Raw genomic sequence first — 44,054 nt, forward strand, 5'->3', positions numbered from 1 at the left:
CACCTGGGTGCGGGATCCGACGCCCAGTTTGTCCAGGATGTGTTCGACGTGCCCGTCGACCGTCCGGTGCGAGATCACGAGCTGATCCGCGATCTCCCGGTTGCTGAGGCCCCGGGCGACGAGTTCGGCCACCTCCTCTTCCCTGCGGGTCAACGGGGAGGCGGTGGGTGACGCGGTCGCCGATCCGCCCGCGGGCGTCCCGAGAGCCGTGTCGACAGCCTGCTCGATGGCCGGGCGTGCCGGCGGTGTCGACAGGCGCGCATACTTCTTCGCTCCCAGCGACTGTCGGACCCGCTGTTCCCAGTGCGCCGAATCACCCGTGATATGGGGACCGAAGGCGGCGACGGACGTGCCGAGTCGCTGCCACACCGCCCTGGCCGCGCCGAAGAGCGTGGCGGACCGCTCGGTGTGACCGACGGCTTCCGCCGCCCAGGCGAGAAGTTCGATCGACAGGGCGGTGCAGATCTTGTCCTTGAAGTCGCGCTGGATGTGCAGTGCCTGTTCCGCGGCGTCGACGGCGTCGTCGATCCGGCCGAGGTGGAAGTAGGCCAGGCTCGAAACCCACAGGGCGTACGCCTTGTTCCACTGCTCGCCGTGCTCGTCCGCCACGTGGATCACGTGTGCACACGTGGCGAGTGCGTCGTCGAGCCGGCCGTCGTAGGTCTGGGCCATGGCCAGCTGGAACAAGGCGGTGAGGGTTGCTGCGCGATCGCCTCGGGTGCGATGAACGGCGATCGCCGCGTCGTAGAGATCGATCGCGTCGGTGGTTCGTCCGCAGAACAAGGCGTGCAGGGCGGCCCAGTGGTCGTGGTGCGCCTGCAACTCGGCATCTTCCAGTTCGGCTGCGATGGATCCGCATTCGGCAAGATGAAGTGCGGCTCCCTCCCGGTCCCCCTGGATCAGGGCCGTCCACGCGGTCACCCACAGGACGTGGCCCCGGTCGCGAGTGGACCGGGGCAGTCGTTGCAGAAGCCGCTCGAGCCTGGTGCGGCCGTGGGAGAGGTTGCCTCCCGCGATCCAGTGATACCGCAGCGCCACGGCGAGGGCGGCCGCGGCCGACAGGTCGCTGTCGTCCCGTAGCGACCAGTCGAGCGCGGCCATGAAGTTCGGATGGTCGATCCGCCACCGCGACAACAGTTCCGATTGTCTCGGCCCGTACCAGTCCGCCGCGTGACGTTGCGCCCGCTCGAGGTAGTGGTCTCGGTGCCGCCGGTACAGATCGTTCCGTCGTCCACCGGCGTCGAGCAGCTCGTGCCCGTACTCGCGCACGGTCATCAACTGCGAGTAGCGGAAGGCCTCTGCGGAACGATCGACCGTGACAAGCGATTTCGACACCAAACCGTCCAGCAGATCCATCACCTGTTCCGGGGGAAGGTCTTCGTCCCCGCAGATCGACTCGGCGGCTTCGAGATCGAAGCTGCCGGGAAAGACCGACAGCCGCGCCCACAGCGTGCGCTCCGGTGCGGAGCACAGTTCGTAGCTCCAGTCGATCAGCGCCCGGAGCGTCTGCTGCCGGGGCACGGCCGCGCGGTTGCCGCCGGTGAGCAGGGCGAAGCGCCGGTCGAGCCGTTCGACGAGCTGGGCGGGGGACAGGGTCCGCAACCGGGTTGCGGCGAGTTCGATGGCCAGGGGGATGCCGTCGAGCTGGATGCACAGCTGGGCGACGGCGTCGGCGTTGGCGTCGGTCATCCGGAATTCGGCGACCACACTCTGGGTGCGCTCGACGAGAAGCGTGACCGATTCGAACAGGGCCAGGTCGGCGGCGCGGTTGCCGGTCGATTCCGTCGGGGTGCTCAGCGGCGGCAGCACGTAGGTGAATTCGCCGCCGACGCCGAGCGGCTCCCGGCTCGTCGCCAGAACGCGCACCTCGGGTGCGCCGGTGAGGACCGTGGTGACGAACGCGGCCGCCGCGTCGAGCAGGTGCTCACAGTTGTCGACCACGATCAGCATGTGGCGGTCCCGCAGGTGATCGAGGATCTTGTCCCGCACGGGACGGGTGGACTGGTCGGTGACGCCGAGCGCCGCGGCCGCAGCCGACGGGAGCGCCTCGGGATCGCGGACCACGGCGAGGTCGATCCAGCAGAAGGCGTCGCGGAAGGCGCGGGCGGAGCGGAGGGCGATCTCCTCCGCCAGCCGGGTCTTGCCGACCCCGCCCGGACCGAGCAACGACAGGAGCCGGGCCTGTTGCAGGCGGGCCCGAGCCTCGTCGATCTCCCGGCGACGGCCGACGAAACTGGTCAGCGAGGGCGTCAGCCCTTTGGTGCGGGGCAGGGGGGACTCCATCTTCACGCTTCCCAGAGATAGTGGTCAGAACATACCCGAATGCGGTGTGACGCCCAACACAGGTATCGAAAGGGGTGATTTCCCCCGCGTGGGGGTGAGGTGACGCGGGTCATTGTCGTGGTCAGGCATCGAAGCGCCCCGGACGGGGCCGAACCCCATTGATCGTGAGGAGCCCGCACCATGACCGAAACCGATTTCTCCGCTCCCGACGTCGACGTCGTCGTCGTGGGAGCCGGCTTCGCCGGCCTGTACGCCCTGCACAAGCTGCGCGACACGATGAACCTGGCGGTGCGGGTGTTCGAGGCCGGCGCCGACGTGGGCGGCACCTGGTACTGGAACCGCTACCCGGGCGCTCGCTGCGACATCGAGAGCATCCACTACTCGTACTCCTTCGACGAAGAGCTGCAGCAGGAGTGGCGGTGGAGCGAGAAGTTCGCCGGCCAGCCGGAGATCCTGCGGTACCTCGAGCACGTCGCCGACCGCTTCGACCTACGCAGGGGGATCACCTTCGACACCCGGGTGATCGGGGTGCACTGGGACGACGAGAACTCGATGTGGACGGTGCACACCGATGACGGCCGCAGCGTGCGCAGCCGGTACTTCATCTCCGGCGCCGGCAACCTCTCGGTCCCCAAGACTCCCGAGTTCGGCGGCATCGAGAACTTCCGCGGCGAGGTCCTGCTCACCGGCAACTGGCCGCACGAGGGCGTGGACTTCGCAGGCAAGCGTGTCGCGGTCATCGGCGCCGGTGCGAGCGGCATCCAGGCGATCCCCCTGATCGCCGAGGAGGCGGCGGAGCTGATCGTCTTCCAGCGCACCCCCAACTTCGCCACCCCGCTGGGCAACGGGCCGCTCGACCCGGAGGTGGAGACCGAGGCCAAGCAGAACTACCGGAGTCTGCGCGACGCAGCCCGCAACCACTTCCTCGGCGTCCCGTTCGACCAGGTCCAGCCCTCGGCTTTGGCCGTCGACGCGCAGGAGCGCCGCCGGGTGTTCGACGAGCGCTGGAACGCCGGCGGGTTCCGGCTGTTCATCGACAGCTTCCAGGACATCCTGTTCGACAAGAAGGCCAACGACACCATCGCCGAGTACATCCGCGAACGCATCCGCGAGCGGGTGCAGGACCCGGCCAAGGCCGACAAGCTCGCACCCGAGGGCTACGCCTACGGCACCAAGCGTCCCCCGCTCGAGACGAACTACTACGAGGCCTACAACCGCGAGAGCGTGCACATCGTCGATGTGAAGGACACTCCGATCGACGAGATCACCGCCACCGGGGTCCGGGTGGGGGAGCGCACGTACGAGGTGGACACCGTCGTGCTGGCCACCGGCTTCGACGCCATGACCGGGCCGCTGCTGGCGATGGACATCCGCGGCCGCGGCGGACAGACGCTGGCCGAGAAATGGGCCCACGGGCCGCGGACATACCTCGGCATCATGATCCACGGGTTCCCGAACCTGTTCACCATCACCGGGCCGCAGTCGCCGTCGGTGCTCTACAACATGCCGCTGGCCATCGAGGACCACGTCGACTTCGCCACCGACGCGATCGACTATCTGCGCGCACACGACCTCGACGTGATCGAGCCGACCGCGCAGGCCGAGACCGACTGGCTGCACCTGACCAACGAGATCGCCGGGCAAACCCTCCTGCCGCAGACGAACTCCTGGTACATGGGCGCCAACATCCCCGGCAAGCCGAGGGCCTGCATGGTCTACCTCGGCGGTGCCCCGACCTACCGGCAGACCTGCGCCGAGGTCGTCGCCGGCGGCTACACCGGCTTCGACACGACGAGTTCGCGCGCGGTGGCCGCGACCGCCGTCTCCTGACCCCACCGTCCATTCCCCGGAAGGAAATGCCATGGCACTCGACCACCACGTCGAGCAACTGCTCGCGGGACTGCAGGCGCAAGGACTGAAATCGTTCGAGAACATGTCCGTCGACGAAGCCCGCGCGGTCGTGTCGACGTTCACCGGCTTGCAGGCCCCGTCCGAACCGGTCGCCCGGATCGAAGACCTCCACTATGTCAGCGACACCACCGAGCTTCCGCTCCGGATCCACCTTCCCGAAGGGACCGGTCCGCGCCCGGTGGTGCTCTACTTCCACGGCGGTGGGTTCGTCGCCGGTGATCTCGAGGTGGTCGACGAACCCGCCCGGGCACTCGCGAACGAGACGGGAACGGTCGTCGTGACCGCCGCCTACCGCCGGGCCCCCGAACATCGGTTTCCGGCGGCCGCCGACGACGCCTGGGCCGCGCTGAACTGGGTCGCCGCGCACATCGCCGAGCACGGCGGGGACCCGGGCAACATAGTGGTGATGGGCGACAGCGCCGGGGGGAACCTGGCGGCCGTCACCGCGCTGCGCTCGCGAGACCAGGGAGGGCCGGCCCTTCGTGGACAGGTGCTGATCTACCCGGTGATCGACCCGAACGCTCAGCTGCCGTCCCGAATCGACTACGCCGACGGCTACCTCATCACCGCCGCGGCCCTGGACTGGTTCTGGGAGCAGTACCTGTCCGCACCGGAGGACGCCGACAACCCGTATGCCGTCCCCACCCGGGCGGACCGCGTGGACGGACTCCCGCCGGCCCTCATCCTCACGACGGAGAACGAGGTCACCCGCGACGAGGCCGAACAGTACGGCGCTCGGCTGCGCGCCGAGGGCGTGGACGTCCGTACCGTCCGATTCGACGGGCTGGTGCACGGCGTGTACTGGATGTCCGGCGCGGTTCCCCGCAGCCGCGAGTTGCGCGCCGCCGTCGCCGATTTCGTCAAGAGCGTCGTCGCCCCCACGTCGGCGGCCTGACGGTCTACCGCCCGGCGGACGTGATGTCGTCCGCCGGGCGCGATGGACGTGCGAACCGGTCGGCTGCCCCGGTGACCGTGTCGGTGCCGGATGTCAGGATGCCGGCATGGACGAACGACCGGTGTTGGTTCTCGGTTCCACGGGCACCGTCGGGCGACGGGTCACCCGGCAGTTGCGCGAACGCGGGCACGCGGTCCGTGCCGGCTCCCGCTCGGGCGACGTGCCGTTCGACTGGTTCGATCCGCACACCTGGAAACCCGCGGTGTCCGGTGCCGGGGCGGTGTTCGTCATGGCGCCCGACGGCGTGCCGGTCGCGGACGAATTCGTCGATATGGCTGTCGCCGAGGGGATTTCGCGGTTCGTCCTGCTGTCGAGCAAGGCGGTCGACGTGATGGGCGACGAGCGGCTGCTGGCCGCCGAGCGTGCCGTCACGTCGTCCGGCGCGGAGTGGACCGTGGTGCGCCCCGACTGGTTCGACCAGAACTTCGACGAGGGTTTCCTGCGCGCTGCCGTGCTCGCGGGCGAGATCGTCCTGCCCCTGGGTGACATGCGTCAGGCGTTCAACGACGCCGGGGACATCGCCGCCGTCGCCGTCGCCGCGCTCACCGGGGACGGCCACGCCGGCCGGACCTACGAGCTGAGCGGGCCGGACGCGCTGTCGTTCGGCGAGGCCGCGGCCGTGATCGCCTGCGCCTCGGGGCGCGAGGTCCGTTACCGCGGTGAGCCGGACGCCTACCTCGAGACGATGACCGGCCTCGGCCTGGACCGGGCGCAGGTGCTCGCCGAGATCGAGGCCTTCGAGGCCCTGCGGGCGACCGGCGACGCGACCCCGAACGACGTTGTCGCCGAGGTGGCGGGCCGGCCGCCCGTGTCCTTCGAGACCTACGTGCGCGACGCGGCGGAACGCGGGGCCTGGGCCTGACCGCGCAGCGCGGCCACGGCGTCGATCCGCTCCACGGCCTCGGCGACGATCCGGTCGATCAGCTCCCGGCAGCTCGGCAGGTCGTCGAGCATGCCGACGACCTGCCCGGAGGCCAGCACACCGGCGTCGGTGTTGCCCTCCACGAGCCCGGCCTTGAGCAGCATGGGGGTGTTGGCCGCCATGATGATCTGCTGCCACGTGCGGTCGCTCGCCCGCTTCATCGCGATGCCGTCCTTGACGAGCGTCGACCACTTCATCCCGGTCATGGCCTTGAACTTCGCCGCGTTCCTCGCGGCGGCGACCAGGCCTTTCGCGTAGCTGCCGCGCTCGAGGCTGTCGACGAGGTCGGTGTTGAGCACACGGTGCGGCATGCCGTCGACCTTGAGGGAGACCGTGGTGTCCTGCAGGCCCCGCCTCAGGTACTCCTGCTTCACCGAGTCGGGCACGGCGCTGTCGCTGGTGAGCAGGAACCGGGTGCCCATGGCGACGCCGGCCGCCCCGTAGGCGAGCGCCGCGGCGAGCCCGCGCCCGTCGAAGAATCCGCCGGCCGCAACGACCGGGATGTCGACCGCGTCGAGCACGCTCGGCAGCAGCAGCGTCGTGGCCACCGGCCCGGTGTGCCCACCGCCCTCGCCGCCTTGCACGATCACCGCGTCGGCCCCCCACGAGGCGACCTTCACCGCGTGCTTCGCGGCGCCGATGGACGGGATCACCACGATGCCGTGGTCCTTGAGCTTGGCGATCAGTTCCTTCCTGGGCGCGAGGGCGAAGGACGCGACCTTGACGTTCTCACGGATGAGCAGGTCGATGCGCTGGGCGGCGTCCGTCGCGTCGGCCCGGATGTTCACGCCGAAGGGCTTGTCCGTCGCCGCCTTCGTCTTCGCGACGGCGGCCTCGAGTTCCTCGTACGTCATCGTCGCCGAGGCCAGGATGCCGAGACCGCCCGCGTTGGAGGTCGCCGCGGTCAGGCGCGGGCCGGACACCCAGCCCATCCCCGTCTGGACGATCGGGTGCTCGATGCCGACGAGGTCGGTCAGTGCCGTCGTCAGGCGCGGGCTCATACCGCCACCTCCCGATCCCGCAGGCCGCGCGGATCGAGGACCTCGCGGATCAGGCGCAGCTCCTCGGCGGTGGGCTCGCGGGTCACGCCCGCCTCGTCGAGGCCGGCCACCTCGAAGGAGGTGTTCTCCGCGACCTGCTCCGCCGTGACCCCCGGGTGCAGGGCCAGTGCCCGCATCGTGTGGCCGGGACCGCCGAAGTCGAACGACCCGAGATTGGTGACCACCCGGTGCAGGTGCAGGTACTTGAAGGCCGGGTTGGCCGGGTCCACCCTGTCGTAGCCGACGCCCGAGACGATGTCGACCTTGTCGCAGAACGCGCGCGTGTTGTGCTTGCCGACCCAGTAGCTCGTCGGGTGGTTGATGGTGTTGCCGGGGGCGCCCCGCACGCCGAACATCTGCCGGGTGGGGTGCTGCAGCGGGCCGAACGCGGAGAGATTCTGGTTGCCGTGCCGGTCGATCTGGTTGGCGCCCATCACCACGTGGCGGCGGCCGGAGGCGACGACGTCGAACACCTTGCGGAACGGCATCCAGCCCTCGATCGGGCCCTTCGCGCCGAGTGCGGGAGTGTCCGCGAGGATCAGCGCCTCCCCGTCGGTGATGAGCAGGTCCGGTTCGGTGGTCAGCCGGGCGAGGCGGGCGCCGATCAGCGGCAGCGTCGCCATCGGGCTGGCCATGATTTCGCCTGCCCCGGCGAAGATCTCGGCGCATGCGATGGCGCAGTACTCGGCCCGGGTCACCGTGCCCGTCGTCGCCGGGGTGGTCGTGTCGGTCATGCCTGCTCCTCGGTGAAAGTCTTGACGGCGGCTCGGTAGTCGTCCTCGCTGCCGGAGAGGAACCGGTCGACGAACGCCTGCCAGGTCTGCGGGTCCTTCGCGGCCTCGGCGTAGTGGCGCTGGAATTTCTCGTCGCGGCCGTAGCTGTCGCCGGCGAGGGTGAAGTGGGCGCCGTCCGGTGCCTCCACGACCCCGTCGACCATCATGCGACTGAGGATGATCGACTGCAGCGGAACGGACTTGACGAGTTCCTCGGTCTCGACGATGCGCTCGACCGAGACGTACCGCTTCTCCGCCGCCAGGCAGTACAGGTCGTCGAAGTAGGGGTCGACGCCGGTGTAGGCGGCGTTGCCGTGCGCGTCGCCGATGTTCAGATGCACCAGGGCGGCATCGAGATTCAGCGCCGGCATCGCGATCAGCGTCTCGGGCGTGCCGGACGCGTCGGGGTACGGGGAGGTGACGGTCCGCAATTCACCCTCCCAGAAGTCCGGGACGGCGGAACCGAGTCCCGCCCGGATCGGCAGGAACGGCAACCGGGCGGCGGCCGCCTCGAGGCCGCACTTGACCATGCCCTCGTCCATCTCCCGCGCGACGATCTCCCCGTTCGTGCGCGCCCTGGCGAACCACGGGTCGTAGAAGGGGGCCGAGTCGAGGGAGACGAACCCGTAGTACGCCTTCTTCACCTTCCCGGCCGAGCACAGCAGCCCCAGGTCCGGGCCGCCGTAGGTCACGACGGTCAGGTCCTTCACGTCCGAGCGCAGGATCGCGCGGACGAGCGCCATCGGCTTGCGCCGCGACCCCCAGCCCCCGATGCCGATCGTCATGCCGCTGCGCAGCTCGCCGACCACGTCGTCGAGCGACATCCTCTTGTCACGCATGGTGTTTCATGTCTCCTGATCAGTGGTTGGCGCGCGGCTTGCCGGTGGCGACGAACTCGTCGCGGTGCTCGTCCGCGATGCCGGCGAGGTTGAGTTCGAAGGTGAAGCCCTGCTCGAAGCGGTAGCTCTCCTTCACGTCCACCGGGTCGATGCCGTTGATGGCTTCCTTGGCGCACCGGATGACGCGGGTGTCCTTCGCCGCGATCTTCTCGGCGATCTCGCGGGCGGTGGCGTCGAGGTCGGCGCGCGGGACGACCTTGTACACCGAGCCGAAGTGCTCGAGCTGCTGGACCGTGACGTTCTGCGCCGTGTAGTAGAGGGTGCGCATCATGTGCTGCGGCACCAGCCGGGCCAGGTGCGTGGCGGCGCCGAGAGCGCCGCGATCGACCTCGGGCAGGCCGAAGACGGCGTCGTCGGAGGCGACGATGACGTCGGCGTTGCCGACCAGGCCGATGCCGCCGCCGACGCAGAAGCCGTTCACGGCGACCACGACGGGGACGGCGCAGTCGTAGACGGCGCCGAAGGCGGCGGCGCAGCCCCGGTTGGCGGCGATGAGGGCGCCGTGGCCGTCGGTGGCCTGCATCTCCTTGATGTCGACGCCGGCATTGAAGCCGCGGCCCTCCGCGCGCAGGATCACCACGTGCGTGGCCGGATCCTTGCCCGCGGTGAGGACCGCGTCGGCCAGTTCGAACCAGCCCTGGGAGGGGATGGCGTTCACAGGCGGGTAGTCGACGGTGACCGTTGTGATGCCCGCGCCGTCGGTGGTCGAGGTGATGCCCATGGCAGGTTCCTAACGTCTGTACCGAACCAAGCGATTGCTTGGTAAGTTAGCACATGCGGGGCGCAGACCCCAGGGAGCGGAATCGTGGAGGCGGGGCGAGTATGTCGCCCGGATTCCCCGACAACGACATCTATTCGAGGAGAAGACAAGTGAGTGGACTGGTCAACGGGCGCGTCGTGATCGTCACCGGCGCGGGGCGCGGCATCGGGCGGGCCCACGCGCTGGCCTTCGCGGCCGAGGGCGCGAAGGTCGTGGTCAACGACATCGGGGCCGGCGCGGACGGTTCGGCGACGGGGGAGAGCCCCGCCGAGCAGGTCGTCGCGGAGATCCGGGCGGCGGGCGGCGAGGCCGTCGTCAACGGCGACGACGTGGCCGACTGGACCGGCGCGGAGAACCTGGTGCAGACGGCCCTGGAGACCTTCGGACGGCTCGACGTCCTGGTCAACAATGCGGGATTCCTGCGGGACCGCATGCTCGCCAACATGAGCGAGGAGGAGTGGGACGCCGTGATCCGGGTGCACCTCAAGGGTCACTTCGCCCCGATGCGGCACGCGATGGCGTACTGGCGCGGGGAGGCGAAGGCCGGCAACCCGGTCGACGCGCGGATCGTCAACACCAGCTCGGGCGCCGGCCTGATGGGCAGCATCGGCCAGGGCAACTATACCGCGGCGAAGGCCGGGATCGCGGCCCTCACGATCCAGGCGGCCGCCGAGTTCGCCCGGTACGGCGTCACCGTCAACGCGATCGCACCGGCCGCGCGGACCCGCATGACCGTGGGCGCGGGCGGCGCGATGGCCGAGTCGATGGCCGCCCCGGAACAGGGCTTCGACGCGATGGCCCCGGAAAACGTCTCACCGCTGGTGGTGTGGCTCGGCAGCGCCGAGTCGAAGGACGTCACGGGCCGGGTCTTCGAGGTGGAGGGCGGCAGGGTTTCCGTCGCCGACGGCTGGCGGCACGGTGAGGCGATCGACAAGGGCGAGCGCTGGGATCCGAAGGAACTCGGCCCGGTGGTGGAGAAGCTGATCGCGCGCAGCGAGCCCCCCACCCCCGTCTACGGGGCGTAGGCAGCGAAGCTGCCGGTGCGTCCTTTGGGCGGTGGGAACGACCCGAAGGACGCACCGGCGGCGCAGCCGCCTACGCGGGCGAGCGGACGATGATGGTGGTGCCGGGGAAGTACGCGGCCAGCTCGGTGCGGGCGTGCTTGAGGGTCGCGGTGCCGTAGCCCTGCTTGCGCAGCTCGGGGTGGACCCAGATCGCGACGTCGACCTCATGGCCCTGCAGCTCGCCGAACGCGAAGCCGACCGGCTTGGGTTCGGTGCCGGACAGGTCCTCGGCGACCAGCCACACCGCGGACTCGTCGTCGATGCGCGACAGGCCGGCGGCGCGCTCCTGTTCCACCCGCGCTGCACCCGCGTCGCCGAGCTGCTCCTCGCACCGGACGCGGAACAGCTCGCGGTCCGGCTCGCTGTCGCTGAACTGACGCAGCCGGAAATGGGCGCCGGTGGCGTAGGGACGCTCGGCGGGCGTCCACTTGAGCACCGCGTCGAGGTCGTCGAGCTCCTCCCGGATCTTCTTGCGCTCCGCCTTGGTCAGCCGCCGGAACGGAAGGTTGAGCACCGCTTCGGCGCAGAACTCGTCCGTGTCGAGCAGCCGCGCGACGGTCGCGACGGCCTCGGCCCTGTCGTTGCTCTCGACGATGGCATCGAGGACCTCGTGCCGGCGTTCGAGCGCGCGCAGCAGTGCCGCCGCGATCTCCCGCTTGTCGAGTACCTGATCGTGGTTCGCGGTTGTCATCGGGTGACATCCCTTCTCGAGAGCAGCTCGACCGGGCACCCCACTGGTTCGTGCCCGGTCGTGCCGGCTCCCGCGAGGGTCACTCGCACACCACCACCGGGATGACCCGATCCGTCCAGGACTGATAATTGTCGAAATCCGCGTACATTGCCACCAGCCGCGGCCAGTAGTGCGACCGCTCGTCGGGCGTCGCCGCCCGTGCCGTCATCTGCCGCACCCGGGACTTCACCTGCACGGTCACCCGCGGATCGGCCTGGATGTTGCGGAACCACAGCGGGTGCTCGGGCAGGCCGCCCTGGGACGCGACGAGCACCACCCGCTCGTCGTCCTCGAGGAACAGCAGCGGAACGGTCCGCGGCCGTCCCGTCTTCCGGCCCGTGGTGGTCAGCAGGCAGACGGGAATGCCCCACGGAAAGGCGCTGCCCACCCGCCACTTTCCCCCGATCCGGCCGCCGGTGGCCTGATAGGCCGCCACGTTGGCGCGCGACATCCACTTGATGATCGGCACGGTCCACTTCGAGTCGAGACCCTTCGGCGCAGCGGCCCCGTTCATGTCAGATCCGCTCGATGATCGTGCCGGTGGCCAGCGCGCCGCCCGCGCACATGGTGATCAGCGCAGTGGCGCCGTCGCGCCGCTCGAGCTCGTGCAGCGCGGTGGTGATCAGCCGCGAGCCGGTCGAGCCGACGGGGTGGCCGAGCGCGATCGCGCCGCCGTTCACGTTGACCTTGTCCATGTCGGGCTCGTGCACCCGCGCCCACGACAGCAGCACCGATGCGAACGCCTCGTTGACCTCGAACAGGTCCAGGTCGCCGATCGTCATGCCGGACTTCTCGAGGACGCGGCTCGTCGCCTGCACCGGGCCGTCGAGATGGAACTCGGGCTCGGCGCCGACGAGGGCCTGCGAGACGATCCGGGCCCGCGGCTTCAGGCCGAGCGCCGCGGCGCGGTCGGAGTCCATGAGCAGCACCGCAGCAGCGCCGTCGGAGATCTGCGACGAGGTGCCGGCGGTGTGGATGCCGCCGTCGAGGACCGGCTTCAGCTTCGCGAGCGATTCCGTGGTCGTCTCGCGCAGGCCCTGGTCGCGGGCGACGGTCTGCTTCTCGCCGGTGAGGGTGCCCTCCTTGTCGACGACGGGCGCGACGACGGGCAGCACCTCGCGGTCGAAGCGGCCCTCGTCCCACGCCTGCTTGGCCAGCGCCTGCGACCGGACGCCGAGCGCGTCGACGTCCTCGCGGGTGATGCCGCGACGGCGGGCGATGCGCTCGGCCGCCTCGAACTGGTTGGGCAGGTCGATGTTCCACGACTCGGGCCGCCGCGGGCCGGCGAGTTCGCCGACGTTCGCGCCGAGCGGCACCTGCGACATCGCCTCGATGCCGCAGGCGATGCCGACGTCGATGGCGCCGGTGGCGATGAGTCCGGCGATCAGGTGGTTGGCCTGCTGGGCCGACCCGCACTGGCAGTCGACCGTGGTGGCGCCGACCTGCCACGGCAGGCCGGCGTGCAGCCACGCGGTGCGGGTGATGTTGTTGGACTGCGCGCCGGCCTGGGTGACACACCCGCCGATCACCTGCTCGACGAGGGCGGGATCGAGGCCCGCGCGCTCGATCAGTCCGCTCTGTGCGGCCCCGAGAAGCTCGGCCGCATGCAGGCCGGCGAGCCAGCCGCCGCGCTTGCCGATCGGGGTGCGTGCCGCCTCGACGATGACTGGTGTGCCCACGGTGGGCTCCTTTCTGGTCCTTGTCCTCGCAAAGTAGAACAGGTTTCCGGGGCAGACAAGGCGGGGTCCGAATGATCGGGACTTGGCGATTCCTTGGCCTGCGGGCCGCCCTGTGCTTGAATGCTTTTAGAACGTGTTCCACATCACGACACGGTGCACTCGTCAGGGCAGGAGAGAATTCAGTGGCGCAGCCCAACATCCCCGAAGACATCGACTTCACCGATCCGGATCTCTACGCCGAGCGGATGCCGTTCGAGGAGTTCGCCGAGCTGCGTAGGACGGCCCCCGTCTGGTGGAACAAGAAATCCCCGGACGTCGGCGGATTCCACGACGAGGGATTCTGGGTCGTGTCCCGGCACGAGGAGGTCCGTGAGGTCTCCCGCCGGAGCGACGTGTTCTCCAACTGGGAGAACACCGCGATCCCGCGGTTCAACGACGACATCCCGCGCGAGGCCATCGAACTGCAGCGCCACGTCCTGCTCAACAAGGACGCGCCCGAGCACACCAAGCTGCGCAAGCTCGTCGCCCGCGGTTTCACCCCGCGCGCGATCAACGGCCTTCGCGACGAGCTGAACGCCCGCGCGAAGAAGATCGTCGAGGAGGCCTGCCGGGCCGGCGGGGGCGACTTCGTCACTCAGGTCGCCGCGGAGCTGCCGCTGCAGGCCATCGCCGAACTCATCGGCGTCCCGCAGGAGGACCGCGACAAGATCTTCGAGTGGTCGAATCAGATGACCGGCTACGACGACCCGGACAACACCGCCGACCCGGCGGCCGCGTCGATGGAGGTCCTCGGCTACGCGTACCAGATGGCCGCCGCCCGCAAGGAGTGCCCGGCCGACGACATCGTCACCACCCTGATCGAGGCCGACATCGACGGTGACGAGCTCTCGCCCGAGGAATTCGGCTTCTTCTTCATCGTGCTCGCCGTCGCCGGCAACGAGACCACCCGCAACGCGATCACGCACGGGATGGCGGCGTTCCTCGACAACCCGGAGCAGTGGGAGATCTTCAAGCGGGACCGGCCGAAGACCGCGGCCGACGAGATCATCCGCTGGGCCACGCCGGTCACGTCGTTCCAGCGCACCGCGCTCGAGGACACCGAGCTCGGCGGCCGGACGATCCGCAAGGGCGACCGCGTCGTGATGCTGTACGCGTCGGCGAACAACGACGAAGAGGTGTTCGAGAACCCCCGCACCTTCGATGTCCTGCGAGATCCCAACCCGCACCTCGCCTTCGGCGGTACCGGTGCGCACTACTGCCTCGGCGCGAACCTGGCGCGGATGGAGATCGACCTCGTGTTCAACGCGATCGCCGACTACATGCCCGACATCACCAAGGTCGCCGATCCGAAGCGGCTGCGCTCCGGCTGGCTCAACGGCATCAAGGAGTTCCGGGTGGACTACAAGACGCAGGGCGGCTGCCCGGTCGAGCACTGACCCGGGTGGGGCGGCGCCGAGAGATCGGGAATCCCCCGGCGCCGCCGCGCTTTCCGTGTGAGCGGGGCTGCGGGAGCCGGCGGCATGGGTGCACCCCGCCGAAATTGGGGGTGAGGGCGGGGTGCTCGCCCACAGTATTCGGCCGCCGAGGCGCCCCCGGCTTTCGGTCCTACTGGCCGGGACCTGTTTGCGCGACCGCCGCCGTGCCGGGTCCGGCCTGCGCGGGCCGAACAGCGGGACTCGGCGCCGAGCCCCGAGAGAACCCGCGCAGCAGGGGCCGTGCCTGTTGTTCCACCCAGTGAGACGTCTCCTCCCGCGCGCCGCGGTTGCGGAAATAGTGTCACGTGCTCCTGGAACGGAATCGGCGAAAGGCATCGAACATGGTGGAATGGGCGGAAGAATGCGACGTCCTCGTCGTCGGATCGGGCGCCGGCGGCTGCTGTGGCGCCTACACCGCTGCCCGCGAGGGACTGTCCGTCGTCCTGGTCGAGGCCTCCGAGTACTTCGGCGGCACCACCGCATATTCCGGCGGCGGCGGGGTCTGGTTCCCCACCAATGCGGTGCTGCGACGTGCCGGTGACGACGACACCATCGACGACGCCCTGACCTACTATCACGCGGTCGTCGGCGACCGCACCCCCCGCGACCTGCAGGACGCCTATGTGCGCGGCGGCGCTCCCCTGATCGACTATCTCGAGGCCGACGAGGACATCGAGTTCACGGCCTACCCGTGGCCGGACTACTTCGGCAAGGCTCCCAAGGCCAGCGCGAAGGGCCGTCACATCGCGCCGACGCCGCGGCCGATCTCGGACGATCCCGAACTCAACCAGTCCGTCCGCGGGCCGCTGGGTCGCGAGCGCAACGGGGATCCGTTGCCGGACATCCTGATCGGCGGGCGCGCTCTCATCGGCCGGTTCCTGCTCGCCATGCGCAAGTGCCCGAACGTGCAGTTGCATCGGAACACCGCGCTCGAGGAACTCGTCGTCGAGGACGGCGCCGTGGTCGGCGCGATCGTCTCCCACGGCGACCAGCGGCGGGCGGTGCGGGCCCGCAAGGGCGTCGTGCTCGCCGCCGGCGGATTCGACCACAACGACGAGATGCGCGCGCAGTACGGCGTTCCCGGCGCGGCCCGCGATTCGATGGGGCCGTGGTCCAACCTCGGCAAGGCCCACCAGGCGGCCATCGCGATCGGTGCCGACGTCGACCTGATGAGCGAGGCGTGGTGGTCGCCGGGGCTGACCCACCCCGACGGGCGCTCGGCCTTCGCGCTGTGCTTCACCGGCGGCATCTTCGTCGACCAGGACGGCAACCGCTTCACCAACGAGTACGCGCCCTACGACCGGCTCGGCCGCGACATCATCGCCCGGATGGACAAGGGTGAGATGACGCTGCCGTTCTGGATGATCTACGACGACCGGGGCGGCGTCGTGCCGCCGATCGCGGCGACAAACGTGCCGCTCGTGGCGACCGAGAAGTACGAGGCGGCGGGACTGTGGAAGACCGCCGACACGCTCGCCGAACTCGCCGACCTGATCGGGGTGCCGGCCGAGGCGCTCGAGGCGACCGTCGCGCGGTTCAACCGCCTCGCCGCCACCGGCGTCGACGAGGACTTCGGCCGCGGGGACGAGCCCTACGACGTGGCGTTCACCGGCGGCGGTTCGGCGCTGGTCCCGATCGAGAAGGGCCCGTTCCACGCCGCGCAGTTCGGCATCTCGGACCTCGGCACCAAGGGCGGCTTGCGCACCGACACGGTCGGCCGCGTGCTCGACGGCGCCGGGACGCCCATCGCCGGGCTGTACGCGGCGGGCAACACGATGGCCGCCCCGAGCGGCACCGTCTATCCCGGCGGTGGCAACCCGATCGGCACCAGCGCGTTGTTCGCCCACCTGGCGGTCCGGCACATGGCCGGAGCATAGGAACGCCGCGACTCGTCCGGTCCCGCTCAGTGGGTCCTGCGTCACACTCGGAGCACTTCGTCCGTACGGTTCACATCGACGAACCGTAGGAGTTTTCATGAGCACATCGTTGGCACCCGAACGGGCACCCTCGACCCGCGCCGAACGCCGCTACGAGCGGACCCGACCCGTGGGGGCGGTGGTGGCCATTCTCATCGCCGTCGAGGTCATCAGCGCATTCGAGACGTCGATGATGTACGCGGCGCTGCCGACGTTCGCCCGGGTCTTCGAGGCGGACGCCTCCGCGGTCGGATGGACCGTGACGGCGTTCCTGCTGGTGGCGGCGGCCTCGGCGGCGGTGTGCGGCCGGCTCGGCGACATGTACGGCCGCGAACGGGTGCTGATGTTCGTGCTGGCCTGCGCTGCCACCGGCTCCGTCGTCAGCATGGCGTTCGGGACCCTCGAGGCCATCATCGCCGGCCGGGCGATCCAGGGTGTGGCCGGAGCGATCCTGCCGCTGTGCATCGGCCTGGCCCGCGAACACCTGCCGGCCGAGCGCGTCCCCATGGCGGTCGCGCTGATCTCCGGGTCGGCCGTCGCGGCCGGCGCGGCCTCCCTGCTGGTCGCCGGCGTCCTCATCGACCTGGGCGACTGGCGGTACATCTTCGTCGTCGCCGCCGGCTACGCGCTCGTCTGTCTCTTCCTGGTCGAGGCCGTGCTGCCGTGGCGGCGCCGCACCGCTCGGCGGCAACCGATCGACGTCGTCGGCGCGGTCGGCCTGGCGGTGTCGGTGGCGTCCGTCCTGTTCGGTCTGACCCAGAGCCGCTCCTGGGGCTGGAGCGACGCCCGCGTGCTGGGTCCGATCGTCCTCGGCGCCGCGGTGTTCGCCTGCTGGGTGTGGTGGGAACTGGGCCGGACGTCTCCGATCGTGAACCTGCGCCTGCTCGCCGAGCGCAACGTCGCCCTGACGATGCTCGCCGGGGTCGCACTCGGCGTCGGACCGATCGGCGTCGGGACGATGATCATCCCGATCATCATGCAGAGCCCGGCCACCGCGCCGTTCGGCCTGGGACTCTCGCCGACCTACGCCGGAACGCTGTCGTTCGTCGGCGCGATGATCGGCATGGCATTCACCCCGGTCGCGGGCAGGATCGCCGCCGCCGTGGGGGCGCGGACGTCGTTGCTGCTAGGCAGCGTGATGTTCCTCGTCGCGTGTGCCGGGTTCTTCTTCTTCCGCGCATCGGTGATCGGCATGACGCTGCTGGTCGTGGCCGTGTCGGTGGCGACGGCGTTCGCGTACACGGCGCTGCCGAACCTGCTCGTCGAGTCCGTCCCGGAGCACAACACCAGCGAGATGGCCGGCAGCCAGACGGTGCTGCGCACCGCGGCGTCGGCGGTGGGCACCTCGCTCGCCTCGCTCCTGCTCGCGTCCCTGGTGCTGCCCGGGACGGCGACGCCGACAGTGGCCGCGCTCGGGGCCGTCTGCGCGATGCTGGTCCTCTCCTGCGCCGTGACGATCGGGCTGGGTTCGGCGATCAGGTATCGGCGGGCGTGATTCCCGGCCCGTCCAGCAGCGTCAGATCGTCGGGGACGTCGATGTCCCCGGGATCGGCGAGGCGCGTGCAGTCCAGCCGTCGCACCCGGTCGCGGTTGCGGGTGAGGAATCGCCGGGCTCCCTCGTCGCCGACGGCCTCGCCGGCCGCCGCCTCGGCGTCGCGGCGGTCGAACACCACGGGATGCCCGGGGCGGTCCCCGAACACCGGCAGGGTGATCGTGCCCGGGCGGTGCGCGAGGAGTACGGCGCGGACGAGGTCGGCGGTGATGCCAGGGAAGTCGACGACCGTCAGCGCGATCACGTCGTGGCCGGTCGTGGCGTCCACCCCGCACCGCAGCGACGTCGACATCCCCTCGGCCCAGCGCGGATTGACGACGGAGCGGACGCCGGGCGGACACGCGGCGACGACGTCGTCGGCGTAGGCGCCGGCGACCACCGTGACCTCGTCGCAGCCGCCGTCGGCGAGCGCGGCCACCACGGTGTGCAACAGGGGGCGGCCGCGGTGGGGGAGCAGCGCTTTCGCGCGCCCGCCCAGCCGCGTGCCGCCCCCTGCCGCGAGGACGATCCCGGCGACGGTCATGGCCGGACTCTAGCCGCGTGCTTCCTCGGTTGCGGGACGAACCGTCGCCATGGCCCGCTCGACCTCCCAGAAGGCGCGCAGCGACGCGATCCGGCCCGCGTCGTCGACGCGGTAGACGAACACCCCCTCGGCGTCGATCACGTTGCCGCCGAGGGTCGTGCGGATGGTGCCGATGTTGACGCACTCGTCGCCGCACACCAGCACGTCGTCGACGAGGAACTCGAGCTTGTCGGTGTTCGCGATGGTCATGTCGTAGAACCGCGAGATCGCCTCGCGGCCGTGATGGCCCTTGCCCTCCGGATCGAATCCGGACGGACCGACCGGGTCCTCGACGACACCGTTCTCGGCGAACAACGCGAGCCACTCGTCCTTGCGTTTGCCGCTAGCCGCCGCCTGCGACGCCCGCGCGGCGACCCGAGCCGGGTGTTCCTCGCTCATGCCGATGCTTTTCCGTGGATGTACCTGTCGGCGAAACGGTGCAGGGACTCCTGCTTCGCCTCGAGGGGACTGTCGAAGCCGTGCCCGTCGAAGATCCACGGCACCACGATGATGTCGGTGACGCCGGCATCCTCGAGCTCGGCGTACCCGGCACGGCCGAACCGGTCCACGCACACCGCCTGGATCTCGAACGGATCGTCGGCGCGGCTGTGTTCGGCGCGCAGCTCCCGCAGCCGGGCGATCACCTGCACGAGGTCGTCGAATCGGATCATCGCCGAGGTCCAGCCGTCGCCCACGCGCGCCGCCCGGCGCAGCGCCACGTCGGTGTGGCCGCCGATGTAGAACGGCACGGGTTCGGTGGGGGCGGGGCTCATCTGCAGCCGGTCGAAGTCGAAGAATTCGCCGTGGTGCTCGACCATGCCGCCGCCGAGGATGAGCTTGATGACGTCGATCATCTCGTCCACCCGCTTGCCGCGCCGCGCGTACGGCACCCCGCACCACTCGAACTCCTCCGGGGCCCAGCCGATTCCCACTCCGAAGCCGAAGCGGTTACCGGTGAGGTTGGCCACCGAGCCGACCTGGCGCGCCAGCAGCACCGGGTTGCGCGAGCCGAGCTTGAGGACCTGGGTGTAGAACCGGAGTGTCGACGTGACCGCCCCCATCGCGGCCGCGGCGATCAGTGGGTCCGCCCAGGGCGTGTCCTCGGTCCACATCCGCGACCCGTCGGGGGTGTACGGGTAGTCGACGGTCTGCTTCTCCATGTAGAACAGGGAGTCGGGCAGCGCGATCGACCGGAACCCGCACTCCTCGGCGGTGCGGGCGAGGCCGGTGAGCTGGTCGAGGGGCGTCATCGCGACGCCGACGGTGAAGTCCACCACGGTCCGTGCCTATCGTTCCGGTCGGTCCGAGCCGACGACCCACATCGAGAAGTACTGCGAGCCGCCGCCGTACGCGTGCCCGAGTGCCTTGCGTGCGCCGTCGACCTGATGCTCCCCGGCGCGCTGCATCACCTGCATCGCGGCCTCGGCGAACCGGATCATGCCGGAGGCGCCGATCGGGTTGGAGGACAGCACACCGCCGGACATGTTGACCGGCAGCTGACCGCCGATGGCCGTCTCCCCGGCCTCGGTGAGCTTCCAACCGGAGCCCTCCGGGGTGAAGCCGAGGTTCTCGAGCCACATCGGCTCGAACCACGAGAACGGGACGTAGATCTCGGCGCAGTCGATCTCGGTGAGCGGGTCGGTGATACCCGCGGCCTGCCACAGCGCCGCCGCGGCCATCCGGCCTGCCTCGGGGTTGACCTGGTCGCGTCCCGCATACGTGGTCGGCTCGGTCCGCATCGCGGTGGCGTGGATCCACGCGACCCTCCGGCCCTGCGCCTCGACCGCCGCGGCCGAGTCCTCGTCGCCGATCACGACGGCGCACGCGCCGTCCGACGACGGGCACGTCTCGTCGTAGCGGATCGGATCCCACAGCATCTGCGACGCCTGCACCGACTCGAGCGTGATGTTCGGCTGCTTGAGGTGCGCGTACGGGTTCTTCGCGCCGTTGAGTCGGTCCTTCACGGCGACCATCGCGCCGATGTGCTCGGGTGCGCCCGATCGGCGGATGTAGGAGCGCACGTGCGGGGCGAAGTAGCCGCCGGCGCCGGCGCCGACCGGCATGGTGAACGGCACCGGGGTGGACAGCGCCCACATCGCGTTCGACTCGGACTGCTTCTCCCACGCCACGGCCAGCACCCGCCGGTGCACGCCGGCCTGCACGAGGCTGGCGGCGACATTGGCGGTGGACCCGCCGACCGAACCGGCGGTGTGGACCCGCAGCATCGGCTTGCCGGTGGCGCCGATCGCGTCGACCATGGTCAGTTCGGGCATCATCACGCCCTCGAACAGGTCGGGGGCCTTGCCGATCACGACCGCGTCGATGTCGTCCCAGCCGACGTCCGAGTCGGCCAGGGCGCGGTCGATCGCCTCGCGCACGAGGCCGGACATGGACACGTCGTGCCGCTTGGCGACGTAGTGGGTCTGCCCCGTGCCGAGGACAGCCGCGAGTTGCTTGGCCATGTCAGTTACGTCCCTCCAGAACGGCTACCAGATTCTGTTGCAGCACAGGACCGCTCGTCGCGTGTGCGAGGGCCCGCCCGGCCCGCCCGGCCATGATCGCCTGCGCGGCGCAGCCGATGCGCTCGAGGCCGCCGGAGAACATGGGGTTACCCGTGAGCGGGCCGCCGGTCGGGTTGACCGCCGTCGCGTCGGAGAGGCCGAGGGCCTCGCGCAGGATCAGCTCCTGATGGGTGAACGGCGCGTGCAGTTCGGCGACGTCGAACGCGGTGTCACCGCCGGTGACGGCCCGCGCGGCGGCCGACGCGGACGGCGCGGTCGTCAGGTCGCGGCCGCCGAGGTTCGGCGAGTCGATGCGATGCTCGATGCCCGTGATCCAGGCGGGGTTCTCGCACAGTTCACGGGCCCGGTCGCCGGCGGCGAGCACGATCGCGGCGGCGCCGTCGGTGACCGGCGCGCAGTCGTGCCCCCGCAGCGGATCGGCGACGTAGGGCCGGGCCAGCAGCTCCTCGACGTCGAAGTCGCCGCTGATCTGGGCGTTCGGGTTGTCCTTGGCGGCTGCCCGCGCGCGCACCGCGACCTGTGCCATGTCCTCCGCCGTCCACTTGCCGGCGTCGAGCCCGAACCGGGCCTGCAGCCCGGCGAGGGACACGGAATCGAGGCCGAGCGGGGCGACGAGGTACGGGTCGAGCTGCAGGCCGAGGACCTGACGCAGGGTGCCGGCCGACGACTTGCCGAAGCCGTACACCAGGGCGGTGTCGACCTCCCCGGTGATCAGCTTGACCCAGGCCTCGTACAGCGCCCAGGCGGCGTCCATCTCGACGTGGGATTCGTTGATCGGCGGCACCGCGCCGATCGCGTCCACGGCCGAGATGAACGAGAACGCCCGGCCCGCGAGATAATCGGACGAACCGGAGCACCAGAAACCGATGTCCGACTTGGTGATTCCCAGCTTCGAGTACAGCTCCCGGAAGCAGGGGACGAGCATTTCGACGCCGTTGGTGGTGCCGGTGGTCTCGCGCACGTGGGGTGCCTGCGCGAAGCCGACGACTGCGATGTCTGTCATGGTGGGCGCGGCTCCCTTACAGGTGGTGTTTGAAGGTCTCGTAGTCGGCGTCCGGTTCGCCGGTCGGCCGGAAGTACTCGATGTTGCGCAGCGTGTAGTCCCACTCCTCGCGCGGGCGCCACTTCGCCTCCACCCGCATGCCCATCCGGACGTCGGCGGCGTCGCACTCGAGGATCAGGTGCAGGAACGGGATGTCCGCACCGTCGAGCAGCACGTAGGCCGCGACGTACGGCGGCGTGATCTGCTGGCCGAGGAACGGCACGTTGACGATGCAGAACGTGGTGACGATGCCCTTGTCGGACACCTCGACCTGCTCCCGGGTGGGGATGCCGTCGGTGGGGTTCGCGCCGCGCGGCGGGATGTAGACCTTGCCGCCCGGTCCGGTGCGGCCGCCGATCAGCTTGCCCTCGGCCAGCGCGCGCAGGTAGTAGGACTCCTCGTAGGACGCGCTGTGCGTGTAGTGCAGATCCAGCGGCGTGATCATCATCGTCACCGGCTCGCCGGAGGCGTCCGTCCGGACCGTGACGGTCTCGGCCTCGCCCGGTTCGAAAGCTGCGATGTCACGAATGTGACCGGCGCGGTCGTCGGCCCACCGCACGCGTACCCGCATCCCGGTGCTCATGTCCTCGGGACCGGGGACGTCGACCGCGTGCAGCAGCGTCGTGTCGGCCCCGTCCATCTGGATCAGCGCCCACGCGAACGGCCGGTCGAACGGCTGGCCCGGCAGCGGCTCGGGGTTCCACGTCCAGCTGCGCACCGTGCCGGACTGCCCCACCTCGACGAAGTCGGTGAGGGGTTCGTGGGTGACCGCGTCGAACTCCGGGGGCGGCACGAGGACGCGCCCGTCCGAGCCGCGGGCGCCGAGGATGCGCCCGTCGCGCAGGCCCGTGACGAACGCGCCGACGGTCGGCCCCGTGGATCGGGTGTAGTCGAACTTCAGGTTCAGTGGTGCGCTCAGCGGCTTCTCCGCGATCGCGCTCTTTCCCAGGCTCACAACTTCGAGTAGAACAGGTTCTAGAGACGGTGGCAAGGGTACCGTCCGAGCAGCGGTGTCCCCGGTCCGCCCCGAAAGGAATGGTGTGCAATGAAACTGGGTCTGCAACTCGGCTACTGGGGGGCGCAGCCGCCCGCGAACGCCGGCGAGCTCGTCGCCGCCGCCGAGGCGGAGGGTTTCGATGCGGTCTTCGCCGCGGAGTCGTGGGGCTCGGACGCGTTCACGCCGCTCGCGTGGTGGGGCTCGGGCACGCGGCGGGTGCGGCTCGGCACGTCCGTCGTGCAGATCTCCGGCCGCACCCCCACCAGTTGTGCCATGCACGCGATCACCCTCGACCACCTCAGCGGCGGGCGGCACATCCTGGGGCTCGGCGTGTCCGGGCCGCAGGTCGTCGAGGGGTGGTACGGCGAACCGTTCGCCAAGCCGCTCGCCCGCACCCGCGAGTACGTCTCGATCGTGCGCAAGGTGCTGGCCCGCCGGGAGCCGGTGACCAACCCGGGCCCGCACTACCCGCTGCCGTACGACGGACCCGGCGCCACCGGGCTCGGCAAGCCGCTCAAGCCGATCACGCACCCGCTGCGTGCCGACATCCCCATCTGGATCGGCGCCGAGGGGCCCAAGAACGTCGCGCTGACCGCCGAGATCGCCGACGGCTGGCTCGCCATCTACTACTCCCCGCGCCTGGCCCCGATGTACGACGAGTGGCTCGACGAGGGCTTTGGCCGGCCCGGCGCCCGGCGCACCCGCGACGACTTCGAGATCGCCGCGACCTGCCAGGTCGTCGTCACCGACGACCGCACGGGGACCATCGCCGGCCTCAAGCCCGTCACCGCCCTGTACGTCGGAGGCATGGGCACCCCCGAACTCAACTTCCACGCCCAGGTGTACCGGCGCATGGGCTACGGGGACGTGGTCGACGAGGTGACCGCCCTGTTCCGCGCGGGCCGCAAGGACGAGGCCGCCGCCGCGATTCCCGACGAGATGGTCACCGAGACGATGATCATCGGCGACCGCGACGGGGTGCGCGCCGGCGTGAAGCGCTGGTCCGACGCCGGCGTGACGATGCTGCTCGTCAGCTGCCGCGACGCCGAGCACGTGCGCTCCCTGGCGGACGTCGTGCTGCGGTAGGCGCCCGCTTCCCCCGAGCGAATGTATCGTTCACCTCCTCGGATCGACGGGATGCCACCTTCGCTCGGTGGGGAGGTTGTCCACAGTCGGCGAGTTGCTCCACAGATTCGACGAATGCACGCTCCGCGGCCACACGAATCCGATCGAGCGGCGCACTGTAGGTCCATGAGAAGGGGTGAGTGGGCGGGGGATCCGGAGGCACTGGGCCGGCTGGGCGACAGCGGTGTGGTTCGCGACGCCGTGCTTCGTCGTGTCGGAGTGTCGGGGTCGGCAATTCACGAGCGGTGCCGTCCGGGTGGTCCCTGGCAACGGCTGCTGCCGGGCATCGTGATGCTCGGAAACGGACCGGCGTCGGCTCGGCAACGCACGATCGCGGCCATGAAGTACGTCGGCGACGACGCCGTACTCACCGGACGATCGGCGCTCGGAGAACATGGACTGGCGGGAGAACAATACGACGTCCACGTGCTGCTCCCGGCGAATCGTCGCGTGCAGTCGGCCGGATTCGTCCTCGTCGAGCGGACAACCCGAATTCCGGACCCTTTGATACGTAATGGCATCCGGTGTGCTCCCATCGAACGTGCCCTGCTCGACGCCGCGCGCCGGTGCACCACTCTCGATGCGACGCGGTCGTTGATCGCCTCGGCCGTCCAGCGTGGAGCGGTGTCGGTGGCAGCGCTGCAGGAGGAACTGGCGGAGGGGAGCGGGCGGGGTTCGGCTCTGCCGCGGCGGGTGCTCCGGGAGGTGGATGCCAACGTCCACTCGGTGGCGGAGGCGAAGGCCCGGGAGCTGTGGGAACGCAGCGGTCTGCCCGAGATGGTGTTCAACCGCGATGTTCTCGACTCCCGGGGCGGGTTCATCGCACGACCTGACGGCTGGATCGACGACGTCGCGATGGCCTGGGACATCGACTCCCTCGCGTGGCACCTGTCGCCCAAGGCGTACAAGGACACGCTCGAGCGCCGGACCCGCATGCAGAACGCGGGCATCATCGTGCTGCCGACGATCCCGAGTGCGGTGGAGCGGTCACCGAGGCGTGTCGTCGACGACCTGCGCCGGCACTACGAGCTCGCGGCCTCTCGGCCGCGGCCCGACGTGCGACTACGGACGGTGACCCCGGGCTGAGCGAATGGACCATACCGTCGGACTACGGAGGTGAGCGATACATTCGCTCGGCCCGGGCGTCCGGCCCGTCAGGCGCCGGTGAACTTCGGGGTGCGCTTCTCGGTGAACGCGCGGGGGCCTTCCTTGGCGTCGGCGCTCTTGAAGACCTCGGCGCCGAGTTTCGCGTCGATCTCGAAGGCTTCCTCCTCGTGCATGCCCTCGGTGTCGCGGATGGTCTTCAGGATGGCCTGGACGGCGAGGGGGCCGTTGGCGGCGATGGTCCCGGCGATTTCGAGGGCCTTGTCGAGAGCCTGGCCGTCGGGGACGACGTGGCCGATCAGGCCGATCTCCTTGGCCTCGGCGGCCTTGATGTGGCGGCCGGTGAGCAGGATGTCGGCGGCGATCGTGTAGGGGATCTGGCGGACGAGCCGCACCGCCGAGCCGCCGAGGGGGAACAGGCCCCACTTGGCCTCGGAGACACCGAACTTCGCGCTCTCCCCGGCGACGCGGATGTCGGTGCCCTGGAGGATCTCGGTGCCGCCGGCGATGGCCGGGCCCTCGACCGCGGCGATCAGCGGCTTGGTGAGGCGACGGCCCTTCAGCAGTGCGGGCAGCCTGGACAGATCCCAGCCACCGCCTTTGCCCTTCCCGTCGCTTCGCTCGCCCTGCTCGAACTTGTCGCCCGGGGCCGACCGGTTCATCGCCTTGAGGTCGGCGCCCGCGCAGAACGCGCCGCCGGCGCCGGTCAGGATGGCCACCCGGATCTCCGGATCGTTGTCGACGCGGTCCCACGCCTCGGCCATGATCGCCATCATCTCGCCGGACAGGGCGTTGCGGGCCTCGGGCCGGTTCATGGTCACGATCAGGACCGAGCCGCGCTGCTCGACGAGGCAGTGCGGGGCGTCTGCCGAAATGCCGGAAACTTCCGATGCGGTGGTGGACACTGAGGACTCCTGAGGGGTTGTGAACTGGATCTCATCCGGGTCTTGTCAGAAACGGTAACACGTTCTACTTTTGTGACGTGGCCCTTAACATCGCAGACCTCGTAGAGCACGCAATCGACCTCGTTCCCGACCGCGTCGCGCTCGCGTCGGACGGACGTGAGGTCACCTACGCGCAGGTGGAGGAGCGCGCCAACCGGCTCGCCCACTATCTGCAGGAACGGGGCGTGAAGCCCGGTGACAAGGTGGGTATCTACTCCCGCAACACCATCGAAGCGATCGAGGCGATGGTCGCGGTGTTCAAGATTCGTGCCGTGATGGTGAACGTCAACTACCGGTACGTCGAGAACGAGTTGCAGTACATCTTCGACAACTCGGACATGGTCGCGCTCGTCCACGAGCGCCGTTACTCCGACAAGGTCGCCGCCGTGCTGCCGCACTGCCCGCAGATCCGCACCGTCGTCGTGGTCGACGACGGCACCGATCTCGACTACGCGAGCTACGGGGGCGTCGACTACGAGTCCGCGCTGGCTCAGGGCTCACCCGAGCGCGACTTCGGCGAACGCAGCACCGACGACCTCTACATCCTCTACACCGGCGGCACCACCGGCAGCCCCAAGGGCGTGATGTGGCGGCAGGAGGACGTGTGGCGCGTACTCGGCGGCGGCATCAACTTCATGACGGGCGAATACGTCGCCGACGAATGGGAACTCGCAAAGACCGGTGCCGCGAGCCCGCCGCTGGTCCGTTTCCCGATCCCCCCGCTCATCCACGGCGGTGCCCAGTGGGCGGTGCTGCAGTCGCTGTTCAGCGGCGGCAAGGTGATCATGCATCCCGAGTTCGACGGCCACGAGGTGTGGCGCGTCATCGAGGAGCACAAGGTCAACGTCATCTTCATCACCGGCGACGCGATGGGCCGCCCGATGCTCGACGCGCTCGAGAGCGGACGTCCGGGAACCGGTGAGAAGTACGATCTTTCGTCCCTGTTCGCGATGGCGTCGAGCGCCGCGCTGTTCTCCCCGGCGCTGAAGGAACGCTTCCTGGACCTGATGCCCAACACGGTGATCACCGACTCGATCGGCTCGTCCGAGACCGGCTTCGGCGGACTCGGCATCGTCGCCAAGGGCCAGGCCCACTCGGGTGGCCCCACCGTCAAGATCGACGCCTCCACGGCCGTGATCGACGACGACGGAAATCCGGTCGAGGCCGGCTCCGGACAGGTGGGCGTGCTCGCCCGCAAGGGCCACATCCCCATCGGCTACTACAAGGACGAGGTCAAGACCAAGGCGACCTTCCGCGAGTACCACGGCGTCCGCTACTCGATCCCGGGCGACCATGCGCGGGTCGAGGCCGACGGCACCGTCACCATGCTCGGCCGCGGGTCCGTCTGCATCAACACCGGTGGCGAGAAGGTGTTCCCCGAGGAGGTCGAGGGCGCCCTCAAGGCCCACCCGGACGTGTTCGACGTCCTCGTCGTCGGCGTGCCCGACGAGCGCTGGGGGCAGCGGGTGTCCGCCGTGATCGCGCCCCGCGCCGGTACCCGCCCGACGCTGGCCGGCCTCGTCGAGGTGGCCCGCACGCAGATCGCCAGCTACAAGATTCCGCGCAGTGTCTGGTACGTCGACGCCATCAAGCGTTCGCCGGCCGGCAAGCCCGACTACCGCTGGGCCAAGGAACAGACCGAGCAGCGCCCAGCGGACGACCACCACACCAACGGCTCCGCCGCGGCGAGCTAGAAGGGACCGGGATGCACACCGATCTCAGCAGGAAATTCGGCATCCAGTACCCGATCTTCGGGTTCACCCCGTCCGAGCACGTCGCCGCCGCGATCAGCCGGGCCGGTGGTCTCGGCGTCCTCGGCTGTGTCCGGTTCAACGACCCGGACGAGCTCGACGCCGTGCTCACCTGGATGGACGAGAACACCGACGGCAAGCCCTACGGGGTCGACGTCGTGATGCCCGCAAAGGTTCCCACCGAGGGCACCGCCGTCGACCTCGACAAGCTCATCCCCGCCGAGCACCGTGCCTTCGTCGAGCGCACCCTCGCCGAGCTCGGCGTGCCGCCGCTCGACGAGTCCGCCGAACACGCGGCCGGCGTCCTCGGCTGGCTGCACTCGGTCGCCCGCGCACATGTGGACGTCGCCCTCGAGCACCGGCCTGCGCTCATCGCCAACGCGCTCGGCTCCCCGCCGAAGGACGTGATCGACCTCGCCCACGAGAAGGGGGTGCCCGTCGCGGCGCTCGCCGGGGCGGTCGAGCATGCCCGGCGGCACGTCGAGAACGGCGTCGACATCGTCATCGCCCAGGGGTACGAGGCGGGCGGGCACACCGGCGAGGTGGCCTCGATGGTGCTCTGGCCCGAAATCGTGGACGCCCTCGGCGATTCGGCGGCGGTGCTTGCCGCCGGCGGTATCGGCTCCGGGCGGCAGGTCGCGGCCGCGCTCGCGCTCGGCGCGTCCGGGGTGTGGATGGGTTCCTACTGGCTCACCACCTCCGAATACAAGCTCGGCGCTGCCGCCGACGGCCCGTCGTCGGTCCAGCGGGCCCTGCTGGGCGCGACATCGTCGGACACCGTCCGCTCGCGGATCTACTCCGGCAAGCCCGCCCGCCTGCTCAAGACGAAGTGGACCGAGGCATGGTCGAAGCCCGATGCCCCGTCGCCGCTGCCGATGCCGTTGCAGAACCTGCTCGTGAGCGAAGCCCACCAGCGGATCGCCGCCGCGGACGATCCCGAGGTCGTCGCGATGCCCGTCGGGCAGATCGTCGGCCGGATGAACGAGATCCGGCCGGTCGCGGAGATCATGGCCGAGCTCGTCGAGGGGTACGAGCGGGCCGTGGACCGGTTGAACGCAGCACGGTGACGGACCGGTGGTGACCGTCTACGATCCCTTCGATCCGCAGTTCCTGGCCGACCCCTACCCGGCCTACCGGATGCTGCGGGACGAGGACCCGGTGCACCGCCACGTCAGCACCCGGAACGGCATTCCGCCGTTCCGGGTGCTGTCCCGTTTCGAGGACGTGTGGAACGCGGTGCGCGACACCGAGACCTACTCGTCCGCTGGGGGATTGACGTTCGTTCCCGACGAGATCGGCACACTGGGTCTCGCCCCGACGATCGTCATGCTCGACCCCCCGCGGCACGGGCAGCTGCGCAGCCTGATCGCGAAGGGGTTCACGCCCCGGCGCGTCGCGGCGCTCGAGGACGCCGTGCGCGGGTTCGTCCGCGGCCGGCTCGATTCGTTCGCCGGGCGGCGCGAGGTCGATCTGCACCGCGAATTCTCCTCGACCGTACCGACGTTCGTCCTGGCGGAGATGCTCGGCGTGCCGGCGGCCGACCGGGCCCGGTTCGATCCGTGGGTCGCCGCGCTGACGGCGTTGCAGGACAGCGGATTCGACGTGGCCGCCATGAGCGCACCCGACGCCGTCGCCGAGATGTTCGAGTACTTCTCGCGCCTGATCGGCGAGCGCCGCCGCGAACCCGGCGACGACCTGATCAGCGCCCTGACCACCGTCGAGTCCGACGGCGAACTGCTCACCGACTGGGAGATCCTCGGGTTCTGCTTCGTCATGGTGGCCGGCGGCAACGACACCACCGGAAACCTGATCTCGCACGCCGTAATGCTGCTCGACACCGATCACCGCCAGCGCGACCTGCTCGTCGACGAGCCTTCCCGGATCCCGGGCGCGTTGACGGAGACGCTGCGGCTGGAGGGATCGGTGCAGGGACTCGCGCGCACCACCACCCGTGACGTCGAGTTGCACGGGGTGACGATTCCGGCCGGGGAGAAGGTGATGATGCTCTACGGCGCCGCCAATCGCGACGAACGCGAATTCGGCGACACCGCAGAGAAGTTCGACGTCACCCGGCCGATTCCGCGGCACCTCGGATTCTCCAGCGGTCCCCACTTCTGCATCGGCTCGCACCTGGCGAAGCTGCAGTCCCGGGTTGCGCTCGAGGAGTTGCTGGCCCGGTATCCCCACGTGTCGGTCGATCCGGCATCGGGGGTGCGTCTGCAGTCGTCGTTCACCCGCGGCTGGGTGAGCCTGCCCGCCCTCCTGCGTCAGCCGAGCGTGAGGTTGTGGCGGTGAGCGGGAGTATGTCGCGGCATCGTGCGGGTGCGTCGACCAGGATCCTCCCGCTCGGAACGAGAACCTCCCTGTCACGACCCACGGACACGCCGCGCGTTCGCGACGATCGCGTTGTGGACGAACCGCGGCAGCCCGGGCGCCAGCTCCTCCCACTCGGCGGTGGCGGCGTCGCCGGAGATATACAGGGCCGCGATCTCGCAGTGCTGCTGCGGACTGCACGGGCCGAACCAGCGTTCGAGGTGGCGGCGGTGCTGCTCGGCGGCATCCATCGCTACCGGTCCGTCCGCCGGCTCGCCCGCCGCGATCGCCTCGACGAACGCTCGGATGTCGGCGGCGGCCTCGGCCTTGATCGTCTCCCAGTCCTCCCTGGTGTGCCCCGCGGCGCGGTGCGCCGCCCGCTCCCACTGGTCGTGATTCGGCCAGTCCGGCTCGGTGGCCGCGAATCGTTCGGCGAACCGGTCGGTTCCGAAGATCTCCAGTTGCTCCTCAGGGGTGAGCGATACACCCGTGCGCCGCGCCTCGAGCTCGCGATCGAGCGCCGCGAGCAGACCGATGAGGTGGTCCCGGCGCTGTTCGAGAAGCCGCCGCTGGCGGCGGAGGTGATCGTCGACGGTCGCGCCCGGATCGGCGAGCATGTCGGCAATGGCATCGAGGCCGAAGTCGAGCGCGCGATAGAACAGGATGCGTCGCAGCCGCTCGACGTCGGCGGCCGAGTAGAGGCGGTGGTTGCCGGCGCTGCGTCCATGGGGCACGAGCAGGCCGATCCGGTCGTAGTGGTGGAGCGTGCGCACCGAGACGCCGGCCATCCGCGCGACGTCCCCGACCGTGTACTCGCCGTCCACACGTCGATGATGCGCCGTCACGGCCGGTGTCGTCGCGCCGCCCGGGCGTGGGCGACGGCGAGCAGGCCGGGGACCTGTGCGGCGGTGCGCACGCCCGGGTTCAGGATCGACACCCACCCCTGCGGCGCGTACACGGGATGGGGAAGCAGGAGATCGAGGGCGGTGTAGTCCACGGCGGCGCCGTGCCGCGCGTGCCCGGCCGGCGGGTAACCCAGCAGGTCGCGGAACTCGTCGCGGCCGACCGCGACGTTGAGCCGGAACACCCCCGTCCGGTAGAGGTGGGACGCGGTGTCGAAGCCGTCGTAGTCGTGGACGACGACCGTGGCGAACGGGAACCTGCGGTCGGCGGGGGTGGTGCCGTCCGGATCGAAGAACAGGAAGGTGTCGCCCCACGCCTGCCGGGGCGCGCCGTTGTCCTCCCCGGCCGTCGTCGCCACCACCCCGGGCAGGGCCGCCGCGACGTCGATGATGTCGTCCACCGTGAGGGATCGGGGTTCGTTCGTCGTCATGGGGCGGACGCTACGACCTGACGCAACGTCAGGTTCAAGTCCTCGTGCCGGATCGCCTATCGGCCCGATCCGGTGACCTGCGGCTGCAACTCGGTCGCCAGGTCGTCGGTCAGCGGCGTGAACTCGCGCTCGCCGCGGCGGCGGACCCATACCGGGTCGGCGCAGTGCCACCGCTCGGCGCTGAGCGTGCGGGTGAGGATCTTGAACGTGGCGGTGCGCGGGAAGTCCCGGCACACCCGGATCAGCGTCGGCAGCTGCTTGGGGCCGAGATCGCCCTGCGCGTCGAGGAACCCGGCGAGTGCGACGGGGTCGAACGCGGAATCCGCGGTCGGGATGATGGCGGCCATCACCCGGTCGCCGACCTGCGGATCCGGGACCGCGTAGACCGAGACCTGCGCGAAGCCCGGGTAGCGGAGCAGGGCCCGCTCGATCGGAGCGGCCGCGATGTTCTCGCCGTCGACGCGCATCCAGCCGGAACTGCGGCCGGCGAAGTAGACGAACCCGTCGGCGTCGGCATAGCCGAGATCGCCGCTGTGGTACCGGCCGTCGCGCACCCGCTCGGCGTCGGCCTCCGGGTTCTTGTAGTAGCCGGCGAACAGGCCGGCCCCGGCGACGTTGACGAGCTCACCGGTCGCGACGTCGGCGTTGAGGATGCGGCCGTCGGCATCGAACTCGGCGACCGGACAGGGCGATCCGGTGTCCGGGTCGAGGATCCGCACGCCCTCGGGCAGCCGTCCCAGCGCCCCGGGCGGCGCATCGGGCGCCGCGGAGATCGAGATGCCGCCCTCGGTGGAGCCGAACCCGTCGACGACCGTCGCGCCGAACCGCCGGCGGAACTCGGCGATCGCGGGCGCCGTGCCCTCGTTGCCGTACATGATGCGCAGGGGATTGTCCGCCTCGCCGGGCTCCTCCGGGGTGGCGACGATGTAGGACAACGGCTTTCCCACGTAGTTGGCGTAGGTGACGCCGAAGCGGCGCACGTCCGGCAGGAAGCCGGAGGCGGAGAACCTGCGCCGCAGGGCGATCCCGGCCCCGGCCGCCAGCGCCACCGCCCAGCCGGCCGTCATCGCGTTGGAGTGGAACATCGGCATCGACACGTACACGACGTCGTCGGCGCCGAGACCGAACCGTTCCGCGAGCATCACTCCGGGGCCGGTGATCTTCTCGTGGGTGCAGCACACGGCCTTCGGGTCGCCGCTGGTGCCGGACGTGAAGATCAGCATGAACAGATCGATCGCGGCGACGGGCGCCGGCGCGGCGGTGGAACCGGTGTGGGGAGCGAGCAGATCGGCCCACTCGGCGGAGTCGACGTCGATCACCCGGATGCCGCCGAGGTCGAGTCCGTCCAGCAGCCGCGCGTTCGCGGCCTCGGTGAACACCACCTGGCAGTCCGCGAGCGCGATGTCGCGGGCGAGGGCCTGCCCGCGACGGGTGGTGTTCAGCCCGACCACCACCGAGCCGGACAGCGCCGCGGCGCCGAGCAGCATCGAGAACTCCGGCACGTTGTCCATGAGGATCCCGAAGTGCCGGGGTCTGCGTGGGTCGAGCAGTTCGTGCAACAGGGCGGCCCGGTCCCGGCCGGCCTGCACGTGCTCGCGCCACGACAGCGACATGTTCTCGAACTGCAGGCCACGATCGTCGACGGTGGCGAGCCGTTCGAGGAGCGCGGTCACGGTGGGGACGTCGGTCATGCCGGCATCCTGGGGCATCGCCGCGGCGGGTGGGGTGCCGGTTCCGCTGATCGGGACGCTCACGCCGGCGCCTCCGCGAGGGACGCGCCGAGGTGCCGCAGCTGCGCGGTGGCCGACCCGAGGTGGAACTCGTGGTGTTTGGCGGCCAGGAAGTACCGGTGCACGGGGTGGTCCTCGTCCAGGCCGACTCCGCCGTGGACGTGTACGAGTGTGTGCGCGACGCGGTGCCCGGCGTCGGCGGCCCAGAACGCGGCCGTGCGCAGCTCCCCGGTGTCGGGCAGCCCGGCCTCCGCGCGGAAGGCCGCCTGCCACAGGGTGAGCCGGGCGCCCTTGACGTCGATGTAGGCGTCGGCGAGCCGCTGGGCCACCGCCTGGAAGCTGCCGATGGGCCGATCGAACTGCACCCGCTCGCGGGCGTACCCGGCGGTGAGTTCGAGCGCCCGGTCGAGCACCCCGTACTGGTATGCGGCCGAGCCGAGCAGCCCGCGGTCGCGCAGCCACACGGTGACCGCGTGGCCGTCGGTGCCGAGCGCGCGGTCCCCGGGCACGGAGGCCGCGGCGAGGGTGAGCGTCCCGAGGCAGCCGAGGCCGGTGTCGTACTGGCGGGTCACGGTCACGCCGGGATCGCCGGGACGGACGAGGAGCACGGTGACGCCGTCGGGGGTCGAGGCCGGCACGAGGAACAGGTCCGCGGCGGGTGCGGCGTCGACGAGGATCTTGGTGCCGTCGACGATCCATCCGCCGTCGGCGCGACGTGCCGTGGTGGTCGGCGACGTGGGGTCGTCGTTCAGTTCCTCCTCGAGGGCGGTGGTGAGGATCTTCTCGCCGGTGGCGGCGGGTTCGCCCCAGTCGCGACGCTGCGCGTCGCTGCCGAACTCGGCGACGGCGGCGGCGGACACGACGATCGAGGACAGGTAGGGGACGGCGGCGACGCCGCGGCCGAGTTCGGTGAGGATGCTCGTCTGTTCGAGCGGTCCGAAGCCGTCGCCGCCGACGGACTCGGGCAGTGCCGCGCCGAGGATGCCCGAGGAGGCGAGCGCGTCCCACAGGGTGTGGTCGATGCGGTCGTCGGCGGCGTCGAGCCGGCGCAGGTGGTCGTTGGTGACGATCTCGGTGACGATGCGGCGGGTGAGGCCGGCGAGGTCCTGCTGCGCCTCGGTGAGGGTGAAGTCCACGGTTTGTCCCTTCCGGTGGAGTGTCAGCGCTTGGCGGGTGGCTGTCCGAGGGCGGTCATCGCGATGATGTCGCGCTGGACCTCGTTGGTGCCGCCGCCGAAGGTGAGGATCAGGGAGCTGCGATGCATCCGTTCGAGCCGGCCCCGCAGCAGCACGCCCGGGGAGTTCTGCCGCAGCGTGGCCGACGGGCCGAGGATCTCCATCAGCAGGCGGTAGGCCTCGGTGGCGAACTCGGTGCCGAACACCTTGTTCGCCGACGCCGGTGCGGGTCCGAGCGGCGCAGTGCTGGAAGCGATCTCCCAGTTCATCAGCTTCAGGTACTCGGCCTTGGCGTGGACCCGGGCCAGGTTGATCTGCACCCATTCCTGATCGAGGACGCGGCGGCCGTCGGGCAGGCGGGTGTGCTGCGCCCACGCGCGCACTTCCTGCAGCGCGGTGAGGATCGGGCCCGCGGAGGTGAGCGCGACGCGTTCGTGGTTGAGCTGGTTGGTGATCAGCGCCCAGCCGCCGTTCTCCGCGCCGACGAGCGCGGACGCCGGGACGCGCACGTCCTGGTAATAGGTGGCGCTGGTGTCGGGGCCGGCCATGGTGTGCACGGGCGTGTAGGAGAACCCCTCGGCGGTGGTGGGCACGATGAGGACGCTGATGCCCTTGTGCTTCCGGGCATTCGGATCGGTGCGGCACGCGAGCCACACGTAGTCGGCGTAGGCGATCAGGCTCGTCCACATCTTCTGGCCGTTGATCACCCACTCGTCACCGTCGCGCACGGCGGTGGTGCGCAGCGACGCGAGATCCGTGCCCGCCTCGGGCTCGGAGTAGCCGATGGAGAAGTGCAGCTCGCCGGCGGAGATCCTCGGCAGGAAGAACTCCTTCTGCTCGGGCGTGCCGAAGTGCATGATCGTGGGCGCCACCGAGTTGACGGTGAGGAACGGGACCGGCGCGCCGGCGATCGCGGCCTCGTCGGTGAAGATGAGCTGGTCCATGGCCGAACGGTTCTGGCCGCCGTACTCCTCGGGCCAGCCGAGCGTGAGCCAGCCGTCCTTGCCCATCTGCTGGACGACCTCCCGGTACACGTTGCCGGCGCCGTACTCGCCCGTGGTCGCGGCGAGCGCCTCCCGTCGTTCGGGGGTCATCAGGTCGGCGAAGTAGGCGCGCAACTGCGCGCGGAGTTCCTCTTGCTGCGGGGTGTACGCGATGTCCACGAACCGCTCCGTTCGTCGGGTAGGCAGCTGGTCGACGGCCGAGGACCGGGACCGGCTCGGCGATGTTCCCGAATCATTGCACAGAACTGAAACGCGTTCTAGCCTGGTTTTCGAGCCGTCGCGCCAGCCCGCGCGTCCGGCGCCCGATCGGTCGAGCAAGCAAGAAGCGAGGTCTGTTCATGGAGGTCAAGGTCGACTTCGATCGTTGCGAGGCGAACGGCGTGTGCGTGGGAATCGCGCCCGAGGTGTTCGATCTGAACGACGACGACGAGCTGATCGTCACGCACCCCATCGCGCCGGAGCGGGAGGAGGACGTGCGCACGGCAATCGCCCAGTGCCCGCGTGCGGCGCTGAGCGAGGCCTGACGGCGCCCCTTGTCAGAAACGAGAACACGTTCTACATTTCCGGTGGTCGCCGGAATCCGCGGCGACCAGGAGCGCGGCGGCCCCGGGTGGGCCGCCCGACATCGCTAGGGAGAGCGCGTCCATGAGTGCAACCGGCAACGGTCTCGGCCCCGCAGGAAACGGTGCGACGGACGAGGGGGGCCTGGGTCTCGACGGCAAGGTCGCCGTCGTCACCGGCGCCGGTGCCGGGCTCGGCCGGGCGGAGGCCGTCGCGCTGGCCCGGGCCGGCGCCGCGGTGGTCGTCAACGATCTCGCGGCGACCGATGCCGTCGAGGAAACCCTCGCCGAGATCCGCGACCTCGGCGCCGATGCGGCGTTCGTCGCCGGCAGCGTCGCAGAACGTGCCACGGCCGACGCGCTGCTCGCGACGGCACAGGAACGCTTCGGCGGCCTCGACATCGTCGTCAACAACGCCGGAATCGTGCGGGACCGCATGCTGTTCAACATGTCCGACGAGGACTGGGATGCGGTGATCGCCGTGCACCTGCGCGGCCATTTCCTGCTGTGCCGCAACGCGGCGGCGTACTGGCGTGGCGAGTCCAAGAAGGCCGGCGGTCCCGTCTACGGCCGGATCGTCAACACGTCCTCCGAGGCCGGCCTGCTCGGCCCCGAGGGGCAGGCCAACTACGGCGCCGCCAAGGCGGGAATCACGGCACTCACTCTCTCCGCCGCGCGGGGCCTGTCCCGGTACGGGGTGCGCGCCAACGCCATCTGCCCGCGGGCCCGCACCGCGATGACGGAGGGCGTCTTCGGTGCCGCGCCCGAGGGGGAGGTGGATCCACTGTCGCCCGAGCACGTCTCGGCACTGGTCGCCTACCTGGCGTCGCCCGCGGCGGACCGGATCAACGGCCAGGTCTTCGTCGTCTACGGCCCGATGGTCGCGCTCATGGCCGCGCCCGTCGTCGAGCAGCGCTTCGACGCGGACGTCCGGTGGACCCCGGAGAGCCTCGCCGAACGGGTCGGCGGCTACTTCGGCGACCGGGACCCCGCCCGTAACTTCTCGGCCGCGCAGGCGCTCGCCCTCTGACGTCCCACTAGGCGGTACCCGAAGTGACATGCAACGTTGTCCTTCGGTAATATCGCGCCGTCCGGGGCCGATCCGGCTAGTGTCGGCCCGACCCCGGGCTCGCGTGTCGTCCGGCGATCCGGGCGCGTGAACGCGCGGCCGGAGGCCGCTCGGAGATCGTGTAGTACCTGTTCTAGTTTTGCGTCCCGCGACGCGGTTCGCGAAGGGGCGGCCGGCGCGGTTCCCGACCGAGTTCGGTCCCGTGGACGGGCGGCGGATCCGATCTCGCGGTCCACTGAATTCCCAGTTCGAACCCCGATTTTCCGCTCGACGCGAGCGCCGCCGGTCCGGTCGGTGCGGCGGGGCTCCCGCCCGCAGAGGTAGCCGTGTCACGCCGCGCCGCAGTGGTCTTTGACACGTGAACACGTTCTAGTTAGTATGACGCGGGTCACAAGCTGACCCCTCGCCGGCCTCGGCCGGCGAGCGAACCAACGGAGGAGGAGACGGTGGTAGACCTCCTCGAGGTACCGCTCCGCGCGGTCGGTGGATTCTTCGCGATGACGGGCGAGACCGCCCGGGCCGTGTTCTCCCGGCCCTTCCAGCGACGCGAGTTCGTCGATCAGGCATGGTTCGTCGCGCGGGTCTCCCTCGTGCCGACGGTCCTCGTCGCGGTGCCGTTCACCGTCCTGGTCAGCTTCACCCTCAACATCCTGCTGCGCGAGATCGGTGCCGCCGACCTCAGCGGCGCCGGCGCCGCACTCGGCGCGGTCACCCAGGTCGGCCCGATGGTCACCGTGCTCATCGTCGCCGGTGCCGGCGCCACCGCCATTTGCGCGGACCTCGCCGCCCGCACCATCCGAGAGGAGATCGACGCGATGCGCGTGCTCGGCATCAACCCGATCCACCGCCTCGTCGTGCCCCGGGTCCTCGCGTCCACCGTCGTGGCGCTGCTGCTCAACGGGCTGGTGTGCACCATCGGCATCCTGGGCGGCTTCGCGTTCTCCGTCTTCCTCCAGGACGTGAACCCCGGCGCCTTCGTCAACGGCATCACCCTGCTCACCGGCTTCGGCGAACTCGTGATCTCCCAGGTCAAGGCCGGCCTGTTCGGCATGATCGCCGGCCTCGTCGCCGCCTACCTCGGCCTCAACGTCAAGGGTGGCGCCAAGAGCGTCGGCGACGCCGTCAACCAGACGGTCGTGTTCGCCTTCATGGCATTGTTCGTGGTCAACCTTCTCGTCACCGCCGTCGGCATCAAGCTGACGGGCGGGTGACCGGCACGGCGGTGATGTAGATGGCAGTGATCTCCTGGCGCTTCCCCCGCGTGCGGCGCCGTGTCGCCCGCGCCTCCGACTCCGTGGACCGGCTCGGCGAGCAGGCGCTCTTCTTCGGCAAGGCGCTCGGATACGCCCCGCGCGCGATCACGCACTACCCGAAGGAGACGGTCCGGCTGATCGCCGAGATCAGCATGGGCACCGGTGCGCTCGCCGTGATCGGCGGAACGGTCGTCATCGTCGGCTTCCTGACCCTGTTCACCGGCGGGATCATCGCCGTGCAGGGCTTCAGTTCCCTCGGCAACATCGGCGTCGAGGCGCTCACGGGCTTCTTCGCCGCCTTCATCAACGTCCGCATCGCGGCGCCCACCATCGCGGGCATCGGCCTGGCCGCCACCATCGGCGCCGGTTCGACCGCCCAGCTCGGCGCCATGCGGGTCTCGGAGGAGATCGACGCGCTCGAGGTCATGGCGATCCCGTCGATCCCGTATCTCGTGAGCACCCGCGTGATGGCGGGGATGATCGCGATCGTCCCGCTGTATTCGCTGGCGGTGATCGCCTCGTTCATCGCCAGCCGCTTCGCGACCGTCGTGCTCTACGGCCAGTCCGCGGGCGTGTACGACCACTACTTCGACACGTTCCTCATCCCCACCGACATCCTGTGGTCGTTCGTGCAGGCCATCGTCATGGCGGTCGCCGTCATGCTGATCCACACCTACTACGGCTTCAACGCCGGTGGCGGCCCGGTCGGTGTCGGCGTCGCCGTCGGCAACGCCGTGCGCGCATCCCTGATCGCCGTGGTGACCGTGACCCTGCTCATCTCGCTCGCGGTGTACGGGGCGACCGGCAACTTCAACCTGTCGGGATAGGCGCATGGACACACCTTCCTGGAAGAAGAAACTCGCGGCCCTCGGTCTCGTCGGGGGACTCACCGTCGCCGTCGCGCTGGCGCTGCTGATGTTCGCCGGTGCCTTCACCGCCACCACCCCGGTCACGGTCACCTCGGCGCGGTCCGGCCTGGTGCTGGAGCCCGACGCGAAGGTCAAGCTCCGCGGTGTCGAGGTGGGCCGGGTCCGGTCCGTCGAGCACACCCCTGACGGCGCGCTGCTGCAGCTCGCGATGGATCCCGGCCAGCTGCACCTGGTGCCGTCCAACGTGCGCGTGGCCATCGAGTCCACCACCGTGTTCGGCGCGAAGTTCGTCAATCTGCTCATGCCGGACGATCCGTCGCCGGTGCCGCTCCAGGAGGGCGCGATCATCGCGGCCGAGAACGTCACCGTCGAGTTCAACACGGTCTTCCAGCACCTGTCCGACGTGCTCGCGCAGGTCCAGCCGGAGAAGCTCAACGCCACCCTCGGGGCGATCTCCGAGGCCCTCAACGGTCGCGGCGACACCCTCGGCGCCACCCTCGTCGAGGCCGACGACTATCTCGCGACGATGAATCCCTCGCTGCCGCAACTGCAGTACGACCTCGCCGTGGCCGCCGACGTCACCAACCTGTACGCCGACGTCGCGCCCGACGTGATGAACCTGCTCGACAACGCCACCTCGATCGGCAACACCGTCGTCGACGAGCAGGCCAACCTGGACCTGATGCTGATGAACGTCACCGGCCTGGCGAACACCGGTCGCGACGTCCTCGGCGAGAACGAGGCGCAGCTGACCTCGGCGCTGGACCTGCTGACGGAGACCACGACGCTGCTCGGCGAGTACTCGCCGGAGCTGACGTGCTTCATCATCGGGCTCAACGACGCGCGAATCGCCTTCGAGCCCATGGCCGGAACCGGCAAGTACCCGGCCCTGATGCTGAGCACGAACTTCCTGGGCGGCGCCACCATGTACGACCACGAGAAGGACCTGCCGGTGGTGGGCGCGACGGGTGGGCCGAACTGCCACGGGCTGCCGGCCTTCGATCCCAAGCGCGACGGCCACGCCCCCTTCGTCGTCGCCGACACCCATCCCGTGCCGTTCCACCCGAACACCGAGACGTGGGTGCGGTACCCGACGATCTTCGGTTTCCTGTTCGGCGACATGCTCCCGGGAGGCGAGTGAGATGCCGGAGTCGCAGAGGCGGACGTGGACGCGCCCGGTGGGCCGGGCGCCGCGGGGGAGCGGGGTGATCCGGTGAGGGCCACCACGGTCAAGTTCCTCGCGTTCACCGTCGTGATGGTGCTGATCTTCGCGGCACTCGCGATCGTGTTCAGCCAGGTGCGGTTCACCGGCACGCAGACCTATCACGCGACGTTCACCGACGTGTCCGGGCTGCAGGCCGGCGACAAGGTCCGCATCGCCGGGGTGCCCGTCGGGTCGGTCGACAGCGTCGACATCGGTCGCGGCAACCAGGCCGAGGTGTCCTTCGACGTCGACGCCGAGCACACGCTGCTGGCGAGCACCAAGGCCACGGTGCGGTACGAGAACCTGGTGGGCGACCGCTACCTCGAGCTGCTCGAGGGACCGGGTACCGGCGAGACGCTGCCGGCCGGCGGCACGATCCCGGTGGCGCAGACGGAACCCGCGCTCGACCTCGACCTGCTGCTCGGCGGATTCAAGCCGCTGTTGCAGGGCCTCGACCCGCAGCAGGTCAACGACCTGTCCGGCGCGCTGCTCCAGGTCTTCCAGGGGCAGGGCGGCACCCTGGTGTCGCTGCTGGGCAACACCAACTCGTTCACGAACTCCCTCGCCGACCGGGACCGGCTGATCGGCGACGTCATCGACAACCTCAACGCCGTCCTCGCCACCATCGACGAGAACGACCAGCAGTTCACCGAGACCGTCGACCGGTTGCAGACCCTGGTGAGCGGGCTCGCGCAGGACCGCGACCCGATCGGCACCGCCATCCCGCGGATCGCGGCCGGCACCGGGGATCTCGCCTCGCTGCTGCAGAACAACCGGCCGGACCTGCAGTCGGTGATCGCCGAGACCAACCGCACCATGACGCAGCTCGACCTCGGGCGCGACGACATCAACCGGACGCTCGAGCGGCTGCCGAACGACTACAAGAAGCTCATCCGGGTGGGGGTGTACGGCAACTTCTTCCAATTCTTCCTGTGTGCCAACACGTTCAAGTTCTCGGGACCGGACGGGACCACCATCCGTTTCACGTCGGCCGAGCAGACGACCGGAAGGTGCGCGAAGATCGAATGAGTCCGATCCGTGAACGCAATCCCGTGCAGGTCGGCATCGTCGGCCTGTCCGTCGCGGCCGCGACGGTGCTCGCCGGCCTGCAGTACGACCAGCTGCAGTTCCTCTCCGGCGGCCTGACCTACTCGGCGTACTTCGCCGACGCCGGCGGTCTCGTGCCCGGCGACACCGTCACCCTCGCCGGCGTCGACGTCGGCGAGGTCACCGACGTCCGCCTCGACGACCAGCAGGTTCTCGTCGCCTTCACCGTCCGCGACGGCATCGCGCTCGGCGAGGACACCGGGGCCGACATCAAGACGAACACGGTGCTCGGCCGCAAGTCCCTCGCGGTGCAGCCCTACGGTTCGGGGACGCTCGACCCGCGCGAGCCGATCCCGCTGGCGCGCACCGACTCCCCGTACTCGCTCACCGACGCTCTCGGCGACCTCACGACATCGGTGTCGGATCTCGACACGGAGCAGATCAACGACTCGCTCAACGCGCTGTCGGATTCGCTGCAGGACACCCCACCCGAGTTGCGCGGGGCGCTCGAGGGAATGACCAGGCTGTCCCGGTCCATCAACGCGCGCGACGAGTCGCTCGAGGACCTGCTGGCCCGCGCCGAATCGGTGACCGGCATCCTCGCCGAGCGCAGCGACCGGATCAACGCCCTCGTGGTGGACGCCAACGCCCTCTTCGGGGAGCTGAGCGTGCGCCGCGACGCGATCACCGAGCTGATCGCGAACATCTCCGCGGTCTCACGGCAGCTGTCGGCGCTGGTGCAGGAGAACCAGGCGCAGATGGCTCCCACCCTGGAGAAGCTCAACGCGGTGACCGCCAACCTGCAGGCGAACAAGGAGAACATCGCCGGCGCCCTCGACGGTCTCGGCCCGTACATCAGCGCGCTCGGCGAGTCCGTGGCGAGCGGTCCGTTCTTCAACGCGTACGTGTCGAACGTCCTGCCCGCGCCGTGGTGGAAGGCCTTGGTCGACAGCACGGTCGCCCCCGAGCTGCTGCAGCAGGACCTGCAGGACATCATTCCGAAGAACCCGCCGTCGATCACGAAGGATGGCGAATGAGCACCCACACCTTCGAGGCCCCCGGGGGGCGGCCCGGAAAGCGCCGCCGCCAGCTGATACCGGTGATCGCCGGTGTCGCGGTGGTGGCCCTGGCCCTCGTCGCATTCGCCGTGGTGCTGCCCGGCTGGGGGAAGCGCACGATCAACGCCGAATTCGTCTCCACGAGCGGCCTGTACGAGGGCGACGACGTGCGCGTGCTGGGCGTGAGCGTCGGCACGATCACCCGCATCGAGCCGGGCGACGACCTGGTGCGCGTGCAGATGCAGGTCGACGACTCCGTCGACATCCCGGCCGACGCCAAGGCCGTGATCATCGCGCAGAGCCTCGTGTCCGCGCGCTTCATCCAGCTGACCCCGGCGTACTCGGGCGGCCCGCAGTTCGCCGACGACGCGACGATCCCGGTCGAGCGCACCGCCTCGCCTGTCGAATGGGACCAGATCAAGACGGAACTGATGCGCCTGTCGGAGGCGCTGGGCCCCCAGGGCCTCGACCCCCAGGGCTCGCTCGGCCGCTTCATCGATACCGCCGCCGAGAACCTCGACGGCAACGGCCTGACCGTCCGTGCCACGCTGCGCGAACTGTCCGACACCATGCACACCCTGTCGGAGGGGCGCACCGACCTGTTCGGCACCGTCCGGAACCTGCAGGCGTTCGTGTCGGTGCTCTCGACCAGCAACGAGCAGATCGTCCAGCTCGGTGGCCGGCTGGCGTCGGTCTCGGACGTCCTCGCCCAGAGCTCGGGCCAGCTCGGCACCTCGCTCGCGGACCTCGACCTCGCGGTCGGCGACGTGCAGCGGTTCGTGCAGGACAACCGGGCAGCGCTGACCGAGTCGGTGCAGCGCCTCGCCGACGCCACCGAGGTGCTCGCACGCAAGCGGCCCGAGATCGAGCGGGTCCTGCACTCCGGCCCGACGGCGCTGGCGAACTTCTACGACATCTACAAGCCCGCCCAGGGCTCGCTCACCGGTGCGCTGGCGATCAGCAACCTCGCCAACCCCGTCGAGTTCATGTGCGGGTCCGTGGCCGCCGCGGCGAACGCCACCTCCGACCGCAGCGCGGAGCTGTGCCGCCAGCAGCTCGGGCCGGTCCTCCAGTCGCTGGCGATGAACTACCTGCCGATCATGACCAACCCCATCGCCGCGGTGGAGGCGTTCCCCGACCAGATCGTGTACACCGAACCGGGTCTCGAGGCGGAAGCCGAGGCGGCGGGCCGGGGCATCGCACCCGCGGACGCCACTCCGCCGCCGGCCGGGCCGCTCTCGGATCTGCCCACCGTGACGGTTCCCCCCGACCTCGGTGCGCTGTTGCAGCCGGGAGGAGGACGATGAGCACCCGAACCCGGCACACCCGCCCGGCACGGCGGTACGCCGCCGCCGCGATGGCGGTCGCGGCGTCCCTGACGTTGACCGGATGCGAATGGGAGGGGCTCAACTCCCTCGCCCTGCCCGGCACCG

40 protein-coding genes and 1 pseudogene are annotated in these 44,054 nt (G+C 70.1%); 21 read left to right on the plus strand and 20 right to left on the minus strand.

All coding sequences use genetic code 11. The annotated features are described in order from the left end of the window. On the minus strand, positions 1-2,283 hold a 2,283-nt coding region (locus CQZ88_RS24685; RefSeq protein ID WP_180987081.1), incomplete at its 3' end, for a LuxR C-terminal-related transcriptional regulator. 180 nt (positions 2,284-2,463) lie between these two features. On the opposite strand from CQZ88_RS24685, the gene CQZ88_RS24690 reads away from it, so the two are divergent. The 3 genes from CQZ88_RS24690 to CQZ88_RS24700 all read left to right on the plus strand — a co-directional run bounded on the left by CQZ88_RS24690 (position 2,464) and on the right by CQZ88_RS24700 (position 6,011). Beyond that, on the plus strand, positions 2,464-4,113 hold the full coding sequence (locus CQZ88_RS24690) for an NAD(P)/FAD-dependent oxidoreductase (RefSeq protein WP_029540984.1): 1,650 nt from the start codon (positions 2,464-2,466) through the stop codon (positions 4,111-4,113). A gap of 31 nt (positions 4,114-4,144) precedes the next feature. Then, complete coding sequence (locus CQZ88_RS24695) at positions 4,145-5,089, plus strand: alpha/beta hydrolase (protein WP_029540987.1); 945 nt, start codon at positions 4,145-4,147, stop codon at positions 5,087-5,089. A gap of 106 nt (positions 5,090-5,195) precedes the next feature. Continuing rightward, a complete protein-coding gene (locus CQZ88_RS24700) occupies positions 5,196-6,011 on the plus strand; it encodes an NAD(P)H-binding protein (protein WP_029540990.1) in 816 nt (271 codons plus the stop codon). Here the strand turns inward: CQZ88_RS24700 and CQZ88_RS24705 are convergent. From CQZ88_RS24705 to echA20, 4 genes are read right to left on the minus strand one after another with little or no spacing between them, the layout of a single operon-like run. Further along, a complete protein-coding gene (locus tag CQZ88_RS24705; RefSeq protein WP_029540992.1) occupies positions 5,972-7,072 on the minus strand; it encodes a nitronate monooxygenase family protein in 1,101 nt (366 codons plus the stop codon). The genes CQZ88_RS24700 and CQZ88_RS24705 overlap by 40 nt on opposite strands. Then, a complete protein-coding gene (ipdB, locus tag CQZ88_RS24710; protein ID WP_006937804.1) occupies positions 7,069-7,845 on the minus strand; it encodes a cholesterol ring-cleaving hydrolase subunit IpdB in 777 nt (258 codons plus the stop codon). Before ipdB ends, CQZ88_RS24705 begins: the two co-directional genes overlap by 4 nt. Continuing rightward, a complete protein-coding gene (ipdA, locus tag CQZ88_RS24715; protein ID WP_180987079.1) occupies positions 7,842-8,723 on the minus strand; it encodes a cholesterol ring-cleaving hydrolase subunit IpdA in 882 nt (293 codons plus the stop codon). The genes ipdB and ipdA overlap by 4 nt, the downstream gene beginning before the upstream one ends. 19 nt (positions 8,724-8,742) lie before the next feature. Continuing rightward, positions 8,743-9,504 (minus strand): (7aS)-7a-methyl-1,5-dioxo-2,3,5,6,7,7a-hexahydro-1H-indene-carboxyl-CoA hydrolase, encoded by a 762-nt coding sequence (echA20, locus tag CQZ88_RS24720; protein WP_029540997.1) that lies wholly within the window; start codon positions 9,502-9,504, stop codon positions 8,743-8,745. 149 nt (positions 9,505-9,653) lie between these two features. On the opposite strand from echA20, the gene CQZ88_RS24725 reads away from it, so the two are divergent. Further along, a complete protein-coding gene (locus CQZ88_RS24725; protein ID WP_029540999.1) occupies positions 9,654-10,568 on the plus strand; it encodes an SDR family oxidoreductase in 915 nt (304 codons plus the stop codon). Positions 10,569-10,638: 70 nt separating this feature from the next. Here the strand turns inward: CQZ88_RS24725 and CQZ88_RS24730 are convergent, their stop codons facing one another. The 3 genes from CQZ88_RS24730 to CQZ88_RS24740 all read right to left on the minus strand — a co-directional run bounded on the left by CQZ88_RS24730 (position 10,639) and on the right by CQZ88_RS24740 (position 13,016). After that, the gene (locus tag CQZ88_RS24730; protein WP_029541002.1) at positions 10,639-11,298 is read right to left on the minus strand and encodes a GNAT family N-acetyltransferase; all 660 of its coding nucleotides are present in this window, start codon (positions 11,296-11,298) and stop codon (positions 10,639-10,641) included. A 79-nt stretch (positions 11,299-11,377) separates the two neighbouring features. Then, positions 11,378-11,851, minus strand: coding sequence for a nitroreductase family deazaflavin-dependent oxidoreductase (locus CQZ88_RS24735; RefSeq protein WP_029541004.1), 474 nt, complete (start codon positions 11,849-11,851; stop codon positions 11,378-11,380). Position 11,852: 1 nt separating this feature from the next. Beyond that, a complete protein-coding gene (locus tag CQZ88_RS24740) occupies positions 11,853-13,016 on the minus strand; it encodes a steroid 3-ketoacyl-CoA thiolase (RefSeq protein ID WP_029541006.1) in 1,164 nt (387 codons plus the stop codon). Positions 13,017-13,198: 182 nt separating this feature from the next. Between CQZ88_RS24740 and CQZ88_RS24745 the strand changes: the two genes are divergently transcribed. The 3 genes from CQZ88_RS24745 (at position 13,199) to CQZ88_RS24755 (ending at position 17,902) form a co-directional block, all read left to right on the plus strand. Further along, positions 13,199-14,452, plus strand: a complete 1,254-nt coding sequence (locus CQZ88_RS24745; RefSeq protein ID WP_029541008.1) for a cytochrome P450 — start codon at positions 13,199-13,201, stop codon at positions 14,450-14,452. Between the two features lie 344 nt (positions 14,453-14,796). Then, positions 14,797-16,368: an FAD-binding protein gene (locus CQZ88_RS24750; RefSeq protein ID WP_146034369.1), complete on the plus strand. Its 1,572-nt coding sequence runs from the start codon at positions 14,797-14,799 to the stop codon at positions 16,366-16,368. A 97-nt stretch (positions 16,369-16,465) separates the two neighbouring features. After that, a complete protein-coding gene (locus tag CQZ88_RS24755) occupies positions 16,466-17,902 on the plus strand; it encodes an MFS transporter (RefSeq protein ID WP_029541013.1) in 1,437 nt (478 codons plus the stop codon). On the opposite strand, the gene CQZ88_RS24760 is transcribed toward CQZ88_RS24755, so the two are convergent. Genes CQZ88_RS24760 through CQZ88_RS24785 form a run of 6 tightly spaced genes read right to left on the minus strand, consistent with a single transcriptional unit; the run spans position 17,883 to position 23,040 of the window. Continuing rightward, on the minus strand, positions 17,883-18,482 hold the full coding sequence (locus CQZ88_RS24760) for an NTP transferase domain-containing protein (RefSeq protein WP_029541015.1): 600 nt from the start codon (positions 18,480-18,482) through the stop codon (positions 17,883-17,885). The genes CQZ88_RS24755 and CQZ88_RS24760 overlap by 20 nt on opposite strands. Before the next feature lie 9 nt (positions 18,483-18,491). Then, complete coding sequence (locus tag CQZ88_RS24765) at positions 18,492-18,920, minus strand: nuclear transport factor 2 family protein (protein ID WP_006937821.1); 429 nt, start codon at positions 18,918-18,920, stop codon at positions 18,492-18,494. Next, positions 18,917-19,795 (minus strand): TIGR03619 family F420-dependent LLM class oxidoreductase, encoded by an 879-nt coding sequence (locus CQZ88_RS24770; RefSeq protein ID WP_029541019.1) that lies wholly within the window; start codon positions 19,793-19,795, stop codon positions 18,917-18,919. Before CQZ88_RS24770 ends, CQZ88_RS24765 begins: the two co-directional genes overlap by 4 nt. 12 nt (positions 19,796-19,807) lie before the next feature. Beyond that, complete coding sequence (locus CQZ88_RS24775) at positions 19,808-20,983, minus strand: thiolase domain-containing protein (protein ID WP_006937825.1); 1,176 nt, start codon at positions 20,981-20,983, stop codon at positions 19,808-19,810. Position 20,984: 1 nt separating this feature from the next. Then, positions 20,985-22,046, minus strand: a complete 1,062-nt coding sequence (locus tag CQZ88_RS24780) for a thiolase domain-containing protein (protein WP_006937826.1) — start codon at positions 22,044-22,046, stop codon at positions 20,985-20,987. 16 nt (positions 22,047-22,062) lie between these two features. After that, a complete protein-coding gene (locus CQZ88_RS24785) occupies positions 22,063-23,040 on the minus strand; it encodes a Zn-ribbon domain-containing OB-fold protein (protein WP_029541022.1) in 978 nt (325 codons plus the stop codon). 90 nt (positions 23,041-23,130) lie between these two features. Here CQZ88_RS24785 and CQZ88_RS24790 point away from each other — a divergent pair, with 90 nt between their 5' ends. Together CQZ88_RS24790 and CQZ88_RS24795 are read left to right on the plus strand one after the other, a co-directional pair. After that, complete coding sequence (locus CQZ88_RS24790; RefSeq protein WP_102800441.1) at positions 23,131-24,168, plus strand: LLM class F420-dependent oxidoreductase; 1,038 nt, start codon at positions 23,131-23,133, stop codon at positions 24,166-24,168. 165 nt (positions 24,169-24,333) lie between these two features. Then, positions 24,334-25,293 carry a hypothetical protein gene (locus CQZ88_RS24795; RefSeq protein WP_044476040.1) on the plus strand — a complete coding sequence of 320 codons (960 nt, stop codon included), beginning with the start codon at positions 24,334-24,336 and terminating at the stop codon, positions 25,291-25,293. Between the two features lie 68 nt (positions 25,294-25,361). On the opposite strand, the gene CQZ88_RS24800 is transcribed toward CQZ88_RS24795, so the two are convergent. Beyond that, on the minus strand, positions 25,362-26,216 hold the full coding sequence (locus CQZ88_RS24800) for a crotonase/enoyl-CoA hydratase family protein (RefSeq protein WP_006937836.1): 855 nt from the start codon (positions 26,214-26,216) through the stop codon (positions 25,362-25,364). Between the two features lie 77 nt (positions 26,217-26,293). On the opposite strand from CQZ88_RS24800, the gene CQZ88_RS24805 reads away from it, so the two are divergent. From CQZ88_RS24805 to CQZ88_RS24815, 3 genes are read left to right on the plus strand one after another with little or no spacing between them, the layout of a single operon-like run. Beyond that, on the plus strand, positions 26,294-27,949 hold the full coding sequence (locus CQZ88_RS24805) for an acyl-CoA synthetase (RefSeq protein WP_102800442.1): 1,656 nt from the start codon (positions 26,294-26,296) through the stop codon (positions 27,947-27,949). Between the two features lie 11 nt (positions 27,950-27,960). Further along, complete coding sequence (locus CQZ88_RS24810) at positions 27,961-29,073, plus strand: nitronate monooxygenase family protein (protein WP_043797477.1); 1,113 nt, start codon at positions 27,961-27,963, stop codon at positions 29,071-29,073. Positions 29,074-29,083: 10 nt separating this feature from the next. Beyond that, positions 29,084-30,301 (plus strand): cytochrome P450, encoded by a 1,218-nt coding sequence (locus tag CQZ88_RS24815; protein ID WP_006937841.1) that lies wholly within the window; start codon positions 29,084-29,086, stop codon positions 30,299-30,301. A gap of 71 nt (positions 30,302-30,372) precedes the next feature. On the opposite strand, the gene CQZ88_RS24820 is transcribed toward CQZ88_RS24815, so the two are convergent. The 5 genes from CQZ88_RS24820 to CQZ88_RS24840 are packed head-to-tail and all read right to left on the minus strand — an operon-like array spanning position 30,373 to position 35,720. Beyond that, positions 30,373-31,143, minus strand: coding sequence for a MerR family transcriptional regulator (locus tag CQZ88_RS24820; protein ID WP_006937844.1), 771 nt, complete (start codon positions 31,141-31,143; stop codon positions 30,373-30,375). Positions 31,144-31,160: 17 nt separating this feature from the next. Next, positions 31,161-31,652 carry a DUF6194 family protein gene (locus tag CQZ88_RS24825; protein WP_006937846.1) on the minus strand — a complete coding sequence of 164 codons (492 nt, stop codon included), beginning with the start codon at positions 31,650-31,652 and terminating at the stop codon, positions 31,161-31,163. 56 nt (positions 31,653-31,708) lie between these two features. After that, a complete protein-coding gene (locus CQZ88_RS24830) occupies positions 31,709-33,343 on the minus strand; it encodes a long-chain-fatty-acid--CoA ligase (RefSeq protein ID WP_102800452.1) in 1,635 nt (544 codons plus the stop codon). 59 nt (positions 33,344-33,402) lie between these two features. Then, the gene (locus CQZ88_RS24835) at positions 33,403-34,518 is read right to left on the minus strand and encodes an acyl-CoA dehydrogenase family protein (RefSeq protein WP_072634285.1); all 1,116 of its coding nucleotides are present in this window, start codon (positions 34,516-34,518) and stop codon (positions 33,403-33,405) included. Positions 34,519-34,541: 23 nt separating this feature from the next. Next, the gene (locus tag CQZ88_RS24840; protein ID WP_029541042.1) at positions 34,542-35,720 is read right to left on the minus strand and encodes an acyl-CoA dehydrogenase family protein; all 1,179 of its coding nucleotides are present in this window, start codon (positions 35,718-35,720) and stop codon (positions 34,542-34,544) included. Between the two features lie 179 nt (positions 35,721-35,899). On the opposite strand from CQZ88_RS24840, the gene CQZ88_RS24845 reads away from it, so the two are divergent. The 9 genes and pseudogenes from CQZ88_RS24845 to CQZ88_RS31795 form a co-directional block, all read left to right on the plus strand. Beyond that, on the plus strand, positions 35,900-36,085 hold the full coding sequence (locus CQZ88_RS24845) for a ferredoxin (protein WP_006937853.1): 186 nt from the start codon (positions 35,900-35,902) through the stop codon (positions 36,083-36,085). 121 nt (positions 36,086-36,206) lie between these two features. Further along, complete coding sequence (locus CQZ88_RS24850; RefSeq protein WP_102800443.1) at positions 36,207-37,151, plus strand: 3-oxoacyl-ACP reductase; 945 nt, start codon at positions 36,207-36,209, stop codon at positions 37,149-37,151. Positions 37,152-37,636: 485 nt separating this feature from the next. Beyond that, positions 37,637-38,401 carry an ABC transporter permease gene (locus CQZ88_RS24855; protein ID WP_006937862.1) on the plus strand — a complete coding sequence of 255 codons (765 nt, stop codon included), beginning with the start codon at positions 37,637-37,639 and terminating at the stop codon, positions 38,399-38,401. A gap of 20 nt (positions 38,402-38,421) precedes the next feature. After that, the gene (locus CQZ88_RS24860; RefSeq protein WP_029541049.1) at positions 38,422-39,270 is read left to right on the plus strand and encodes an ABC transporter permease; all 849 of its coding nucleotides are present in this window, start codon (positions 38,422-38,424) and stop codon (positions 39,268-39,270) included. A gap of 4 nt (positions 39,271-39,274) precedes the next feature. Next, on the plus strand, positions 39,275-40,453 hold the full coding sequence (locus CQZ88_RS24865; protein WP_006937867.1) for an MCE family protein: 1,179 nt from the start codon (positions 39,275-39,277) through the stop codon (positions 40,451-40,453). A 72-nt stretch (positions 40,454-40,525) separates the two neighbouring features. Continuing rightward, positions 40,526-41,545, plus strand: a complete 1,020-nt coding sequence (locus tag CQZ88_RS24870; protein ID WP_006937869.1) for an MCE family protein — start codon at positions 40,526-40,528, stop codon at positions 41,543-41,545. Further along, positions 41,542-42,600, plus strand: a complete 1,059-nt coding sequence (locus CQZ88_RS24875) for an MCE family protein (protein WP_006937871.1) — start codon at positions 41,542-41,544, stop codon at positions 42,598-42,600. Before CQZ88_RS24870 ends, CQZ88_RS24875 begins: the two co-directional genes overlap by 4 nt. Further along, on the plus strand, positions 42,597-43,928 hold the full coding sequence (locus tag CQZ88_RS24880) for an MCE family protein (protein ID WP_102800444.1): 1,332 nt from the start codon (positions 42,597-42,599) through the stop codon (positions 43,926-43,928). Before CQZ88_RS24875 ends, CQZ88_RS24880 begins: the two co-directional genes overlap by 4 nt. Next, positions 43,925-44,054 (plus strand): annotated as a pseudogene (locus CQZ88_RS31795) (mammalian cell entry protein); the annotation flags it as partial. The gene CQZ88_RS24880 and the pseudogene CQZ88_RS31795, both read left to right, overlap by 4 nt.

This window comes from Rhodococcus sp. ENV425 (genome assembly GCF_002887785.1).
Taxonomy (GTDB): domain Bacteria; phylum Actinomycetota; class Actinomycetes; order Mycobacteriales; family Mycobacteriaceae; genus Rhodococcus; species Rhodococcus aetherivorans.

Bases quoted from the DNA above. Each gene is read 5' to 3' on its own strand.
- CQZ88_RS24690 (WP_029540984.1), top strand. From the start codon at position 2,464: ATGACCGAAACCGATTTCTCCGCTCCCGACGTCGACGTCGTCGTCGTG.
- CQZ88_RS24695 (WP_029540987.1), top strand. From the start codon at position 4,145: ATGGCACTCGACCACCACGTCGAGCAACTGCTCGCGGGACTGCAGGCG.
- CQZ88_RS24700 (WP_029540990.1), top strand. From the start codon at position 5,196: ATGGACGAACGACCGGTGTTGGTTCTCGGTTCCACGGGCACCGTCGGG.
- CQZ88_RS24705 (WP_029540992.1), bottom strand. From the start codon at position 7,072: ATGAGCCCGCGCCTGACGACGGCACTGACCGACCTCGTCGGCATCGAG.
- ipdB (WP_006937804.1), bottom strand. From the start codon at position 7,845: ATGACCGACACGACCACCCCGGCGACGACGGGCACGGTGACCCGGGCC.
- ipdA (WP_180987079.1), bottom strand. From the start codon at position 8,723: ATGCGTGACAAGAGGATGTCGCTCGACGACGTGGTCGGCGAGCTGCGC.
- echA20 (WP_029540997.1), bottom strand. From the start codon at position 9,504: ATGGGCATCACCTCGACCACCGACGGCGCGGGCATCACAACGGTCACC.
- CQZ88_RS24730 (WP_029541002.1), bottom strand. From the start codon at position 11,298: ATGACAACCGCGAACCACGATCAGGTACTCGACAAGCGGGAGATCGCG.
- CQZ88_RS24735 (WP_029541004.1), bottom strand. From the start codon at position 11,851: ATGAACGGGGCCGCTGCGCCGAAGGGTCTCGACTCGAAGTGGACCGTG.
- CQZ88_RS24755 (WP_029541013.1), top strand. From the start codon at position 16,466: ATGAGCACATCGTTGGCACCCGAACGGGCACCCTCGACCCGCGCCGAA.
- CQZ88_RS24760 (WP_029541015.1), bottom strand. From the start codon at position 18,482: ATGACCGTCGCCGGGATCGTCCTCGCGGCAGGGGGCGGCACGCGGCTG.
- CQZ88_RS24765 (WP_006937821.1), bottom strand. From the start codon at position 18,920: ATGAGCGAGGAACACCCGGCTCGGGTCGCCGCGCGGGCGTCGCAGGCG.
- CQZ88_RS24775 (WP_006937825.1), bottom strand. From the start codon at position 20,983: ATGGCCAAGCAACTCGCGGCTGTCCTCGGCACGGGGCAGACCCACTAC.
- CQZ88_RS24780 (WP_006937826.1), bottom strand. From the start codon at position 22,046: ATGACAGACATCGCAGTCGTCGGCTTCGCGCAGGCACCCCACGTGCGC.
- CQZ88_RS24790 (WP_102800441.1), top strand. From the start codon at position 23,131: ATGAAACTGGGTCTGCAACTCGGCTACTGGGGGGCGCAGCCGCCCGCG.
- CQZ88_RS24795 (WP_044476040.1), top strand. From the start codon at position 24,334: ATGAGAAGGGGTGAGTGGGCGGGGGATCCGGAGGCACTGGGCCGGCTG.
- CQZ88_RS24810 (WP_043797477.1), top strand. From the start codon at position 27,961: ATGCACACCGATCTCAGCAGGAAATTCGGCATCCAGTACCCGATCTTC.
- CQZ88_RS24825 (WP_006937846.1), bottom strand. From the start codon at position 31,652: ATGACGACGAACGAACCCCGATCCCTCACGGTGGACGACATCATCGAC.
- CQZ88_RS24830 (WP_102800452.1), bottom strand. From the start codon at position 33,343: ATGACCGACGTCCCCACCGTGACCGCGCTCCTCGAACGGCTCGCCACC.
- CQZ88_RS24845 (WP_006937853.1), top strand. From the start codon at position 35,900: ATGGAGGTCAAGGTCGACTTCGATCGTTGCGAGGCGAACGGCGTGTGC.
- CQZ88_RS24850 (WP_102800443.1), top strand. From the start codon at position 36,207: ATGAGTGCAACCGGCAACGGTCTCGGCCCCGCAGGAAACGGTGCGACG.
- CQZ88_RS24860 (WP_029541049.1), top strand. From the start codon at position 38,422: ATGGCAGTGATCTCCTGGCGCTTCCCCCGCGTGCGGCGCCGTGTCGCC.
- CQZ88_RS24865 (WP_006937867.1), top strand. From the start codon at position 39,275: ATGGACACACCTTCCTGGAAGAAGAAACTCGCGGCCCTCGGTCTCGTC.
- CQZ88_RS24875 (WP_006937871.1), top strand. From the start codon at position 41,542: ATGAGTCCGATCCGTGAACGCAATCCCGTGCAGGTCGGCATCGTCGGC.
- CQZ88_RS24880 (WP_102800444.1), top strand. From the start codon at position 42,597: ATGAGCACCCACACCTTCGAGGCCCCCGGGGGGCGGCCCGGAAAGCGC.